This window comes from Ruegeria sp. HKCCD6604 (assembly GCF_013110635.1).
Lineage (GTDB): Bacteria > Pseudomonadota > Alphaproteobacteria > Rhodobacterales > Rhodobacteraceae > Ruegeria.
In genome coordinates, this window is record NZ_WVQW01000003.1 from 1 (window position 1) to 57,671 (window position 57,671).

Annotated in this window: 49 protein-coding genes and 2 pseudogenes; 24 read left to right on the plus strand and 27 right to left on the minus strand. The window is 57.5% G+C overall.

Annotated elements, in window-relative coordinates; genetic code table 11:
- Positions 1-226: 226 nt before the first annotated feature.
- Positions 227-834 (plus strand): annotated as a pseudogene (locus GS614_RS10045) (transposase).
- A 235-nt stretch (positions 835-1,069) separates the two neighbouring features.
- Entirely contained in the window at positions 1,070-2,770 is a 1,701-nt protein-coding gene (aspT, locus tag GS614_RS10050; RefSeq protein WP_171726167.1) for an aspartate-alanine antiporter, read from the plus strand.
- A gap of 117 nt (positions 2,771-2,887) precedes the next feature.
- Here the strand turns inward: aspT and GS614_RS10055 are convergent, their stop codons facing one another.
- The 13 genes and pseudogenes from GS614_RS10055 to GS614_RS10115 all read right to left on the minus strand — a co-directional run bounded on the left by GS614_RS10055 (position 2,888) and on the right by GS614_RS10115 (position 14,264).
- Positions 2,888-4,519, minus strand: a complete 1,632-nt coding sequence (locus GS614_RS10055) for a bifunctional aspartate transaminase/aspartate 4-decarboxylase (RefSeq protein WP_171726168.1) — start codon at positions 4,517-4,519, stop codon at positions 2,888-2,890.
- A gap of 255 nt (positions 4,520-4,774) precedes the next feature.
- A pseudogene (locus tag GS614_RS10060) lies at positions 4,775-5,032 on the minus strand (transposase); the annotation flags it as partial.
- An 81-nt stretch (positions 5,033-5,113) separates the two neighbouring features.
- On the minus strand, positions 5,114-5,875 hold the full coding sequence (locus tag GS614_RS10065; RefSeq protein ID WP_152460127.1) for a Phenylacetic acid catabolic protein: 762 nt from the start codon (positions 5,873-5,875) through the stop codon (positions 5,114-5,116).
- A 13-nt stretch (positions 5,876-5,888) separates the two neighbouring features.
- The gene (gene paaE, locus GS614_RS10070; RefSeq protein ID WP_171363207.1) at positions 5,889-6,962 is read right to left on the minus strand and encodes a 1,2-phenylacetyl-CoA epoxidase subunit PaaE; all 1,074 of its coding nucleotides are present in this window, start codon (positions 6,960-6,962) and stop codon (positions 5,889-5,891) included.
- A 13-nt stretch (positions 6,963-6,975) separates the two neighbouring features.
- Positions 6,976-7,434 carry a 1,2-phenylacetyl-CoA epoxidase subunit PaaD gene (gene paaD, locus GS614_RS10075; RefSeq protein WP_171229245.1) on the minus strand — a complete coding sequence of 153 codons (459 nt, stop codon included), beginning with the start codon at positions 7,432-7,434 and terminating at the stop codon, positions 6,976-6,978.
- 6 nt (positions 7,435-7,440) lie between these two features.
- Complete coding sequence (paaC, locus tag GS614_RS10080; RefSeq protein ID WP_171726169.1) at positions 7,441-8,199, minus strand: 1,2-phenylacetyl-CoA epoxidase subunit PaaC; 759 nt, start codon at positions 8,197-8,199, stop codon at positions 7,441-7,443.
- Positions 8,199-8,483: a 1,2-phenylacetyl-CoA epoxidase subunit PaaB gene (gene paaB, locus GS614_RS10085; RefSeq protein ID WP_171118424.1), complete on the minus strand. Its 285-nt coding sequence runs from the start codon at positions 8,481-8,483 to the stop codon at positions 8,199-8,201. The genes paaC and paaB overlap by 1 nt, the downstream gene beginning before the upstream one ends.
- 23 nt (positions 8,484-8,506) lie before the next feature.
- A complete protein-coding gene (gene paaA / locus GS614_RS10090) occupies positions 8,507-9,484 on the minus strand; it encodes a 1,2-phenylacetyl-CoA epoxidase subunit PaaA (protein ID WP_171118422.1) in 978 nt (325 codons plus the stop codon).
- Positions 9,485-9,499: 15 nt separating this feature from the next.
- Positions 9,500-10,702, minus strand: a complete 1,203-nt coding sequence (gene pcaF, locus GS614_RS10095) for a 3-oxoadipyl-CoA thiolase (RefSeq protein WP_171726170.1) — start codon at positions 10,700-10,702, stop codon at positions 9,500-9,502.
- Between the two features lie 234 nt (positions 10,703-10,936).
- On the minus strand, positions 10,937-11,752 hold the full coding sequence (locus tag GS614_RS10100) for a PaaX family transcriptional regulator C-terminal domain-containing protein (protein WP_171118418.1): 816 nt from the start codon (positions 11,750-11,752) through the stop codon (positions 10,937-10,939).
- A gap of 90 nt (positions 11,753-11,842) precedes the next feature.
- Positions 11,843-12,952 (minus strand): sterol desaturase family protein, encoded by a 1,110-nt coding sequence (locus GS614_RS22445; protein WP_171726171.1) that lies wholly within the window; start codon positions 12,950-12,952, stop codon positions 11,843-11,845.
- A gap of 98 nt (positions 12,953-13,050) precedes the next feature.
- The gene (locus GS614_RS10110) at positions 13,051-13,263 is read right to left on the minus strand and encodes a hypothetical protein (RefSeq protein WP_171205953.1); all 213 of its coding nucleotides are present in this window, start codon (positions 13,261-13,263) and stop codon (positions 13,051-13,053) included.
- A 35-nt stretch (positions 13,264-13,298) separates the two neighbouring features.
- Positions 13,299-14,264: an NAD(P)-dependent oxidoreductase gene (locus GS614_RS10115; protein ID WP_171726172.1), complete on the minus strand. Its 966-nt coding sequence runs from the start codon at positions 14,262-14,264 to the stop codon at positions 13,299-13,301.
- Positions 14,265-14,396: 132 nt separating this feature from the next.
- Between GS614_RS10115 and GS614_RS10120 the strand changes: the two genes are divergently transcribed.
- Entirely contained in the window at positions 14,397-15,272 is an 876-nt protein-coding gene (locus GS614_RS10120; RefSeq protein ID WP_171726173.1) for a LysR family transcriptional regulator, read from the plus strand.
- Positions 15,273-15,316: 44 nt separating this feature from the next.
- On the opposite strand, the gene GS614_RS10125 is transcribed toward GS614_RS10120, so the two are convergent.
- The gene (locus GS614_RS10125; protein WP_216601146.1) at positions 15,317-16,222 is read right to left on the minus strand and encodes a LysR family transcriptional regulator; all 906 of its coding nucleotides are present in this window, start codon (positions 16,220-16,222) and stop codon (positions 15,317-15,319) included.
- A gap of 89 nt (positions 16,223-16,311) precedes the next feature.
- Between GS614_RS10125 and GS614_RS10130 the strand changes: the two genes are divergently transcribed.
- Genes GS614_RS10130 through GS614_RS10145 form a run of 4 tightly spaced genes read left to right on the plus strand, consistent with a single transcriptional unit; the run spans position 16,312 to position 21,921 of the window.
- A complete protein-coding gene (locus GS614_RS10130; RefSeq protein WP_171726175.1) occupies positions 16,312-17,487 on the plus strand; it encodes a pyridoxal phosphate-dependent aminotransferase in 1,176 nt (391 codons plus the stop codon).
- Positions 17,484-18,686 (plus strand): acyl-CoA dehydrogenase, encoded by a 1,203-nt coding sequence (locus GS614_RS10135; protein ID WP_171614977.1) that lies wholly within the window; start codon positions 17,484-17,486, stop codon positions 18,684-18,686. Before GS614_RS10130 ends, GS614_RS10135 begins: the two co-directional genes overlap by 4 nt.
- Positions 18,687-18,697: 11 nt before the next feature.
- Positions 18,698-20,887, plus strand: coding sequence for a thiamine pyrophosphate-dependent enzyme (locus GS614_RS10140; protein ID WP_171726176.1), 2,190 nt, complete (start codon positions 18,698-18,700; stop codon positions 20,885-20,887).
- On the plus strand, positions 20,884-21,921 hold the full coding sequence (locus tag GS614_RS10145; RefSeq protein WP_171726177.1) for an ACP S-malonyltransferase: 1,038 nt from the start codon (positions 20,884-20,886) through the stop codon (positions 21,919-21,921). The genes GS614_RS10140 and GS614_RS10145 overlap by 4 nt, the downstream gene beginning before the upstream one ends.
- A gap of 97 nt (positions 21,922-22,018) precedes the next feature.
- Here the strand turns inward: GS614_RS10145 and GS614_RS10150 are convergent, their stop codons facing one another.
- Together GS614_RS10150 and GS614_RS10155 are read right to left on the minus strand one after the other, a co-directional pair.
- Positions 22,019-22,891 (minus strand): amidohydrolase, encoded by an 873-nt coding sequence (locus GS614_RS10150; protein ID WP_171726178.1) that lies wholly within the window; start codon positions 22,889-22,891, stop codon positions 22,019-22,021.
- Positions 22,888-23,901 carry an ester cyclase gene (locus tag GS614_RS10155; protein ID WP_171726179.1) on the minus strand — a complete coding sequence of 338 codons (1,014 nt, stop codon included), beginning with the start codon at positions 23,899-23,901 and terminating at the stop codon, positions 22,888-22,890. The genes GS614_RS10150 and GS614_RS10155 overlap by 4 nt, the downstream gene beginning before the upstream one ends.
- Before the next feature lie 152 nt (positions 23,902-24,053).
- On the opposite strand from GS614_RS10155, the gene GS614_RS10160 reads away from it, so the two are divergent.
- The 15 genes from GS614_RS10160 to GS614_RS10230 all read left to right on the plus strand — a co-directional run bounded on the left by GS614_RS10160 (position 24,054) and on the right by GS614_RS10230 (position 38,747).
- On the plus strand, positions 24,054-25,100 hold the full coding sequence (locus GS614_RS10160; RefSeq protein WP_152460110.1) for an ABC transporter ATP-binding protein: 1,047 nt from the start codon (positions 24,054-24,056) through the stop codon (positions 25,098-25,100).
- Positions 25,101-25,175: 75 nt separating this feature from the next.
- Positions 25,176-26,384: an ABC transporter substrate-binding protein gene (locus GS614_RS10165; RefSeq protein ID WP_171726180.1), complete on the plus strand. Its 1,209-nt coding sequence runs from the start codon at positions 25,176-25,178 to the stop codon at positions 26,382-26,384.
- Positions 26,385-26,450: 66 nt separating this feature from the next.
- Entirely contained in the window at positions 26,451-27,473 is a 1,023-nt protein-coding gene (locus GS614_RS10170; protein ID WP_171205944.1) for a carbohydrate ABC transporter permease, read from the plus strand.
- A gap of 1 nt (position 27,474) precedes the next feature.
- Entirely contained in the window at positions 27,475-28,629 is a 1,155-nt protein-coding gene (locus tag GS614_RS10175; RefSeq protein ID WP_171726181.1) for a carbohydrate ABC transporter permease, read from the plus strand.
- A 127-nt stretch (positions 28,630-28,756) separates the two neighbouring features.
- The gene (locus GS614_RS10180) at positions 28,757-29,287 is read left to right on the plus strand and encodes an ester cyclase (protein WP_171726182.1); all 531 of its coding nucleotides are present in this window, start codon (positions 28,757-28,759) and stop codon (positions 29,285-29,287) included.
- An 11-nt stretch (positions 29,288-29,298) separates the two neighbouring features.
- Positions 29,299-30,630 (plus strand): histidinol dehydrogenase, encoded by a 1,332-nt coding sequence (hisD, locus tag GS614_RS10185; protein WP_171170235.1) that lies wholly within the window; start codon positions 29,299-29,301, stop codon positions 30,628-30,630.
- Positions 30,627-31,679 carry an ester cyclase gene (locus GS614_RS10190; RefSeq protein WP_171726183.1) on the plus strand — a complete coding sequence of 351 codons (1,053 nt, stop codon included), beginning with the start codon at positions 30,627-30,629 and terminating at the stop codon, positions 31,677-31,679. Before hisD ends, GS614_RS10190 begins: the two co-directional genes overlap by 4 nt.
- Positions 31,679-32,443, plus strand: coding sequence for an SDR family NAD(P)-dependent oxidoreductase (locus GS614_RS10195; RefSeq protein ID WP_171726184.1), 765 nt, complete (start codon positions 31,679-31,681; stop codon positions 32,441-32,443). The genes GS614_RS10190 and GS614_RS10195 overlap by 1 nt, the downstream gene beginning before the upstream one ends.
- Positions 32,443-33,486: a LacI family DNA-binding transcriptional regulator gene (locus tag GS614_RS10200; protein WP_216597841.1), complete on the plus strand. Its 1,044-nt coding sequence runs from the start codon at positions 32,443-32,445 to the stop codon at positions 33,484-33,486. The genes GS614_RS10195 and GS614_RS10200 overlap by 1 nt, the downstream gene beginning before the upstream one ends.
- Positions 33,483-34,472 (plus strand): ester cyclase, encoded by a 990-nt coding sequence (locus GS614_RS10205; RefSeq protein WP_171726185.1) that lies wholly within the window; start codon positions 33,483-33,485, stop codon positions 34,470-34,472. The genes GS614_RS10200 and GS614_RS10205 overlap by 4 nt, the downstream gene beginning before the upstream one ends.
- Before the next feature lie 191 nt (positions 34,473-34,663).
- Positions 34,664-35,629, plus strand: coding sequence for a cupin (locus tag GS614_RS10210; RefSeq protein ID WP_171726186.1), 966 nt, complete (start codon positions 34,664-34,666; stop codon positions 35,627-35,629).
- Complete coding sequence (locus GS614_RS10215) at positions 35,626-36,228, plus strand: trans-aconitate 2-methyltransferase (protein ID WP_171118386.1); 603 nt, start codon at positions 35,626-35,628, stop codon at positions 36,226-36,228. Before GS614_RS10210 ends, GS614_RS10215 begins: the two co-directional genes overlap by 4 nt.
- A gap of 10 nt (positions 36,229-36,238) precedes the next feature.
- A complete protein-coding gene (locus tag GS614_RS10220) occupies positions 36,239-37,363 on the plus strand; it encodes a cobalamin-independent methionine synthase II family protein (RefSeq protein WP_171726187.1) in 1,125 nt (374 codons plus the stop codon).
- Entirely contained in the window at positions 37,360-38,055 is a 696-nt protein-coding gene (locus GS614_RS10225; protein WP_171205936.1) for an alpha/beta fold hydrolase, read from the plus strand. Before GS614_RS10220 ends, GS614_RS10225 begins: the two co-directional genes overlap by 4 nt.
- Positions 38,052-38,747, plus strand: a complete 696-nt coding sequence (locus GS614_RS10230; RefSeq protein ID WP_171170220.1) for an RraA family protein — start codon at positions 38,052-38,054, stop codon at positions 38,745-38,747. Before GS614_RS10225 ends, GS614_RS10230 begins: the two co-directional genes overlap by 4 nt.
- Positions 38,748-39,027: 280 nt before the next feature.
- Here the strand turns inward: GS614_RS10230 and GS614_RS10235 are convergent, their stop codons facing one another.
- Positions 39,028-42,489, minus strand: a complete 3,462-nt coding sequence (locus tag GS614_RS10235; RefSeq protein ID WP_171726188.1) for an indolepyruvate ferredoxin oxidoreductase family protein — start codon at positions 42,487-42,489, stop codon at positions 39,028-39,030.
- Positions 42,490-42,616: 127 nt separating this feature from the next.
- Between GS614_RS10235 and GS614_RS10240 the strand changes: the two genes are divergently transcribed.
- Positions 42,617-43,084, plus strand: coding sequence for an Lrp/AsnC family transcriptional regulator (locus GS614_RS10240; protein ID WP_171641016.1), 468 nt, complete (start codon positions 42,617-42,619; stop codon positions 43,082-43,084).
- Between the two features lie 460 nt (positions 43,085-43,544).
- Here GS614_RS10240 and GS614_RS10245 read toward each other — a convergent pair whose 3' ends face one another.
- From GS614_RS10245 to GS614_RS10265, 5 genes are all read right to left on the minus strand, one after another.
- Entirely contained in the window at positions 43,545-45,209 is a 1,665-nt protein-coding gene (locus tag GS614_RS10245) for a Na/Pi cotransporter family protein (RefSeq protein WP_171726189.1), read from the minus strand.
- Positions 45,210-45,452: 243 nt separating this feature from the next.
- Positions 45,453-46,805 carry an aspartate aminotransferase family protein gene (locus tag GS614_RS10250; protein WP_171726190.1) on the minus strand — a complete coding sequence of 451 codons (1,353 nt, stop codon included), beginning with the start codon at positions 46,803-46,805 and terminating at the stop codon, positions 45,453-45,455.
- Positions 46,806-46,911: 106 nt separating this feature from the next.
- Entirely contained in the window at positions 46,912-48,360 is a 1,449-nt protein-coding gene (phnY, locus tag GS614_RS10255; RefSeq protein WP_171229476.1) for a phosphonoacetaldehyde dehydrogenase, read from the minus strand.
- An 18-nt stretch (positions 48,361-48,378) separates the two neighbouring features.
- A complete protein-coding gene (gene phnA, locus GS614_RS10260; protein WP_171363226.1) occupies positions 48,379-49,623 on the minus strand; it encodes a phosphonoacetate hydrolase in 1,245 nt (414 codons plus the stop codon).
- An 18-nt stretch (positions 49,624-49,641) separates the two neighbouring features.
- Positions 49,642-50,829, minus strand: coding sequence for a 2-aminoethylphosphonate--pyruvate transaminase (locus tag GS614_RS10265; RefSeq protein ID WP_171726191.1), 1,188 nt, complete (start codon positions 50,827-50,829; stop codon positions 49,642-49,644).
- Between the two features lie 120 nt (positions 50,830-50,949).
- On the opposite strand from GS614_RS10265, the gene GS614_RS10270 reads away from it, so the two are divergent.
- A complete protein-coding gene (locus tag GS614_RS10270) occupies positions 50,950-51,840 on the plus strand; it encodes a LysR substrate-binding domain-containing protein (protein ID WP_171726192.1) in 891 nt (296 codons plus the stop codon).
- A 24-nt stretch (positions 51,841-51,864) separates the two neighbouring features.
- Here GS614_RS10270 and GS614_RS10275 read toward each other — a convergent pair whose 3' ends face one another.
- The 5 genes from GS614_RS10275 to GS614_RS22450 form a co-directional block, all read right to left on the minus strand.
- Positions 51,865-53,886, minus strand: a complete 2,022-nt coding sequence (locus GS614_RS10275) for a putative 2-aminoethylphosphonate ABC transporter permease subunit (RefSeq protein ID WP_171726193.1) — start codon at positions 53,884-53,886, stop codon at positions 51,865-51,867.
- Positions 53,883-54,998: a putative 2-aminoethylphosphonate ABC transporter ATP-binding protein gene (locus tag GS614_RS10280; protein WP_371807901.1), complete on the minus strand. Its 1,116-nt coding sequence runs from the start codon at positions 54,996-54,998 to the stop codon at positions 53,883-53,885. The genes GS614_RS10275 and GS614_RS10280 overlap by 4 nt, the downstream gene beginning before the upstream one ends.
- Positions 54,999-55,130: 132 nt before the next feature.
- A complete protein-coding gene (locus tag GS614_RS10285) occupies positions 55,131-56,150 on the minus strand; it encodes a putative 2-aminoethylphosphonate ABC transporter substrate-binding protein (RefSeq protein WP_171118362.1) in 1,020 nt (339 codons plus the stop codon).
- Positions 56,151-56,421: 271 nt separating this feature from the next.
- Entirely contained in the window at positions 56,422-57,261 is an 840-nt protein-coding gene (locus GS614_RS10290) for a DMT family transporter (protein ID WP_171170204.1), read from the minus strand.
- A gap of 37 nt (positions 57,262-57,298) precedes the next feature.
- Positions 57,299-57,664, minus strand: a complete 366-nt coding sequence (locus GS614_RS22450; RefSeq protein WP_371809399.1) for an FAD-dependent oxidoreductase — start codon at positions 57,662-57,664, stop codon at positions 57,299-57,301.
- Positions 57,665-57,671: the final 7 nt, after the last annotated feature.

Consider the following 57,671-nt stretch of genomic DNA (forward strand, 5'->3'; position numbering starts at 1 on the left):
TCGCCCGCCAGCGCCCGAAACCATCATACCAATAGATCGCAGGCCGACAATGCACTAACAATCAATTTGGACCAGTCAGATGAGGCTGCTCAACAGAGCGGATCAACTCCCAGACCGAAAAAATCGGCAGCTACTTCATATATGATGCCATGAAGCATCCGTATTCACTGCGCGGCACGGTTCACGGCTTGAAAAACGAAGCGGTAACACGCGTTATTTTTTCTGGTTGACCGGCGCGCAGATCGGTAGGCATGCCCCCTTCTTCGTGAAGTCGCACGGCAACCCTCGGGTTGATGACAAACCGGTGTTACGCGGGATTATCTTCATCAACTGCAATGTTTCGCGGTGGCGCGATACTCCCGAGGAATACAGAGCTCACAAGACGCTTAACAGCCGGTGGAAGCATTGGTGCAAGAAAGGTAACTTCACCTGAATGTTGGCCGAGCTGGTTGCCGGGCACGGCGAAAGGAAGACCTCGATCCCCTGCCGGGCAATGGACGCGACTTATCTCATCGCACACGACACCGAGACCAGTATGGCCGAAAAAAGGGGGGCGTGGCCGCCTGATCGGGCGCACCAAGGGCGGCATGAATACCAAGCTGATGCCCGCCTGCGATGGCCAGGGTCGCCCGCTCAACCTGTTCGTGACCGCCGGGAGCGACAGTGATTGCATCGACGCCCGGGCTCTGCTCAGTAGCATCCCAAATGTGGATTGGCTGCTTGGGGAACGTGGCCGTGATGCCAGTCAAGGAAGACAAGCGCCGCAACTGCATCGAGACTATGTTTGGCGGGCTTAAGAATTGGAGGCGTGCGGCAACCCGCCATCACCGTTGATCCGGGGTCTTCCAATCAGCGACCGCACTCAAAGAAACCGTCATCCACTGACTGGGAATCCTCGCCCAAGTATATTAGCTCTTTTTCGAAACCTTTCCGCCGGAATAGAGATGCGAAGCGCTGTGCTCTTAAATCCTCGCGCTACGTCAGTCACGTAGTTTTTTTTGTTTTCAATATAGTTAGTCACTGTATCTTGATCGGAACGACCCTGAAGAGAGACGCAGGAGATTTCAAAATGGAATTGATTTCTGAGCAGCTTCGTACCTTCCCGATTATGGCGCTGTTTCTTTGTCTGGGCTTAGGTTACGGCGTTGGAAAGTTCAGGGTCGGCAAGTTCGAACTTGGTGGCATCGCCGGAACCCTTTTGGTGGCCGTTCTTGTAGGTCAAATCGGGGGCATTAACCTAAGCACCGATGTCCAGAATATTTTCTTCTCTCTCTTCATTTTTATGGTCGGCTATAATGGTGGCCCTCAATTTTTTGCAGCTCTGAACCGAACCGCACTTACCAAGTTACTGGCTGCATTTATGATGACTGTCTGGGGACTTTTCTTTGTGGTGGTGGTCGCCCGTTTGGCTGGGTTGGACAAAGGGTTGGCCGCCGGGCTGGCCGCAGGAGGGCTTACGCAATCCGCAATCATTGGTACCGCTGGAAATGCCATCGACCTACTTGGGCTGGCCGCTGACGAAGCGGAAAAGCTCAAAACCAACATCGCCGTGGGATATTCAGTCACTTACATCTTCGGCTCGATCGGGCCAATTTTGGCGGTGAGTGTTATTCCAATCATAATGCGCGTGGATCTGCGTAGAGAGGCGATTAAGCTGGCCCAAAAACTCAGCGGGGGTGGCCGCAAACTGGAAGAAGGCGAGTTCCTCCCAATGAACCGCTTTAACGCCCGTGCCTATCAGGTAGGTTCCGACGCCTCGATCGCAGGAAAGTCAGTTAAATCCATCGAAAACACTTACGACGGCGACCTGATCGTCGAGAAACTTCTGCATGAAGGTGCGCCGTTAGATCCAAAACCGGACATGATTATCAGCCCAGGAGACGTCATCGTTGTATCGGGGCTTGTTACAACCCTGACCCGGTTCGAAGGTAGTGCAAGCGGAGAAATTGGTGAGTACCCACCTGAATTGACGGTGGTGGAAGAACGTCGAAATGTTGTTGTCACTAATCGGAAACTGACAGGTAAAACTCTTGCCGAATTGCGCGAAGCCCTAACAGCCGATCAACGACGCGGCGTTCACATCTCAAAAATTACCCGAATGGGTCACGAAGTGCCGGTGCTGCAAAATACAGAAATTCATGCAGGCGATGAGATCTGCATCGTCGGCCACAAAGACGACTTGAACCGTGCGGCAAAAGAGGCGGGATATGTACCGCCATTGGCGTCGGCCACAAATTTCATCGCGCTGGGGATTGGTGTGGCAATTGGCTATTTGATTGGCGAAATTAGCTTCGTGATCGCTGGAACCAAAGTGTCGCTCGGCTCGGGCCTTGGGTGCCTCGTGACAGGGTTGATAATCGGGTATTTGCGTATTCGCCGACCCAAGATCGGCGGGATCAACCATGGGGCCGCAAATTTTCTGCAGAGTTTCGGATTGGCGGTATTCGTCGGGGTTGTTGGTTTGAATGCCGGTAAGCCTGCTCTGGAAGCAATTCAACAGTACGGCGTTACCCTGCTTCTGTTGGGAGTCCTGGTTACAATGATGCCAATGATTGTTCAATTCCCAATTAACTACTATGTCTTGCGCATCAAAAACCCGGTCGAAGCCTGCGCGGTTGTTACCGGGTCCCGGTCCGGGAACCCGGGGTTTGCAACGTTGCTTGAAAAGGCAGGGAACTCCACCCCTACGCCAGCGTTTACTATGACCTATGCGGTTGCAAATATCTTTTTGACGCTCTGGGGCCCGCTCGTTGTGGCGTTTGTACCGTAAGTCGCTTCAGAATTACCTCAACTTTCGAACGCGACCATGTGGCATGCGGCTAGGGCATGACCCGCTGAGAAGACAGGCTGATAGTTTGGGTCGCCTGCGTCCTCAGCGGCCATGTCTTTAACCGTGCAACGGCAATCCTTTTGACGCGCGATAAGCCTGCACATATCCAACGGCCACAGCCCGTACAGCACGACCGATCTGGCGATAGGCGCTGTCGTCCAAATTGGCGAAAGACACGCGTGCAGACCAGTTGGGCGCATCAAAACCGGACCCGTTCAACAGCACGATCCCGTGGTCCTGTGCCAGTTTGAACGAGATATCCAACGGGTGAACGTTTTCCTTGATCCATTCAACCACATCTTCGCCGACGTATTTCCGCAGCCAGAACTCAAAATCTATGATGCCATAATACTTGTCAAACAACGGGTTGTCGGCGACTTCAACGCCCAATCCGTCGACCAGTTCATCAAAACGGTGCTTCAAGATACCCCAACAGAATTTCTGATAAACTTTCTCTTGGTCCATCAATTCAACAAGCGAGAATAATGTCATCATCACTTGTTGTGGCACCGACAGACCCGCAGTGTGATTTAGTGCGACATCCCGGCTGTCGGCGACAATCCGATCAATGAACTTGAACGAGGACGGGTCGGGGGTCAGCGATTCATACCGGGCGTTCACCACAGCTTTGGTCTCGTCCGGTGCCTCAGCAATCATCTTGTCGAAGATGTTGTTCTCGGCCACCAGAATTGCGCCCAGACGCCAGCCCGTGCAACCGAAATACTTCGAGTAGGAGTAAACCCCGATCGTGTTTTCAGGAAGATGCCCCATCACCGATTGAAAGTCAGGTACGAAGGTGCCGTAGACATCATCTGTCAATATGATCAGGTCAGGACGGCGGGTTTTAACGAAGTCCACAAGTCGGGTCATGACTTCGGGGCTGATCGCGACAGAGGATGGATTCCCTGGGTTGACCAAGAACAGCGCTTTGACTTTGGGATCGGCCAACAGTTCAAAATCGTTGTCGTTAAGTTGAAAATGATCTTCTTCAGCAGAAGACACATCCACAGTATTCAACCCGTAATCTTCAAGCACTGGCATCTCCAGATAAGGCGTGAAGATCGGCGTGCCCAATGCAATTGTGTCGCCTGCATTAAGCAACCGCTGGTTCTTGAGCGCCTTGAAAATATAGCACATTGCAGCAGTTCCGCCCTCTACTGCGTAGATATCGAACTTTGCGTCGGGCCGATGGCCTGCGCACATTGCCCACATCACGTATTCGTGGACGATCGCCTCATTGTGTTCCAAGCACCTGTCCGGCATCGGGTAGTGGTCGCCAATGATACCGTCGGTCAATTCGAGTACGAAATCGTCTGCTGTGAAACCAAATTTTTCAATCGCCAAGTCCACCACGGCCACCAAAGTATCTGCGCCTGGAGGACCGTTTTTTTTCGACGTGTCGGCGCAGTATGCCTTGAGCCGTTCGTAACATCCCGGCCCTTGTGGCATACCGGCTAGTCCAACTTGTGGTTCATTGCGATGTCGCTGTGCCTCGGTCATCGCGAACTGACCCAAAAGGAAGAACGCCTCTCTCGCCTTGGTAGCGATCCAATTCGGGTTGCCGCGCCCTGCGTTCAAATATGGCAGCGCCATTTGGCGCGACTCACTCTGCGCCAGCTTTATGAGTTCGTCTTTGATCTGGAAAGGACTTAGGTTCTCGAACTTATGCAGGTCCAGCGTTTCTGCCATGGCATCAAACCTTTGCGTTAGAACAATCGAAAGAATTCAACCGGATCGTATGCAAGGTGATGTGCAAATGTAAACAGAACTATCAGAATGGAGCGACCGACGAAAAGAAAACCATGAACTTCAAAACAGGCTCTGGGGTCGCGATTCCTAACCAGTAAACGACTGTTGCTGCGGGTGCGATCGCTGATTGGAAGATCCTGGAACAGGTCGCGCTTATTGCCCAACAGGGCGGCACGCCAATGATGCCACGATAGGGATCATCACAGTCTTCTTCTCGCCCTGCCCGGCAACAAGGCCGGCCAGCATTCCGGCGAAGATACCTTTCTCGCACCAACGCTTTCTCCGGCTGTAAAGCGAGTTGTGCGCTCTGTATTTCTCGGGAACGTCGCGCCACCGCGAACCATTGCGATTGATGAAGATAGTCCCGCTTAATACCCCTTTGTCATCAGCCAGAGGCTTGCCAAGCGACCCTGCTAAGAAGGGGGCGAGCCTGGCCTCCTGCTCGTCAGTCAACCAGAAAGGATCACGCGTGTCACCGCTCTGTTTTCTAGGACGTGTACCCTGAAGTACCTTGAAATTGGATGCATCGTGGCACTATGAGGGTGATTTCAAACCCAACTGTTTCAGAGCTTCGTCCGCTGACCGAGCCCAACGTTCCCGAAGGGCAGCGTTGGTGCTATGGCGCAAACCAAGTGATCTCAGATGCTCAAATCGGTTCGGGTCATCCCTCCCGAAAGACACTGCTACGCGTGGCCACCAATAGTCCACAGCGTCTTGCATGTCTTGCGACGCTCCGTTTTCAACCAGCTTCACAGCGCCTTCCAACGCCAGTTCGCCGTGATGCGCCTCGATCGGTGCGATCTGCCGGAAAGCCTCGGCCAGTGGCTGGTAAGAGACGGTCGAGAACTCCGCCAGTTGCTCTGCCACGGCACGGCTCATCAGCAGGTTCATGACGACGGCATCAGTCCAACCGGAAATCGGATAATTGAACACCGCAAGCCGCATGTCATGTTCACTGCGGGTCGCGCCGATATCCGCTTTTCGATCCAACCGGGCAGTCCACGGGTGATGCGTGGCATAACGATCCGTGTCGGCGCCGAACTCACCCATGATTTTCAGAACCCGATCCGCATGGTCCGTCTTTTCCAACACGATCTTCGCCGCCGCGATGCGTTCCTTTATGCCGGGGCCCTGGTTGATGACATCAGCAAAGCCTGCGGCACCTGCGAGTTCGCTGTCTACAAACGTAGCCATCAGTTTCATCAGCTCGGCGCGGTAACGCGGCGGTACGTTGGTCGGATTGGTCAGCACTCCGCCTGCGGCCAGATAGCTGTCAAGTGTCATGGCGTCGGTCATTGATCCTCTCCCTTTACTGGTCGTAGTCCACGACCACGCGGTCGGTCACCGGGTAAGCCTGACAACTCAGCACGTAACCTTTTTCGACCTCGTAATCTTCCAGCGCGTGATTGGCGAGCATCTCGACTTCGCCCTCAAGAACACGGCAGCGGCAGGTTGAACAGACCCCGGCCTTGCAGGCGTAAGGTGCGTCCATGGCGTTTTCCAGGGCGGCATCCAGAATGGACTGATCCTTCGGCAAGGTGACGGTCTGCGTCGCGCCGTCCAGTGTGATCGAAGCACTGGTCTGGTTTGCCTGCGTGCCTGCGTCGGCGGCGTCTGTCTTGCGCCTGGCCCGACCCGGCTGGGCGCTTGCGAAGAGTTCGAACTTGATCTGGCTGTCCTCAAGTCCGTGTTCCCGCAGAGCGGCGGCAATACCCAGCATCATCGGCTCTGGTCCGCAGATGAATGCGGTGTCTGCATTCTTGACATCGATCCAGTGCTTGAACAGCTCGCGGCATTTTTCCTGCGTTACCAGACCGGTAAACAGGTCAATCTCCTGCGCGTCGGTTTCCAGAATGTGGATGACGTTCAGCCGGCCCATATAGAGGTTTTTCAGATCCTCCAGTTCCTCGCGGAACATGATCGTGTTGATGCCCTTGTTGGCATAGATCAGCGTAAATCGGGATTTGGGTTCGCGCGCCAATGTGGTTTTGAGGATCGACAGAACAGGCGTGATCCCCGATCCGCCGGCGAAGCCAAGGTATTGTTTTTCCGCATCCGCATCGATGGGTACATGGAAATTGCCCATGGGCGGCATCGCCTGCACGACGTCACCTATGTTGAGCTCTTCATTTGCCCAGCTTGAGAATGCGCCACCCTCGACACGTTTTATGCCAACCTGAAGAACACCGTCATCCTTGCCGGCACAGATGGAGTAGGAGCGGCGTAGTTCTTCACCGTCGAATTCGCGCCGGAACGTCAGGTACTGGCCGGCGGCGAAGTCGAACTGTTCCGCTGCGCCGTTAACGGGCTCAAGCGTAACGACAACCGCATCGCGGATGGTTTTGTGGATGTCGGTGACTTTCAGGTCGTGAAAACGTGCCATCCGGTGCTCCTCCTCAGATGCACTTGAAATAGTCAAAGGGTTCCAGACAGTCCGCGCAGCGCCAATGGGCCTTGCACGGGGTCGAGCCGAACTGGCTGACCTTTTCGACTGCTTTGCTGCCGCAATGGGGGCAGCGATCCGGGCCGCCCGCGGGTTGCGGCGGCGCAATGCCATAATCTTCCAGCTTGGCGCGGCCTTTTTCGCTGAGCCAATCGGTGGTCCAGGCGGGTGAAATGCTGGTTTCTATGAGCAGATCCCCGATGCCGTGATCGCGCAGGGCGGTTTCGATATCCATACTGATGATGGATGTCGCCGGACAACCGGAATACGTTGGCGTGACGGTTACGACCAGCGTGTCAGCGTCCCAGCGCACATCGCGCACGATGCCCAAATCCACGACGGAAATCACCGGGATTTCTGGATCGGGCACGGCATCCAGCCAGCTCCATATCTGGTCAGTCGAGACCCGCATCCGCTTTTACCACTTTGCTCCGGGATAGGCGCGTTGCAGCCATTGCATCTGAGTCAGCAGATGGCCCAGATGTTCGGTATGCATGCGCCCGTCGCGGCCACCTTTATGGGCAAAACGGCTTTCCGGAATGGTCAGCGTCGCCTGATTGAGGACCCGCTCAACCAGAGCGTCGTATTCCTCTCGCAAATCCGCCGGGTTCGGCGCGATCCCTGCGGCGACCATCTGGGCGTCCACCTCGTCGCTGGCAAACATCTCGCCCACATAGGGCCACAGGTAATCCAGTGCGTCCTGCATCCGTACATGGCTTTCCTCGGTTCCGTCGCCAAGCCCGACAACCGTGTCGCCCGAACGTTCCAGATGGTAGGTCACTTCCTTGCTGGCCTTGGCGGCGATTGCCGCGACCCGCTCGTCCGAGGAAGCCATCAGGCGCCCCAGCATGATCGAGTGCCACGCATCGAACAGGAATTGACGCATCAGCGTACGGCCGAAATCGCCGTTCGGCACCTCGACCAGCAACACGTTGCGGAAATCCCAGGCGTCGCGCAGGAAGGCCAGATCGTCGGCGCTTTTGCCACCATCCGCCTCTCCGGCAAGGCCCAGCCACATTTGGGTCTGACCAATCAGGTCCAGCGCAGTGTTGGCCAGCGCTATGTCTTCTTCCAGAACCGGCGCATGGCCGCACCACTCACTGACACGATGGCCGAGGATCAGGGTGTTGTCCCCCATCCGCAGCAGGAATTGCAGAAATGCCTCGTCCCGGGTCATCACATTGCCCCCACTTCATCGGGAATGTCGAAGAAAGTCGGGTGGCGGTAAACTTTGCTTTGGCTCGGTTCGTACAGCGGGCCTTTGTCGCTGGGCGACGACGCCGAGATGTTGTTGGCTTCGACCACCCAGATCGAGACGCCTTCGTTGCGGCGGGTGTAGACATCGCGCGCGTTCTTGATTGCCATTTCCGCGTCAGGGGCATGTAGCGAACCGACATGTCGGTGGCTCATCCCATGCTGACCGCGGATGAAGATTTCCCACAGGGGCCATTCGGTATTCATCGGGTATCCTCCTCAGGGTAAGCTTATTCAGCAGCCAGATTGCCGGCCTGTTTCTTGCGGGCGTGGGCCAGCAGCCCGTCACGGACCCACTTGCCGTCGTCCCATGCCTTGTTGCGCGCGGCCAGCCGATCCACGTTGCACGGGCCGTTGCCTTTGATCACGTCAAAGAATTCCGACCAGTCGGGTTCGGTAAAGTCGTAATGCCCCCGCTCTTCGTTCCACTTCAGATCCGGATCAGGGATTGTCAGACCCAGATATTCAGCCTGCGGCACGGTCTGGTCGACGAATTTCTGGCGCAGCTCATCATTGGTGTTGATCTTTATCTTCCACGCCATCGACTGGGCCGAATGCACCGAGTCCTTGTCGGAGGGGCCGAACATCATCAGTGACGGGTACCAGAAGCGGTTCATCGCATCCTGCGCCATCTTGCGTTGCTCGGGCGTACCTTCGGCCATTTTGCGAATGGCATCGTAACCCTGGCGCTGGTGAAAGCTTTCTTCCTTGCAGATGCGGATCATGGCGCGCGAATACGGCCCGTAGGACGTTCTTTGCAGCGGCACCTGGTTCATGATCGCCGCCCCGTCAACCAGCCACCCGACGGCACCGATATCGGCCCAGTTCAAGGTCGGGTAATTGAAGATCGACGAATATTTCATGCGGCCATCCAGCAGCATCTCGGTCAGTTCATCGCGGCTGACACCCAACGTTTCGGCGGCACAATACAGGTAAAGACCGTGCCCGGCCTCGTCCTGCACCTTGGCGAGAAGGATCGCCTTCCGCTCCAGCGTCGGCGCGCGCGTGATCCAGTTGCCTTCGGGCAATTGGCCCACAATCTCGGAATGAGCGTGCTGTCCAATCTGACGGATCAGCGTCTTCCGATACCCGTGCGGCATCCAGTCCTTTGGCTCGATCTTGATATCCGCGTCGATCCGCGCCTGGAATTCAGCAAGCTTGTCCGGATCTTCATTCGACGCTTCGGATTCTACCATCTGAGCATACATGTCCCGTCTCCTCCGTTACACGCGTTCAAGTATAAGGGCCGCACCCTGCCCGACACCCACACACATGGTGCACAGGGCATAGCGCCCGCCGGTACGTTTCAATTGATAGGCCGCGGTCAGCACAAGACGCGCACCGCTCATGCCAAGGGGATGGCCCAGCGCTATTGCGCCACCGTTGGGGTTCACGTGGGGCGCGTCGTCGGGAAGACCCAGCTCGCGCAAAGTGGCAAGGCCCTGAGACGCAAACGCCTCGTTCAGTTCGATCACGTCCATCTGATCCACGCTCAGCCCTGCCCGGGCCAACACCTTGCGGCTGGCCGGCACCGGGCCGATGCCCATCACACGTGGCGCAACACCCGCAACCGACATGCCAACCACACGGGCCATCGGGGTCAGGCCGTTCTTGGCTGCTGCGGCCTCATTCGCCATCAGGATCGCCGCCGCGCCATCATTCACACCGGACGCATTTCCCGCCGTCACGGTTTTGTCGGGCCCGTTCACACCTTTCAGACCCGCGAGTTTTTCTGCCGTAGTTCCCGGGCGCGGGTGCTCGTCCGTATCAACGACAATCGGATCGCCCTTGCGCTGGGGAACCGAAACCGGGGTGATTTCATCCTTGAACACCCCAACCGCATGCGCGGCGGCCCAGCGGGACTGGCTGCGCGCGGCAAAGGCATCCTGGTCTTCCCGGCTGATACCATAATCTTCGGCGACATTGTCGGCCGTTTGCGGCATGGAATCGACGCCGTATGCCTGCTTCATCTTCGGGTTCACGAAACGCCATCCGATCGTGGTGTCGTAAACCGCGTTGCTGCGAGTGAACGCCGAGCTTGCCTTGGGCATGACGAACGGCGCGCGTGACATGCTTTCCACGCCACCAGCAATGACCAAATCATAGTCGCCCGCCTTGATGCCGCGCGCCGCCATTCCCACGGCATCCATGCCGCTGGCACACAGACGGTTCACCGTCGTTCCCGGCACATCAATCGGTAAACCCGCCAACAGCGCCGCCATACGCGCAACGTTTCGGTTGCTCTCGCCCGCCTGATTGGCATCGCCATAGATCACGTCGTCAACACTGGCCCAGTCGACCTGAGGGTTGCGCGCCTTCAATGCCGCCAACGGCAGAGCAGCCAGATCATCTGTGCGGACCGACGAAAGCGCTCCTCCGTAGCGTCCGATCGGAGTGCGCGTCGCGTCACAAATGAAAGCGTCCATCTTAGAGTACTCCTGTTCCCACGGAACAATATCAACCGTCTGGTCGGTTAATAAATCTTCCCCTGATTCGATGCAAGTCTTATGTTACTCAATCTTCTCATGTATCGCACATCTTGTAACATTAAAGGTGACTGCTGACCAAAGAGGTTTTCTTGACTGCAAAAAAGACGACGCAGCCCTTCTTAACAATGGCAGGACATCCAGCAGCTCGCCCGAACTTTGCCCCGCTGTGGGTCAGTCCATCAGCTCGGCTTCCAAGCTCGATAGCGAGGGGCGCGGCAGCCTGTCCAACAAGTGTGAGACAGCTTCTCTGCACGCGGCGCCTTTCCAGTCGTCCGGCAGGAAAACCGGTGGCAGGCTTGGGTGGCGCAGAACGATACGTCGCCAGGCATGCACCACCAGTACGCGCAGAACCGCCGACCGCATCGGATCGCCCGCCCCCTCTGCGGGCAAAAGCCGCTCAACAACCTGAATGGCATCCCAGAACTGATCATAGGCGGTTTTCAACGGCTCCGGCCCGCACAGGTCGCGAAGCCAGTTCGGGACGGACATCGTGTCGCTCTCGAATCCCAGAAGCTCTTCAAGATCATGCGGCATCGGCCCGGGCGCCATGGCCGTGGACGCATTCAGCGAGAAGTAATCCCCTGTCAGCATCAGGTCCGACAATTCCTTTCGGGAACTTTCCGAGTTGCTGGCGATGAGGACATGCCAGATATCCGGCATGTTCGGGTCGCGGGAATAGATACGCGGTGCGGCTGCAACGCTTTGACGGCGGCCAAAGCTGGTCAGCCTGTGCACACTGTTCCGACCGACCCGCGTGCTTTCAATCCAGCCTTCCTTGCGCAACCGATGCAACGCAACACGCGTGGCCTCGGCCCTGATCCCCGCCAGACGCGTAAGCGCGGTGATGAGTGATCCGCTGATCTGATCTGATCCATCCTGCGCCAGATCGCCGAAAATCGTGACCAGAACAGACCACACCCGCTGGGTGCTTGTCGTGGTCAGCCGGCTGACACAGGTTTCAAACCAGTCTGGAGCGGTATCTTTCATTTGCCCAGTATAATCGGGCTCGAAGGAAATGCCATCCGGCCCCGCGCGCCCAGTTTCGTTCAGGGTCAGGATTTCGCCAACGGGGTCGGTTCAGTCAAGCGTCGTCGGGCAAGACAAACGATCGACCGAGGCAGCGCCATCTGCGCGCGCGTCGCGTTGCCTGCCGCTCTGTTTGGCGTGCATGTCACGTTTGCGGTTGCGAGTCCGTTTCGTGGCCTCTTCCGAGCCATCATGATAGGTTCCGAACCACTTGTCCCAGGGCATTTCCGCGTTGCCGTAATTGCATTCGTAATACCGGTGATGCAATTGGTGGAAAAACGCCCCGATCAACAACGCCTGACGGTCGCGCGCCCAGATGGCCTCGTACCCGGAATGAGACGAGGCGGCACCCAACATCAGCCAATACCCCAGAAAGATCATGTGCACCGGGTTGCTGGGCAGTACCAGCACGATCAGGATGGCACTGAGGTACCCCAAAGCCTCGACCGGATGCATCGACATGCCCGACCATGGGCCGGTGTTGACGTTGCGATGATGCACGGCGTGAACATGTCTGTAGATGAATGGCTGGTGCAGAAACAGATGCACAACGTAGAAATGAAAGCTCTGCCAGATCGCCAGGATCGGAAACAGCAGCACGAACCAGACCGGATGTACAGCGAAGCTGAGCGTGGCGATGTAATTGTTGGCGTACATCCAGCGCAGAAAGCACTCCAGCATCGACAGGAATGTCGCGCCAAAGACCATCGAATGGTAGATGTTGTCCCAGGTCTGATAGCCGAACTTGTACAAAGCGTTCTTGCGCTTCATGTAAGGCCGTGGGTCGTATTTCAGCAGCTTTCCCTGCCCGTCAACGCCGTAGAACCACATGTGCAGACCACCGGCGACGATCAACAGCAGCACCCAGTTCCGAATGAATACCCATGACATCCAGCCCGGGGCAAACGAGGCCTGCCCGGCATCGACGGGTTGTACCCAGAAGGCCACAAGGAAGGCCAAGGCCAGAAAGATCGAGCGGTCCGAGAACTGAAGCCAGTTCTGCCAAACCCATTTCGCCAGGACGCCGATTTTCGGCGGCCAGTTCCAGTACGGGGCGTATTTCACCGGCAAGTCCGGGTGCCAATGCCATTCGCGGCTCATGGGGCCGCGCTCGGGGTTTGCCTTGGTGGTGTCCTGAGGGTTCGCGTCTTGGGTCGTCACGTGATTGTCCTTTCCTGAATAAAGTCGCCTTTTTCAGGACCAGGCCGGAGGCGGCTCGTAAGGATATTTGCGTGATGGCCGGCGATACATGATGTGACCTATTCGTGGAACGGGCGGTGGTTATCGAGCGCCTTGCGCAACCTGCCCCGCCCATCCGGTTTCTTGCGGACACCGGCAGCGGAAAGCGAACCGTTCCCCTCAGAAACGGCGGCACGAAAAACGGCCAGACGTTCCAGCCGATTTGCTTCAGGCGTGGTGCAGGATCCCCCCATGTCGGCGAATGTAACGGCGCAAGAATGATGATCCGCCATACTATAGATCCGTTTCCTGCCCGCCGCGCACCGCCCTATTCGGCGGCCTTCAGGTCAGATCCTTGCGGGATCACTTCGTAACCGGGCTCTTCGGGTTCATCGTCCAGCATTTCCGATGGGAACCCCGGCGCGCGAATATCCAGCCCGGTTTTGTCTTCGAGCCGGCGGATGATGTTGGGGGAAAACTCACGAGGGCCGTATTTCTCGATCCCGTCCCTGAAAATCTCGATCATCAGCGGATTGATCTCCAGCGGCACCCCGGCGCGATCCGCCACCTCCTGAAACAGGCCGATATCCTTCAACACCAGGTCCATCGTGAACGAGATATCGCGAGATCCGTTGAGGATAACCTGGCTTTCGGTTTCATGCACGAAGGATGTCCCCGAACTGATCTTCATTGCCTCATACGCCGTGTTCAAATCCATTCCGGCGGCCTTGGCGACGACAAGCGCCTCTGAACAGGTGATCAGGTTTGCGGTGGCCAGATAGTTGGTCAGCACTTTCAGCACCGAAGCAGATCCCAGTTCGCCTGTGTGCAGAATGCGACGCCCCATCGTGGTCAGAAAGGGCAGAATACGTTCGAACGTGGCGCGATCACATCCGGCAAAAATCGAAATGTTGCCGGTATCCGCCCGATGACACCCGCCCGAAACCGGACAATCGACAGCAGCGCCACCGCGTTCCTTCACCATCGCACCCAGACGCTTGACCTCTGCTTCATCCGTGGTGGACATCTCCATCCAGATTTTGCCCGCGGTCACTTCGGGCAGCATGTCCTGCATCACAGCGTCCGAAGCCGCCGGAGAAGGCAGGCAGGTGATCACCGCATCACAATCCCGCATCAGTTGTGCCGGATTCTCGGCAGCCTTTGCCCCGCGGTCGACGAAACCTGACACCAGGTCAGAGTTCAGATCATGTACGGTCAAATCAACGCCATTGCGCAGCAAACTGCCACTGAGTTTCCCGCCGACATTTCCAAGGCCGATAAATCCAACTTTCATACCTGCGTTCCCTTTCCGGTGGCCAATCAGAGGACCAGCGCTGTTTTTCCCTGATGAAATCTACGGGCGTTGAATGCAGCATGTAAAACGAATAAATATCGCCAGTATCCATAAAATTTTTTGGTGCTGGAAATGTCAAAATCGCCCAATCTGGTCTGGCTGCGGTCTTTTGACTGTGCCGCACGGCATATGAGCTTTACTGCTGCGGCAGAAGAGCTTGGCATCACACAGACGGCCTTGAGCCTGCACGTCCGCTCATTGGAAGCACAGCTGGGCTGCCCTTTGTTCTTTCGTGCCGCGCGCAACCTCAGCCTGACAGAGGTCGGGCAGGCGTATGCGTTTTCAGTTCGGCGTGCCTTGGGCGATATCGACCTGTCAACCGCAAGCCTGTTTGGCTCCAGTCACAAGCACGAGCTGGTCGTGCGCGCGCCGATTTCCACGGCCAGCTTGTTCCTTGCCGGCAGATTGCCCGAGTTTTCACGCGCACACCCGGGTGTATCGATCAGGTTGGTTTCAAATATCTGGGCAGAATCCGCGGGCAGGGAAAACGTCGATGTCGAGCTGCGTTTGGGAAACGGGGAATGGAACGACGGGCCGTTCAGCAAGATCTCGGATGAGCGTATCGTTCCGGTTGCAGCCGGATCACGAGATCGGAAATGGCCTTCGACGGAAGAACTGCTGGTCAAACCCCAGATACAGATTTTGGGATTTCAGGACATGTGGCACCGGTATTTTTCCGCTTTCGGCACAGAATATTCTCCTGCGGCGTCTTGCTTCACCGTGGACACGACAATTGCCGCCGTGGACATCGTGGCGGAAGGTGGAGGTTACGCAGTAATCCTTGAGCGCTTTGCCAGAACCGCAATCAAGGCCGGAAGGTCCATCGCGATTGTCGGGGACGCCGTTCCAATCGAACAGAGCCATTTCCTTGTCGATGGTCAGAGATCAAACGCGAACTCTGCTGCAAAACAGATGTTTGAAACCTGGCTCAAACAGATTTTCGCCTGAGATGTGCCTGCGGGCAATGAGTTCGATCTTCTGTATTTGACCAGTTACCCGCGTGCCCGCGTCTGCTTGCTGATCCAGTTTGCAAAAACTTGAACGGCGTCGTTCTTCTGACCTGTTGGCGTCGCGATGTAATAGGCGCTGTTCGACGTGTTGGCGATCTGGCCGATTTCGGTCAGAACGCCGGACGCCAGCTCTTCTTCAATCAAATACGAGGGCAGAATGGCGGCACCCAAACCGACGACGGCGGCCTCGATCAGCATCGAGAACTGATCAAACCGCATCCCCGGAAAAACCGCTCCCGGATCCAGCCCGATCTGAAAGTGATAGGTAGACCACAGCTCGGGGCGCGAGGTCAGATGCAAAAGCGGCAACTCGAAGGTTTGCGCGCGGGTGTCAAGCCTGTGACGTCTCAGCAGCGCGGGTGCTGCCGTGACCACCAGAAGCTCGGGGAACAACCTGCGCAATTGCGCGCCCGGCCAATCCTCCTGCCCGAAATGGATGGCCAGATCCATACGTCGTTCTTCAAGGCTGAAAGGCGTCGTGTAAGAGTGCAGATCCAGTTCGATCCCGGGATGACGCGTTTTAAAATCCGGCAGGCGCGGCACCAGCCACCGTGTCGCAAAGGTGGGCAGGACGGCCAGGGTCAAAAGCGACGCACCGTCTCCGGCTGCAATCGCACGGTTGATCGTACCACTGAGACGTTCAAGATCACCTGCCAGCTCGTCCCGCAAGGCCCGCCCCGCTTTGGAAAGGCGCACTGCGCGTCCAACCCGCCGAAACAGCGTAACGCCAATCGCGGCCTCAAGCTCTCGGACCTGGCGGCTGATCGCGCTTTGCGTCACGCCAAGCTCTTCGGCCGCCATGGTATAGCTTTCATGGCGCGCGGCGGCTTCGAAACTGCGCATAAGGGCCAGCGATGGCAGTGAGTTGATCCGGGGCATGGAATTCATGAGTTTTAGTCACTGAAAAGATACTCATTGGCGTATTTTTCTCAAGTGACTTTGTGGCTAAAACCGAACCCGTTTGCAGAGGAAGGTTCATGGTGTTCCAGCGCGCTGACCGGTTGAACGGTATCGAATTGTCGGAAATTGTCCAGATCTCAGAGGCCGCCGCCCGCCTGCGCGCCCAAGGGCGTGATATTCTGGCGCTGTCAACCGGCGAACCGGACCTGCCGACGCCGCCCCATGTGGTCGAAGCTGCGCATTCAGCGGCACTGGAGGGCAAAACCAGGTACCCGCCCACTGCGGGTGTGCCTGAACTGCGCACGGAAATTGCCCGACAGGCAGGTGCCGAGATGGCTCAGGTCATCGTATCAACAGGCGCGAAACAGGTGATCGCAAATGCGATGCTGGCCAGCCTGAACCCCGGCGACGAGGTCATCATGCCCGCCCCCTATTGGACCAGCTATTCCGATATTGTCCGGATGGCAGGTGGGGTGCCGGTGGTTCTGCCCTGCCCGATGGAGCAGGGCTTCAAACTGCTGCCTGAACAATTGCAAGCCGCCATCACACCGCGCACGCGCTGGCTTATGCTGAACTCACCCTCGAACCCGTCGGGCGCGATTTACTTGAAGGAAGAAATTGCGGGGCTGGCAAAAGTGCTGGAGCGTCACTCGCAGGTCTGGGTTCTGGCCGATGAGATTTATCGCCATCTCAGCTTTGCACCTTTCACGTCCGCGGCCGAAGCCGCCCCAGCGCTGACCCATCGCATGCTGATCGTCAACGGTGCGGCCAAGGCGTGGTCGATGACCGGATGGCGCATCGGCTGGGGGATCGGACCGTCCGATCTGATAAGCGCCATGGTCGCTGTTCAGGGTCAGGTCACATCGGGGGCATGCTCGATCTCGCAATGGGCGTCGCTGGCCGCCATCACTTGCGACCCCGAGTTGCTGGAGGAGCGTCGCGCCCTCTTTGCCGCGCGCCGCGATCTGGTCGTCGACGGGTTGAACGCAGTACCCGGGCTGCGCTGTTCCACCCCGGACGGGGCGTTTTACGCCTTTCCGTCCTGCACTGGCCTGTTGAAGGAACAAGGCGGACCATTTGACAGCGACGCGGAATTCTGCACGTGGTTGCTGGAAGATGCCGGCGTTGCCCTGGTGCCCGGCCGCGCCTTTGGGATGCCGGGCCATCTTCGCCTGTCATTCGCATATGCTGAAGATACAATTGCAGCGGGCCTTGCGCGTCTGAAAACCGCTGTGGAAAGGAAACTTGCATGAAACCTCAATCCGCCCCGCACCTTGGCCCCTTCACCTGGGACGATCCGTTCCTGCTGGAAGACCAGTTGGCCGAAGACGAACGCATGGTTCGTGATGCTGCGCATGCCTACGCGCAGGACAAGCTGCTGCCTCGGGTAACTGCCGCGTTTGCCAATGAAGAAACCGACCCGGCCATCTTTCGCGAGATGGGTGAGATGGGTTTGCTGGGAACAACCATTCCCGAGGAATACGGCGGTATTGGGTCCAGCTATGTGACCTATGGTCTGGTCGCGCGCGAGGTCGAGCGTGTGGACAGCGGCTATCGTTCGATGATGTCGGTGCAGTCCAGCCTGGTGATGTATCCGATCTACGCTTACGGCACCGAAGAGCAGCGCCAGAAGTACCTGCCCAAACTGGCAACCGGCGAATTTATCGGCTGCTTCGGGCTGACGGAACCCGATGCCGGTTCGGACCCCGGCTCGATGAAGACTGTCGCGAAGAAAACCGAGGGCGGCTATTTGCTGAACGGGTCGAAAATGTGGATTTCGAACGCCCCGATCGCCGATGTGTTCGTCGTTTGGGCTAAATCCGAGGCGCATGGCGGCAAGATCAAGGGCTTTGTCCTGGACAAGGGAACGGCTGGATTGTCGGCGCCCAAGATCGAAGGCAAGCTGTCCTTGCGCGCCTCGATCACCGGTGAGATCGTGATGAACAATGTCGAGGTCGGCGAGGACGCCCTGCTGCCCAATGTCGAAGGTTTGAAAGGCCCGTTCGGCTGTCTGAACCGTGCGCGTTACGGCATTGCCTGGGGGTCGATGGGCGCCGCCGAGGCGTGCTGGCACGCGGCCCGGCAATATGGGCTTGACCGCAAACAGTTCGGCCGTCCACTGGCGCAGACACAACTGTTCCAGCTGAAGCTTGCCAACATGCAGACCGAAATCACGCTGGGCCTGCAAGCCGCGTTGCGCGTGGGTCGCCTGATGGACGAAGCCCGCGCCGCGCCCGAGATGGTCAGCCTGATCAAACGGAACAATTGCGGCAAGGCCCTTGAGATCGCCCGCCATGCCCGCGACATGCATGGTGGCAACGGGATCAGTCAGGACTTCCACGTGATCCGCCACATGGTGAACCTTGAAACCGTCAACACCTATGAAGGCACCCATGATGTGCATGCCCTGATCCTGGGCCGTGCGCAGACAGGTCTGCAAGCCTTCGCCTAAGGACATCTGACATGGATCGCGCCGCAATCGTGCATGACAATTTCCTGCGCCGTGTTGCGGCGCGGGACTTTCCCGAAGGGTCCGCACCGGCCGGGCCGCTGAGCGGTCATGAAGCCGTCGCGCTTTACAGGGCGCAATGCCTGAGCCGCGCGCTGGACCGGCAAAGCCGCGCGATGCAGAAGGCGGGCCAGGGCTTCTATACGATCGGGTCATCCGGGCATGAGGGCATGGCGGCCGTTGCCGCGGCCCTGCGCCAGACCGATCCGGCCTTTCTGCACTACCGCGATGCGGCCTTTCAGATTGCCCGCGCGGATCAGGTGCCGGGCCAAAGCCCGACATGGGATATTCTGCTGTCCTTTGCCTCGTCTTCCGAGGATCCGATCAGTGGCGGGCGTCACAAGGTTCTGGGATCGAAAGCGCTGTGCATTCCGCCGCAGACCTCGACCATCGCCAGCCATCTGCCGAAGGCGGTCGGCGCGGCATATGCCGTCGCGGCTGCACGGCGTCATCGCCCTGAACATGCAGACATGCCCGAGGATGCCATCGTCTATTGCTCGTTCGGGGATGCCTCGGCCAACCACTCCACCGCACAGGGCGCGTTCAACACGGCGCAGTGGACGTCCTTTCAATCTGTGCCTCTGCCCCTTCTGTTCTGCTGCGAAGACAACGGGATCGGTATCTCGACCAAAACGCCGAAAGGCTGGATCGCGGCCACATTCGCCAACCGTCCGGGCCTGAAGTATTTCTCGTGCGACGGGTTGGATCTGTTCGACACCTATCGCGTTGCGCAACAGGCGGCCGACTATGTGCGCAGCCGCAGGAAACCTGCTTTCCTACATGTTCGGACTGTTCGCCTGTACGGTCACGCCGGGGCCGATATGCCAACCACCTATATGCCAAAAGCCGAGGTTGAGGCCGAAGAAGCCAACGACCCGCTGCTGCATTCCGTGCGCCTGTTGGATCAGTTCGGCGCGATGAGCCCGGAACAGGCGCTGAGCGTCTACAATGATACCTGCGCCCGGGTCGCCCGCGTGGCCGAACAGGCCATCACGCGCCCTCGCCTGCAAAACGCAAAAGAGGTGATGGCCAGCCTGATCCCGCCGACACGCCCCTGCGCGCCGACCAATGGCCCAACACCCGAGCGTCGGGCCGAGGTGTTCGGCGGCGATCTCAAGGCCCATTCCGAACCGCAGATCCTGTCGCGATTGATCAACTGGGCACTGACAGATCTGATGCTGGAACTTGGCGAGATCGTCATGATGGGCGAAGATGTCGGGCGCAAGGGCGGCGTTTACGGCGTGACCCAAAAGCTGCAAACACGGTTTGGCCCTGACCGGATGATCGACACGTTGCTGGACGAACAGTCGATCCTGGGCCTTGCGATCGGCATGGCTCAGAACGGGTTCACGCCAATACCGGAAATCCAGTTTCTGGCCTATCTTCACAATGCCGAGGATCAGCTGCGAGGTGAGGCCGCCACCCTGCCCTTTTTCTCGAATGGTCAATACACCAACCCGATGGTCGTGCGCATTGCCGGACTGGGGTATCAAAAAGGGTTTGGCGGACATTTCCACAATGACAACTCGGTCGCTGTATTGCGCGACATTCCGGGCCTGATCCTGGCCTGCCCGTCGAACGGTGCCGACGCCGCGCGGATGCTGCGTGAATGCGTGCGCCTGGCGCGTGAAGAACAGCGGCTGGTCGTTTTCCTCGAACCCATCGCCCTCTACCCGATGCGGGACCTGCACGAGGCCGGAGATGGCGGCTGGATGCAAACCTATCCCGACCCTTCTGAAAAGATCGGCTTCGGCGAGGTGGGCGTGGATGGTGACGGCGACGATCTGGCCATCGTCACCTTTGGAAACGGCGTCTATCTCAGCCATCAGGCGCGCGCGGCCTTGCTGGCCGACGGGATCAAGACACGGATCATCGATATGCGCTGGTTGTCCCCTTTGCCCAAAGCGGCACTGACACAGGCCGTGACCGGGGCCGAACGCATCCTGATCGTCGACGAAACCCGCCACCATGGCGGCGTGGCCGAAGCTCTGATGGCGCATTTTCATGAAACAAGCGATGTGCCGCTGGCCCGCATCACCGCAGAAGACAGCTTTATCGCAACAGGCCCGGCCTATGCTGCGACCATGCCATCGAAGGACAGTATCGAAGCCGCCGCGCGATCCTTGATGGAGGCCGGCACATGAGTTCCGCCAAACAGACTGCCGTCGTCATCTGCCCTGGCCGCGGTACTTACAACAGACCCGAACTGGGTGTCTTGGGCCGGCAATTCAGCGACAAGGCCCTGTTGCGACGCTTTGATGACATGCGGCGCGCGCAGGGGCAAGACACGCTCAGCGAACTGGACGGTGCGGCCCGATATTCCATTGCCAAGCATACCCGCGGCGACAATGCATCTGCTTTGATCTATGCCGCGACTTTGGGCGATTTCCGCGCCATCAATCCTGACAAAATCGAAGTGGTTGCGGTGACGGGAAATTCGATGGGCTGGTATTCGGCACTGGCCTGCGGCGGTGCGCTGTCCGCCGAAGGAGGGTTCGAGGTGGTCAACACCATGGGCACTCTGATGCAGGAAAACATGATCGGTGGACAATTGATCTATCCTTTCATGGATTCCGACTGGCATCCTGACCAGGCCCGCAAGGCAGAGCTGCTTGCCTTGGTGGATGACATTGACCGAACCGATGCAACGCTGACCCTGTCGATTGATCTGGGCGGCATGTTGGTGCTTGCAGGCGACGACGCCGGTCTGGCCGCGTTCGAAAAGGCGGTACCGGTGGTCCAGGAACGTTTTCCCATGCGATTGGCCAACCATGCCGGGTTCCATTCGCATCTTCAGGCTCCGGTTTCGGCGCAGGGCCGCACACAACTGAGCGCTGGCCTGTTCCGGCAGCCGGACCTGCCCCTGATCGACGGGCGTGGCCGGATATGGTGGCCCGGAGCATGCGACCCGAATGCGCTTTGGGATTACACCCTGGGCCATCAAGTGACCGAAACTTATGATTTCACCCATGCCGTCGCACAGGCCGCGCATGAGTTCGCACCGGATCTTTTCGTTGTTACGGGTCCCGGCACCACGCTGGGCGGTGCCGTCGCGCAAAGCCTGATCCTGACCAATTGGTCCGGACTGTCGGACAAGTCGACATTTCAGTCTCGCCAAAGAAACAGCCCGATTCTGTGTTCGATGGGCATGGATGATCAAAGGAAACAGGTGACATGAACCTGCGGGCCGCCGGTCAGCCTCAGAGCCGGCGCGCCGGGATTGCCAAGCCGTTTCAGAAAACCGATGCAGGAAGTCCGGTTTGTCGTTTCCGGCGCTATTCAATGCGATAGAAACGTTCTGACGTGCCGCGAAAGACGTCGTCCAGCATCGCCCCCGGGATGAGCGTCTCATGCCGGGAAACGGTTTCCTTGTAGGTCGAGGTAAGGCTGTCGACCGGGAAATTCGATCCGAACATGCAGCGATCGGCGCCAAATTGCGACAGGCAGGTTGAAACGATCGGCGAGACGCTTTCAGCATGCCAGTTGTGGTCGAACATTCCCAGGCCGGAGAGTTTGCAAAAGACATGTGGCAGGTTTGACAAGGCCGTCAATTCATCTGCCCACCGTCGCAACCCTTGCGGGGTCCGGTCGTATGGCGAACCTGCGTGGCAAAGAGCGATCCGGGTCTCCGGGGCCTGTGCAAGGATATTCGCGGTTTGACTCATCAGCACTGGCAGCAGTTGAAGATCAAAGGAAAGACCACGCGCGCCCAGTTGCTTCAGACCGGTCAAGAACTTTGGGTCTTCAAGTATCGCGTTCGTGCCAGTTGAGGCGTCTTCACCCGGAGCGCGGCCAATAATCTGACGAACGCCACGCACCGAAGGCAGGGTTTGAAGGCGGTCGAGCTGTGCATCCAGATCATCCGAGGTCAGATCGCAGAATGCCACCTGCACCAGCGGCCAGTCAGGGAACTGGTCGGCAACGGATTGTACCCACTGCGCCTCGGCCCAGGGTTCAGCGGCGCCGACCTGAATGTGAACCGAAGCGCCGAACCCCATGGCTTCGGCGTCTGCGCGAAATTCCGGGAGCAAATAGTCCCGCTGGATGGAAGACGGATCGCCGAAAAATCGAACGATACCTTTCTCCATGAGCCAGGGGTAGTGCACGGCCGAAAGGTCCCACAGGTGGTGATGCGCATCTATCCTCATGATGCTTCAATCCCGGTGGTGCGCGCCAGAATATCCACACCCTGCCCTTTCCAGAAATGCAGCAAGTCGATGAAGATCCAGTTTTCGGCCAGCTTGTCTTCGACGCGGCGATAGATATCGATCACCCTGAATTCGCCGGGTTTTCCGGTGGCCGGCATCCCCATGAAACCCCCTGTGGGTGTGGCAGTGAAGTTGGGCCATCCAAAGAAGCCGCCGTAATGCCCTTCGGCCAGACGGCAGACGTGATTGGTCTTTGACCGGTCCGTGAAGGCGGCGCGAAACGGGCCAGAGTGTTGTCTGGCATAGCGTTCGATCGTGTAGGTCGCGCCAATTCCTTCGGGGCCCCACCATATCATGTCCTGGTGCCACGTGCGCGCCAATTCTTCTTCCAGCGACAGTCCGCTGTCCCAACGGCCCAGATCCGCGATCATCGCGTTGATGACCGCCAGCGTTTTTTCGCCTTCGTCAGCGGGTTGCTCATCATGCAGCAAACCATCATGGGACCTTGGTCCGGGCTGCACCAAATGCGCCGCGGTCTGCGGGGGAAACGGGTACTGGCCAGCCTGGACCATCAAGTGCGGGATGTCGAAATACATCGCTGTTTCGACAATTCTGCCACCAGCCACCTTGTAGAACGCGCAATATCGCAGGAACGCCATCTTGCCGGTCGGGCGAATACCCAACCACGGTCGGTCGAACAGCCCCATCAGATGGCCCATGGCGACAACCCAAACGTCGGTTTCTTTCCGCAACGAGTTTTGCCCCGCAAACAGAATATCCACTCGGTTCTGCAAATGAGCAAGGCTGCCCTTCAGCGGCTGCCAGAATTGCCGGGCAACCTGTTCGGCGCCGTTGATTTCGTTGAACGGATGAAAGCCGCGCCACCTCGAATCCGGAGCGCAAAATTGGCTCATCACCTTCGGAGTTTCCGTCACTGCGGCGGATTCCAATGCGGTGTGAAACGCAGAGACTAGTTTTTTTTCTGTCTGAAAGTTCACGGTATTTACCATTGTAGTCAAAGTTTTGCGAGCGGCGTGAAGCCAGGTTGAGTCGGGTTTTTCCGCTATTTTTGCATACGTATGCAAAAAAGTCTTGCCTGATTTGATACATGCGAATTACAGTTTTGCAAACGTATGCAAAACGATTCCTTGCAGGGGGCACCATGGCGGAAATTCAATTGCGGAACGTCGGCAAGCGATGGGGCTCATTCGTTGGGGTTCACAATTTCGACCTGACGATTGCAGATCGTGAGTTTCTGGTGCTGCTCGGCCCATCAGGCTGCGGCAAGACAACCACCATGCGAATGATCGCCGGGCTCGAAGACGTGACGGAGGGCGAAATCCTTGTCGACGGCAACGTAGTCAATGATCTGGAACCCAAGGACCGTGACGTGGCGATGGTGTTCCAAAGCTACGCTCTGTATCCCAACATGAACGTTTACGAGAACATCCGCTTTCCGCTGAAAGTGCGTGGTATCGACCCGGCAACACACGACGAGAAAGTGCGCCGCGCCAGCGCCATGGTTGAACTGGACGATTTCCTGCATCGCAAGCCAGCCGAGTTGTCGGGTGGTCAGAGACAGCGTGTGGCACTGGCACGTGCCATCGTGCGCGAACCCAACGTGTTCCTGATGGACGAGCCGTTGTCCAATCTGGACGCCAAGCTGCGGGTTTCCACTCGGGCCCAGATCAAGAACCTGAGCCATGAGCTGGCTGTAACCACCATTTACGTCACCCACGACCAGATCGAGGCCATGACCCTTGCGGACCGCGTCGTCGTGATGAAACAGGGCGTGGTTCAGCAGGTCGGAAGCCCGACCGAAATTTATGACCGTCCCGCGAATACGTTCGTCGCCAGCTTCATCGGTTCACCCGCCATGAATTTGATGGACGGCGAAGTGGCGGGCGGAATATTCCGCGCCGAACATGTCGAAATTGCGGTGGATGCACCGGATGGCCCAATGACACTGGGTTTCAGGGCCGAAGATGCCAGCCTTGCCGATGGCAAAGGTCAGATCACCGCTCCGATCTATACGCTGGAACTGCTGGGCGATGCGACCATGATCTCGGTTCGGGTCGGCGGAGCTCTGGTTTCGGTGAAAGCAGACAAAGCATTCCGCGCCGAGATTGGCGAAACGGTCTCGTTCTCGGTGCCAACGGATATCTGTCACCTCTTCGAAGCTGGAAGCGGTGCGCGGATCGGGGGCTAACCCCACAAACGGCCCGCAAGGGCATAACACCGGTCCGGACGTCGACGACGGACCGATCCTGACAGGGAGAAACCTATGAAACTCAAGACGATCCTCATGGCCGGTGCCATGTCCATCGCGACCGGCGCGTGGGCAGATTGCGCCTTTGAAAACGAAGTGCCGCTAAAATCGCTGTCCGCCGGTTTTGAAGCGTGGAAAGCCGTCACCGATGCGATGGCAGAATGCGGCAATTTCAGCGCATCGCTGGATCAGGAATTCCGCGAAAAGCAGCCCGAAGCATTTGCTGCGGATCCCGCGCTTTATCAGATCGGCGGTGTTTCAAACGCGACCCTGGTGCCGTTGCTGAACGCAGGCACGATCCGTCCGCTGGATGATCTGGTCGAAAAATACGGCCAGGACCTGCTTCCCAACCAGTTGATCAAGGTCGATGGCAAGACCATGGCCATTGCAATGATGGTGAATGCGCAGCACCTGATGTATCGCGATGATGTTCTGGCTGAACTGGGCATCGAAGAACCAAAAACCTATGATGACGTCCTGGCCGCAGCTGCCAAGATCAAAGAAGCCGGCGTCATGGACTATCCGATCGGGGGAACGTTCAAGACTGGTTGGAACCTCGGCCAGGAATTCGTCAACATGTACCTTGGCGAAGGCGGCTCGTTCTTTGGCGACGGCAACGTTCCAACGATTAACAACGAGCAGGGCGTCGCTGCGCTGGAAACACTGAAAGCCATGACCGAGTACATGGATCCGGAATATCTGGTTTCCGACTCGACATACGTGCAGCAACAGTTCCAACAGGGCAAGATCGCCATGGCGAACCTTTGGGCCAGCCGTGCCGCCGCGATGAATGATGAGGCCGAAAGCCAGGTCGTCGGCAAAGTCACCATGGCAGCCGCTCCTATGGGTTCGGCAGCGCCGGCAACCACCATCTGGTGGGATGGCATCGTTCTCGCTTCGAACATGAGCGACGAAGAGGCCGACGCTGCATTCCGCGTCGCGCTTGAGGGCATGGACGGCGAAATGGTCAGCGCAAACAACGACGTCGCTGTTTGGCTGAGCCCTGCCTATTCAGCGGGTGCTTTGGCGGCAGGAGCAGCCGCTTCGGCTGAAGCGGGCGCAAAGGCTTACCCAGCATCTGGCCCGATGGGCATCATGCACACCGCACTGGGCAACGGTCTGGCCGACTACCTGACCGGCGCCAAGGATGCTCAGACAACGCTGGTGGATATCGAGGCAGATTACATCACTGCCGCGAAAGAAGCAGGTCTGATCAGCAACTGATCCTCCCGTGGGAGGGCTACGGCCCTCCCGCCCCTTCCCCTCGAGAGTCATGAGAAAGGCAGAGCCATGAATTTCCGGACATTTGCCGCATTTGTCGGCCCCTCTGTCTTTATGATGCTTCTCTTTATCGCGTTTCCTCTGGTCAGCGTGTTCAAGCAGAGTTTTTACGTGACACAGCCGATCTATGAGACGGTCGAAAAGGAAACCTGCACGCCAGGTTTCCTGACGCAGACCTGCGTGACCGAGATGGTTTCGCAGCCAAAGCTCGACGAACATGGCGAGGTCATTACCCAAACCCAATATGTCGGCTTGCAAAGCTATCGCAACGTATTGGAGCCTGAACGCGCATGGCGCGCTATTAGCGACGGCAGTTGGCATGTGCTGTCTACGATCAACTTCTGGAAAGCGCTTCGGTTCACGCTGACCTTCACATTGATCACTCTGCCACTGGTGGTCGGGTGCGGGCTTGGGATCGCAATACTGATCAACAACGCGGCGCGGTCCATCCGCGGTCCGGTGATCTTTGTGTCCTTGCTGCCCTTCATCATCACACCCGTAATCGGAGTGCTGTCGATCAACTGGCTGTTCCGGGGCGACGGCATCCTGACCGCAATGATGGAATGGTGGCTGAACCGGGACATCGCCCTTTTCGCCCAAGCCTGGACCATCGAAGTACTGATGATGCTCTACCGCGTCTGGCATGTGGCACCCTTTGCAGCAATCGTCTTCTACGCTGGGCTGCAAACGGTCAATCAGGACAGTCTTGAAAGTGCCGTGATTGACGGTGCGACCCGTTGGCAGCGCTTGAAATACATCGTCATTCCACACCTGATGCCACTGATCATTTTCGTGTCGATGATCCACCTTATGGACAGCTACCGCGTGTTCGAAGAGATCGTCGGTTTTTCGAGCCAGGGCTACGTCATCTCGCTACAGTGGTTGACCTTCGATTACCTGACGCCGGATCAGGCCGGCAACCGGTCGATCAGCCGGGCGTCCGCCAACTCGATGCTGACCATGATCGGTGTCGTCATCCTGCTTATCCTTCCGCTGCGCCGTACATGGCGCGACCATAAAGGAGGTCACTGACATGTCCTCGCGTGCGCTTCGCCAGCCCTTAAGCCTGCGGTTGACCTCGAACATCTTCCTTGCGCTCTGGTGCCTGATCGCGGCCTTTCCGATCTTCTGGATCGTGGTCATGAGCTTCAAATCACCCGTCGATGCGTTCGACAGCAACGCGCTGAACGTGATCTTCGGGCCGGCCACGCTGAGCGTCGGAAAGGGCTTGTCGCTTCTGGATATCATTCTGGGCATCGCGGTTATCTGGGGCGCGATCTTCGCTGCCACCAAAACACTGCCTTCGATGATAAAGTCCTACACCAAGCCCGGTCAGGAATGGTTCGGCTGGCTGATCGGTGTGCTGTCCTTGCTGGTGGGTTTCCTGCTGGTGTTCTTCGTGGTCCTGCCTGCAATCCTGAACGTGTTGAACCCGCTGTTTGGCCCACTGGGACGGGATGTGCTTGGTCTGACGACCGAGCATTACAAAACCGTCTGGATCGACCGGGGTTTTTCAAACAACTTCAAGAACTCGCTGATCGTAACGACGGGTGTGGTGACAGTGTCGCTGACCGTGGGCACATTGGCGGGCTACGGTCTAGCGCGGTCAGGATCAACGTTGGCCTTCTGGATCCTGATCGTCGCACTGGTGTTCCGGGCATTGCCGCATTCTGTTCTGGTGGCGGGCTATCTGCCGGTGTTCATCAACTCGGCCGAATGGCTCAGCCCGATCTTGGGTGAGAACGCACCAACCTTGTACGGCAAGCCTTTTGCGGTGATCGCTGTTCTGGTTGCGATCAACCAGCCATTTACGATCTGGATGCTGCGCTCGTTCTTCCAGAACATCCCGGCCGAGCTGGATGAGGCCGCCCGCGTGGATGGATGCAGCCACTTTCAGGCCTTCCGCCGTGTCATCATGCCGGTGATGTGGCCAGGCGTGATCACAACAGGACTGTTCAGCTTCTTGCTGGCGTACAACGATTTTCTGGTCACCGCGCTGCTGCTTGATGCGCAGAACCAGACCATGGTTCCCGCCATCGTCGGCATGTTCAATCGCGAGACCACGACAACCGATCAGGTCGTTGCGGTTGCCGCTGCCGTGTCGATCACCGCGCCTTTGATCTTCCTCGTGCTGATTTTCCAGCGCCAGATTGTCAGCGGTCTGACAGCCGGGGCGGTGAAAGGCTGATGAGCAAGAACGCCCGACATAACGCCATTTCGCGCCACCCGGCGCTGAAAAGGATGCCGAGGGACTTTCTGAGCATTGGGGCCGCACGTCCCAATCCCTCCCTTCGGCAACCTCAAAGGATAGAAAAATGAAAGGTTCCCGTCCCGAACAAGCGGTTCTGACCCGCGACACGGACATGAGCAAGACGGAAGACACGCGCCGCGTGATCGAAACAATGGTTGATGGTCTGAATGATCACCGCATTGATGACATCGGTGAATTCTTCGCCGAAGGTTTTCGCTGGATGGGCAATCAGGGCTGCGGCACCAAGACCGGCCTGCAGGAATTTCAGGATAACTGGCAGCGCCCGTTTCAAGCCGCGTTTTCGGATAAGGTCTGCGTTGACGAAGCGCGCCTTTACATGGGTGAATGGGCCGCCGCCTTCGGCCGCCAGGAAGCCACGCATTCCGGCGAATTTCTGGGCATTGCCCCCACAGGCAAGCGTGTCGAAATCAGGTACATGGACTTCTGGAAAGTGGTCGACGGCAAGATTGTCGACAACTGGGTAAATGTCGACTTTGCCCACGTCGCCGCTCAGCTGGGCGTGGACCTGTTCAACGGCGAAGGCTGGGAAGCATTTGACCGCGGCGAGAAGACTCCGCCACGGCCGGAAAACTGAGGATTGGAAAGATGGCAATCGAGTATCTTAAACGCGGCAAATCCGATGCGGATCGGGCGGAAGATGATGCCAAGACCCGTGCCGTGGTTGAAGCGACGCTGAAAGACATCGAAACCCGTGGGGATGCCGCGGTGCGCGAGCTGAGTGAGAAGTTCGACAACTACTCACCTGCCTCGTTCCGCCTGAGCCAGCAGGAAATTGATGACCTGATCGGGCAATTGTCCGATCGTGAGCTGGCCGATATCAAATTCGCGCAGGAACAGGTGCGCAACTTTGCGCAGGCGCAGCGGGATTCAATGCTGGACATCGAGGTCGAAACCCTGCCCGGTGTCATTCTGGGGCACAAAAACATCCCGGTGCAATCCGTGGGTTGCTACGTTCCGGGCGGCAAGTTCCCCATGGTCGCCTCGGCGCATATGTCGGTGGCGACCGCTTCGGTCGCCGGTGTTCCGCGCATCATCGCCTGCACGCCCCCGTTTCAGGGCAAACCCAATGCAGCGGTAATTGCCGCCATGCACTTGGGTGGCGCGCATGAGATCTATGTCATGGGCGGCATTCAGGCCATCGGGGCCATGGCATTGGGCACCGAAACAATCGATCCGGTTCACATGCTTGTTGGCCCCGGCAACGCCTTTGTCGCGGAAGCCAAACGTCAGTTGTTCGGTCGTGTCGGGATCGATCTTTTTGCAGGGCCGACCGAAACGATGGTCATTGCCGACGAGACAGCCGCAGATGCGGAGCTGTGCGCAACCGATCTGCTGGGGCAGGCCGAGCATGGATACAACAGCCCCTGCGTTCTGCTGACCAACTCACGCAATCTGGCCAATGACACCCTGGCCGAGGTCGACCGGCTGCTGGGCATCCTGCCAACCGCAGATACCGCAAAGGTGTCGTGGGACGAATATGGTGAGGTGATCGTTTGCGACACTTATGATGAGATGTTGCAGGTTGCCGATGACATCGCCTCGGAACATGTACAGGTGATGACCGACCGAGACGACTGGTTCCTTGAAAACATGACCTGCTATGGGGCGTTGTTCCTTGGGCCGCGCACCAATGTTTCGAACGGGGACAAGGTGATTGGCACCAACCACACGCTGCCCACCAAAAAAGCCGGGCGTTACACGGGTGGTCTTTGGGTTGGTAAATACCTGAAGACGCACAGCTATCAAAAAGTTCTGACCGATGAGGCCGCGACGCTGATCGGCGAGTATGGCTCGCGCCTGTGCATGCTTGAAGGGTTCGTTGGCCACGCGGAACAATGCAACGTTCGTGTGCGCCGATATGGCGGAATCAATGTTCCCTACGGTGCGCCCGCCCCTTACCGGGACGCTGCTGAATGAGTGACAAACACACACATCACAAGGCCCTGATCGAACCGCTCAGGGCTGCGATGTACGATTTCGATGAGGCCGGCGTACGCCGGGCTTTGGCGGAGGTCACGTCACCGGATGCCGTGTTCCGTCTGTGTCATCCCTTTGGGGACAGCGTCGGCAGTGATGCTTTCTATGACACTGGCTACAAAGACTTACTGGCGGCCTGGCCCGATCTTGAAAGACGGGATTACATCGTCATGGCCGGCCCGGATGAGTTCGGCGCAGATTGGGTCGGGTGTGGCGGCTATTACACCGGTGTTTTCACCGGCCCCTGGCTGGACATCCCGCCGACGGGTCATCAAGTCACGATGCGGTTTCATGAATTTTACCGCTTCGAAAACGGCAAGATCGTCGAGATGCAGGCCCTTTGGGACATCCCCGAAGTCATGATGCAGGCGAATGCCTGGCCGATGGCACCCAGCCTGGGCCGTGAATGGCATGTCCCCGGCCCTGCCACTCAGGACGGGTTTGTCCCCGGCCCTTATGATGAAGCCAAGGGCAAACAGACCTGCCAGCATATCATCGACATGCTGGAGCATCTCAAGAAACACCCGTCCCAAGGCGGCCCCGAAGTGATGGAGATGGAACGGTTCTGGCACCCGCGCATGAACTGGTACGGCCCTTCGGGCATCGGCACCGGGCGCGGGTACGCGGGGTTCCGAAATTGGCATCAGATCCCATTTCTGAACGGTATGCCGGATCGCGGGCAGTTCGTGGACGACATCACCTATCACTTCTTCGGTGACGGGGAATATGCAGCTGTGACGGGCTGGCCCAACATGATCCAGACCGTCACAGACGATGGTTGGATGGGCATCGCTCCGTCAGGCAAGAAGATCACCATGCGCAGCCTCGATTTCTGGCGTTTGGAAAACGGCAGGATCCGGGAAAACTGGGTGCTGGTTGATTTGCTGGATGCCTACCGGCAGCTTGGCGTTGACGTCTTTGCCCGCCTGCGGGAATTCAACAAGGCCCGCAATTTGGGCCGTATTGAAATACCGGATGGAATGCGCTGATGACGGAATTGCCACGCACCCCTTCGTTTTCTCTGAACGGAAAAACAGCCCTCGTTACCGGAGCCTCGTCGGGTATCGGTCAGGGTTGTGCGGTGGCTTTGGCCGAGGCAGGCGCGCATGTTGTTTGTGCGGCCAGAGGGGCGGACCGGTTGAACGACACCGTCTCCGCCTTGCGAGATCACGGCTGGTCGGCCGAAGCGCTTGTGATGGATCAGGGTGATCTGGATGCCCTGAAAAAGCTTTTCGATCACCGCACCTTCGATATCGTGGTGAATTCAGCGGGCGTGGCGCGCCACAGCCCGGCCATCGAAACCACGCCCGATGACTTTGATGTTGTCACCAACGTCAATTTGCGTTCGGCCTATTTCCTGTCGGCCTACGCCGCCCGCGCTTTGATCTTGGCAGGAAAGCCGGGATCGATCATCCACATCTCCAGCCAGATGGGGCATGTCGGTGGGGTCGACCGGGCGCTTTATTGTGCGACCAAACATGGGCTTGAGGGCATGGTCAAATCCATGGCCATCGAATGGGGCAAACAAGGCATTCGGATCAACACTGTCTGCCCGACTTTCATCAGAACCCCCCTGACCCAATCCACTTTCGACAATCCTGAACGCGCCGCGTGGATCATGGAAAAGATCAAGTTGGACCGGGTCGGAGAGGTCGAAGACATCATGGGCGCGGTGCGTTATCTCGCGTCAGACGCCTCTGCACTGGTCACCGGCACGTCAATGCTTATCGACGGGGGTTGGACGGCAGATTGATGGCGGAAAAAGTAACATCCCTTCAGGTCGCCCAACTGGCTGGTGTCAGCCAGTCCGCCGTCAGCCGCGTATTCACGCCCGGCGCGTCCGTCAGCAAAAAGACCGAAGAGAAGGTGCGCAAAGCCGCTGCTGAACTGGGCTATCGTCCAAACGTTCTGGCCCGCGCCATGGTGTCCGGGAAAAGCCGGATTATCGGTTTGGTGGTAGGCTACCTGGATAACTATTTTTATCCGGAAGCGCTCGAGAAGCTGTCCAACGCCCTTCAGGAGCAAGGCTATCACGTGCTGATCTTCATGGCCTCACGATCGGCCGGGAACATCGACGATGTGATGGAAGAGATTCTTGATTATCAGGTGGATGGCGTCATCCTGGCCTCGGTGCCCATGTCGTCGGATATCGCCATGCGCTGCCAACAGGCCGGGGTGCCAGTGGTGCTGTTCAACCGCAGCCAGGACATCGAGGGCATCACCACGGTCACGTCCGACAACTATGCCGGCGGCCGCAAAGTCGCGGAATTTCTGCTAGCCGGTGGGCACCAACGGATTGCCTATATCGCAGGTTGGCAAGGGGCCTCGACGCAGCGGGACCGCGAAGCCGGGTATCGCGCCGCACTGGCCGAGGCCGGGCAGGAACTGTTTGCCCACGAAGTAGGGGAGTTTCACACGGAAAACGCCCGTACAGCAGCCCGTCGGATGTTCGATGTCGCCCCTGAACGACGGCCGGATGCCGTATTTGTGGCCAATGATCACATGGCATTGGCGGCGATGGACGTGATCCGTTTTGAACTTGGCCTGCGCGTCCCCGAGGATGTCTCGGTCGTGGGTTATGATGACGTGCCGCCGGCCGGTTGGCCGGCTTACAATTTGACAACGATCCGGCAGCGGGCCAACCTTATGGTGGCCGAAACCGTTGCCGCACTTTTCGAACATATCGACACCCCGGCGAAAGCCGAACCGCGCAAAGTGGCCATTGATGGACCACTGGTTGTGCGGACCTCGGCCCGATTGCCAAAGGGGTGGGCCCCACAAAGGACAGAGACATGAAAGGCTTCGATCCGAAATTCCGGGATTTTCCGGACTACATCATCGGCATCACCAAAGAGATCTGGGAAGATCGGGGGATCGCCACGCTGCATGAGTATTACAGCGATGACATCGTCGTCCGTTCGCCTGGTTCGGTTGTTTTGGGCAATCAGAATGTCATTGGGGCCACAATGGCAACGCTGGCCGAGTTTCCGGATCGGCAGCTGCTGGGCGAAGACGTGATTTGGTCCGGCACACCGGAAGAGGGCATGTTGAGCTCTCATCGGATCATTTCAACGGCCACGCATTTGGCCGAGGGTGTCTATGGCAAGCCCACCGGCACCAAGCTGCGTTACCGGATTCTTGCGGATTGTCACGCCATCGACAATCAGATCAACGATGAATGGCTGATCCGCGATCAGGGCGCGATTGTGCGCCAGATGGGCTGGGATCCCAAGGAATACGCCGCTGATCTGATTGCCCGGGAAGGCGGCAAAGAGAACTGCGTCAAACCTCTGACGCCCGAAATCGATCAGCCTGGACCGTACAAAGGCCATGGGAATGACAATGAATGGGGGCAGCGCTACGCCGACGTTCTGACGCGTATCATGAACGCAGATATGGGCGTGATCGGTTCAGAATATGACCGCGCTGTTCAGTCAGAATATGTGGGTGGCGTAACCGGGCATGGCTGGCAGGCCATCGACCGCTTCTGGATGGGTCTGCGGGCGAGTTTTCCGAATGCGGAATTCAAGATCGAGCATCAGATCGGGCGAGATGACCCCGATATGCCTCCGCGTGCGGCAATTCGCTGGAGCCTTTGGGGCAAGCATGACGGCTGGGGCGTATTTGGCGCACCGACCGGTGCGCATGTTTATGTCCTCGGGATCAGCCACGCTGAATTCGGCGCACTTGTTGCGGGGCAGCCGCAGTTGCGCCGTGAATACACCCTGTTCGATGAAACCTCGGTCTGGAAGCAGATCCTGTTGCAGAACGGCGAGGTCTGAGTGGGCCGCCCGGTCTCATATCGAATCCTGTCGGGCGGTCTGTCCGAGCCCCGAACCGTTCGGCGTTTCCATATGTACCGTCAAAGCCTGAGGGCGCGGCGACTGAATCTGCGCCCGCCCGGAAAGTAAGGGCCTGTCCTTATTGGGCACACGAGCTTTCTTTCCAAAAACGTTCAATCGGATCGTACGTCATGACAAAATCATCCATCCCTTCCCGCATAGTCCGCTATGGCGAGCTTCAACCCTGTAAAACCGCTTTTATCGATGCCCATACTCCCGGCAGCGATCAAAAAGAGAACTTCACGATAATCGGCGGCGGCGTCTCGGAATCTCCGGACCAGCATGTCCACATCACTGACAAGATCGGTTTCAACATCGGAGCGGCCGGGCAGCCGCCGAAATGCCGCAACTCACTGCACAGCCACACCACCGCCGAGGTCTTTTTCGTTGCCAAGGGTCGTTGGCGGTTTTTCTGGGGCCGCTATGGCACGGCCGGGGAATTCATCGCCGAGGAAGGAGACATCTTCAACATTCCAACGGGTATTTTCCGGGGCTTTGAGAATGTCGGCCAGGATTACGGAATGATTATGTCGATCCTGGGCGGAGACGATGCGGGTGGCGGCGTCACCTGGGCGCCTCAGGTGATCGAAGATGCACAGGCACATGGTCTGATGCTGGGCGACAATGGCGTTCTGTACGACTCCAAACTGGGCCAGGAACTGCCGCACAATGTCCGCCCGATGCCTTTGCTGACCGAAGAACAGCTGAAAAGCTATCCCGAAGTTCCTGTCGAAGATGTGGTCGGCAAATACGTTGCGCGGTATTGGGATCTAATGGCGTTGTCGGCCAAAAAGCCCGCAAAGGTGATTGGCGAAAACGCGTTGATCAAGGACAAACCCGGATTCGAGGTCGATTTTCTGGGGCGCGGATCCGCAGTGACCCAACCGATCGCTGCCGAGAAACCAGTGGTTCTGATGCCGGCCAGCGGTCACTGGCGTGTTTCGATCGACGGGTACGAAACCTCGATCTCGGTGGGCGACACGGCCTTGGTTCTTCCCGGCGAAACCTATGGCGTTCAGCCATCTATGACCGGACAGGCGGGCCTGTACCGCATCACCGCAACCGATGACCCGGCAGGAGCGACCTGGACAGGATGAACGCGGACCCGAATGACACCCACGCCGTTTATGAACGGCAGGCGACCGAATATGACAGGCGCCGTTCCAAGGCCCTGTTCGAAGCGCGCTGGTTGGCGCGCTTCACGGCCAGCCTGAAGCCGGGTGACCGCGTATTGGACCTGGGCTGTGGTTCGGGCGACCCGATTGCCCGTTGGTTCATGGCCGAAGGGTTTGACGTCACGGGTATCGATTTTTCCGACGCCATGCTTGCCATTGCCCGCGACCGTTGGCCCGATGGCGACTGGCGCAACGCGGATATGCGGAGTTTTGAACTGGATCAACAGTTCGACGGCATCATTGCCTGGAACAGCTTTTTCCACCTTACGGCGGACGAGCAGAAAGACTGTATCGCCCGGATGGCGCGCCATTTGCGACCCAAGGGAATGCTCATGCTGACCGTCGGACCTCGTGCCGGAGAGGTCAGCGGCACAGTGGGATCAGAGCTTGTCTACCACGCCTCGCTGTCCCCGGCCGGTTACGCCGGGTGTCTTGAGAAAAACGGGCTGCAAATGACCGGATACCTGGCCGAAGATCCAGAGGCCCAAAGCCACACGATCCTGATGGCACGAAAAATTTAAGGAGGTCCCCATGACCGAAAAAACAACACATGTTGGCTCTCTGCCCCGAACGCAGGACGTCGTGGATTATATTTTTGCCCGCGAAAACGGCGAACCTTATGACACAGGCGCCTTTGATACCTGCATGGCCAACGCCGTGGCCGAAACAGTGCGCAAACAGGTCGAAGCCGGTGTTGATATCGTCAGCGACGGCGAAACTTCGAAAATCTCCTATGCGACCTATGTCAAGGATCGCTACACCGGGTTTTCGGGCGACAGCCCTCGCAATGCACCGGCAGACTTGAAGATGTTCCCCGGCTTTCTGCAAAGACTGGCCGATGACGGCGGTACGCCACAATACGCAAGGCCGATGTGCACGGGTGAGGTGCGATCAAAAGGGCATGGTGAGTTACAAAAGGACATCGCCAACCTCAAAGCGGCCATGGCTCAACACGGGGCCGAGCGCGGTTTCATGAATGCCGCGTCTCCCGGAGTGATCTCGTTGTTTTTGCAGAATGATTTCTACCCTACGCGAGAGGCCTATCTGGCAGCGTTGGCCGACGCGATGAAGGACGAATACGAAACCATCGTCGCCGCCGGGTTGGACCTGCAACTGGATTGCCCCGATCTTGCCCTGTCGCGCCACATGCTGTTCACCGACCTGTCGGATGAGGCGTTCATCAAGATTGCCGACATGCATGTCGAGGCCCTGAACCACGCGCTTCAGAACGTCCCGCAGGATCGGGTACGGGTACATATTTGCTGGGGCAACTACGAAGGCCCGCATTGCTGCGACATCGCCATGGACAAGGTCTTCAGCACCCTGATGGCGACCAAGTCGCGCTATGTCCTGTTCGAAACGTCCAATCCGCGGCATGCCCATGAATGGACTGTCTTCCGGGACCGCAAGGCCGAGATTCCCGATGACAAGGTTCTGGTGCCCGGCGTGGTCGACACCACGACCAATTTCGTCGAACATCCCGAACTTGTGGCCCAACGGATTGACCGGTTCACGGAAATCGTGGGACCGGACCGGGTGATCGCGGGCAGCGATTGCGGCTTTGGCACTTTTGCGGGTTTCGGCGCCGTCGATCCCCAGATCGCCTATGCCAAGCTGGCGGCGTTGTCCGAAGGGGCAAAGCTGGCTTCGGCATGAAACCTCTGATCTTGTTGCCGGGCATGATGTGTGATGCCCGGCTTTTTGGCCCCCAGATCAATGCTCTGTCGGGCAGAATGCCCGTGATGACCTTTCCGTTGTCTCATCACGACAGCATAGAGGCCATGGCCCAGGATATCCTTGGAAATGCGCCGCCGGTCTTCGCGCTGGCCGGGCTGTCCATGGGGGGTATCGTGGCCATGGAGGTAACGCGCCAAGCCCCCGAACGTGTTTCGCGTCTGGCCTTGCTTGACACCAATCCAATGGCAGAAAAGCCAGAGGTAAAAGCGCGTCGCACGCCGCAGATATCCGCCGTTCGCAACGGTCAGATGAGGACCGTGATGCGTGACGAGATGAAGCCCGGTTATCTGGCTGACGGACCGAACCGGGGGGCGATTCTGGATCTGTGCATGGCAATGGCCACCGACCTGGGCCCTGACGTTTTCATACGTCAGTCCAAGGCGCTTATGAACCGACCGGACCAAAGCGAGACGCTGACGGCTTATACCGGAAAGGCTCTGGTCTTGTGCGGACGTGAAGACCGGCTTTGCCCAGTTGAACGCCACCGACTTATGCATGATCTGCTGCCACGAAGCGCGCTTGAGATCATCGGCGACGCGGGCCATCTCCCGACATTGGAACAACCTGAAAAAACAACAGCGGCGCTGTCCCGCTGGCTGGAGGACACATGACACCGTCCCTTTTGTCTTTGCTTCGCAAAGTCGATACGCCAACTGTCTGCAATGCCATAGAGGTGGCACAGGGCAGGCGCGGATTCGACAGGTTCACGCGTGGCACCATGCTAAGCTCGGCCCCCGAAGGGCCTGCCATCGTCGGCTATGCGCGCACCGCCAAAATTGCTGCGGTCAATCCCCCGACCGAGCCGCCCGACGTCATCAAAGCCCGACGTATGGCCTATTACAAGTACATGGCCGAGGCACCCGGCCCTTCAATCGCCGTGATCGAGGATCTGGATTATCCCGATTGCATCGGCGCTTATTGGGGTGAGATCAATACGACGGTTCACAAGGGTTTCGGCATGTCTGGCGCTCTGACCAACGGTGTCATGCGGGATCTCGGGGATTTGCCCTCAGGGTTCCCGGTTGTCGCTGGTTCCATCGGACCGAGCCATGGTTTCGTCCACGTCCGCGAGATTGACACTCAGGTTTCGATTTTTGGTCTGACAGTTGACCCCGGTGATCTTGTTCACGCCGATCGTCATGGCGCATTGGTCATACCGAATGATGTCGTTGATCAATTGGAAGCTGCAATCCATAAGCTTTTGGCGACAGAACGTATTGTTCTGGACGCAGCCCGCGAGCCCGCGTTTGATTTCGAAGCATTCGAAACCGCCTGGGCCGCCTTTGAAAAAGCACGGGTCTGATCACAAGGGTCGGAGACAATGAAAGCCGGCTGGGTGAAATGCACTTACAAGCCCCTTGCTCGTCAACCCAGAGCAAGACGGCCTCTGCCAACGCAATGCCCGTGACGAAGGGTTACCCACATCTGTCTGTCCGGTGGCGGCGTCGCGCCGCTGCCGGTGACGCCCGAACGAAAACCGGACCGTTTCAGGCAGCAGTCCATTACACCGGAGTGTACGGGGTTTCAGATCCGTTCAGCCCCGCGTACAATCCGCGTTTCCAGACAGTTTCCCGAAAGAACAATCAAACCTTGTGAGAAGCGGCGCCCTGCGCATCCCTTCGCTGTTCTCCGATCACGTTCAGCATGGCATCTACATCTGCACGTACGGTTTGTGTTGCTGCTTCGCGCACCGGGCCAAAACCGCGGATATCCAGCGGCGCTGACAGGATCTTCAGGCAGGTTTCCGCCTCCAGCTCGGGGCTGACTTCTTCGATGCGATCCAAGACAGCCAAAAACCAGGCCAGGGTTTCGTTTTCAAGCTTGCGGTCCCTTGATAACCGGAATGGATCAAGCCAGCCGCCGCGAAGCCTGCGTGCACGCGAAAGAAGCCTCAGAACGGGGGTCATCCAACCACCATAGCTTCGCTTACGCGGTCGCCCGCGTGCATCCTTGCGACCGCTCAGAACCGGTGGCGCGAGGTGGTATTTGATCCGAAAATCCCCTTCGAACTCGGACCGCAATTGTTTCTCGAATTGTTGCGATGTCAGCAACCGAGCAACCTCGTATTCGTCTTTGATTGCCATGAGGCGAAACAGGGATTTTGCCGCAAGCGAAAGCGCTTCCTCGCGTATCTGGTCAGGCAGTGCTGCGGACAGACGGGCCAGGCGATCCCGGTACTGTTGCGCATAAGCGTCATCGTGATAGGTCGCCAATTCATCGGACCGGTAATCGATTATCTGCTGCGATGTTTCTTGCGAGAAGCTCTTTTCCCTCGCATTCAGCATCTGTGGGTTTGCAGCGATCACCCGCCCCAGATCAAAGGCCATGATGTTGGCCTCGATCGCGGTTCCATTGAGCTTGATCGCCTGTTTGATTGCAACCTCACTGATCGGAATGTTCCCCAGCTGCCACGCGACACCAAACAGCAAGGTATTGGCAAAGACCGAATCCCCCAGCAAATCCACGGCCAACTGGTTTGCATCCAACGCGAAGACATTTTCTTCGCCGACGGTCCGGCGTATCAGCGCTTCTCTTTCGTCGACCTTGAGCTGGGCATCGCGGTGCAAAACAAGGTCGCCAGTTGGCATTTCGGCACGGTTCAGTACTACTTTTGTGCCCTTGCGATAGTGAACCGAGGCTTTGGGCGCCGAAAACACGACCACGTCACACCCGATGACGGCGTCGGCGCTTTTGGCCTCAATTCGGACCTGATTGATTTCTTCGGGCGTGCGGGCAATGCGAACATAGCCGACAACCGTACCGAATTTCTGGGCGAACCCGGTGAAATCCAGCACGCTGGCGCCTTTGCCTTCCAAATGCGCCGCCATCGTCAGAACGGCGCCCACCGTTACGACACCGGTGCCGCCGACCCCACCGACCAAAAGATCGTACGGCGCGTGCAGGTCAGGAAGCTGCGGGTCGGGAACCTTGGCAAGAAGCGACGGGATATCCAGTTTCTGCCTGGGTTCCTTTCGCCGCACCGCCCCTTCCACGGTAATGAAACTGGGGCAAAACCCGTTCAGGCAGGAAAAGTCCTTGTTGCACGAGTTCAGGTTGACCTTTCGCTTGCGGCCCAGTGGGGTTTCCAGGGGTTCGATACTCAGACAGTTGCTTTCGACCGAGCAATCGCCGCAGCCTTCGCACACCGCGGGGTTGATGAAAGCAAACCGCTTGGGGTCTTCTGTTTTGCCACGCTTGCGGCGACGACGTTTCTCGGTGGCGCAGGTCTGCTCGTAAATCAAAACCGTCACACCTTGGATGTCACGCAGCTCACGCTGCACGGCATCCATCTCTTCCCGGGGGTGAAAGCTCGTTCGTGCCGGAAAATCGCTGGAATCGAACTTCGTTATATCGTCTGAAACCAAGGCGATCCGGTCGACACCTTCCGCGCGGCAGGTCTGGGCGATCCCGGAAACGCTGATAGGGCCATCAACAGGCTGCCCCCCCGTCATTGCCACTGCGTCATTGTACAGGATCTTGTAAGTGATGTTCGTACCCGCTGCCACGGCCTGGCGAATGGCAAGCGACCCGGAATGATACCAAGTGCCCTCGCCAAGGTTTTGAAAGATATGTTTGTTGCCATTGTATTTCGAGGCAACAACATGCGGCACACCTTCGCCCCCCATCTGCGCATAACCGACCGTGTTGCGGTTCATCCAACTTGCCATCACGTGACAGCCGATGCCTGACGCAGCCGTGCTTCCATCCGGGATTTTGGTGGATGTGTTGTGGGGACAACCCGAGCAAAAATACGGAGCCCTGACCGCACCCGGAACATTCAGAACGGATGGCGGTTCGTCCGTCAGCGCCTTCGCCTTTTCCAGAAATCCCTCTTCCGGGAAAAAACGGTCGAGTCGCTCTGCAACGACCGGAATCAGGTTCAACGGGCTCAACTCTCCGGTCCAGGGAATCAACGGATCGCCCGCTGCGCGGTGTTTTCCGACCATCTTTTCGGGTTTGTCCCCCGGCCAGTCATAGAAATATTCCTTGAACTGGCTTTCAATGATCCCGCGTTTTTCCTCGACGACCAGCACCTCTTTTTTGCCACGGACGAAAGACAACGCATCGCGCCGCGCCAAAGGCCAAACCATCCCCACCTTGTAGATGTCGATGCCCAAACGGCGGCATCCGTTTTCGTCAAGCCCCAGAAGACGCAGCACTTCCATCAGGTCCAGATGGCTTTTGCCCGTTGTGACAATCCCGAATGGGGCATCCTTGATGTCATAGATGCGCCGGTCGATCGGGTTCGCCTCGACAAAAGCCTCGACTACCCGCAACTTGTGTTCGATCCGCGTCTCGATGGCCGGGCTTGGCAAATCGGCGCTGCGCACGTGCAAGCCGCCCGGCGGCAGATCTATTTCCGGCAAGGTAAATTTTCGGTCCGGCTTCAACTGCACGGATTGCCCGCTTTCCACGGTTTCCGAAATCGCCTTGAACCCGACCCAGGTGCCCGAGTATCGGCTCAGCGCGATCCCGTATTCGCCGAACTCCAGGTATTCAGCCACGTTGGCCGGGTTCAGCGTTGGCATGAACCAGGTCATGAAGGCGACGTCGGACTGATGCGGCATTGAAGAAGACACGCAGCCATGATCGTCACCCGCGACAACCAGAACCCCGCCCTTCGGCGACGAGCCATAGGCATTGCCATGGCGCAACGCGTCCCCTGAACGGTCAACTCCGGGGCCCTTCCCGTACCACATCGAAAACACGCCCTCGACTTCACAATCGGGATCAAGCGAGGCCTGCTGGGCACCAAGAACCGCTGTGGCGCCGAGGTCTTCGTTTACGGCCGGCATGAATGTGATCCTGGCCGCCTCGGTTTCCTCTTTCGCTCGCCACAGCTCCAGATCCAAACCACCAAGAGGAGACCCCCGATATCCGGAGATGAACCCGGCCGTGTTGTTTCCCGCTGCTGCGTCCCTGCGGGCCTGGTCCAACATGATGCGCACCAGAGCTTGCGTTCCCGTCAGGAAAACACGACCCTCTGAGGCTTTGTATCGGTCCGACAGGGCGTAAGTATCGAATTTCAGGGACTGGTCAGTCATGGATGCCTCGCCTTTTCTGGGTATTTTACCGGACTCCTTTGAGGAATCTGTTCTAGCTTCCCGCTATTTCCGGATATTTTTGAAAAATTCTCTCTTCTTTTGTCGCGTTATGGGGTATTTTTCTCAAATGCTTCTCGACTCACGTGACTGCCAACTTCTCGCGCTGCTTCAAAAGGATTGCCGCATCTCAAATGCTGACCTTGCAGAACGGGTGGGCATGTCATCCTCTGCCTGTTGGCGTCGAATCCGCGTGTTTGAAGAGGCCGGCCTGATTTCGCAGTACCGTGCCGAATTGTCGCCTGAACACGCCGGGCTTTCGTTTCAGGCCCTGGTGCATGTTCATCTGACCCGGCACAATCCGGAACATCTTGAACGCTTCATTGCAGCGATCGAGAAGCGCCCGGAAGTTATGGAATGCTACGCAACGACCGGGCAGGCAGATTACCACATGCGGGTGATCTGCAAGGATATCGGGGCTTACAACGTTTTTCTTGAAGAATTCCTGTTTCGCCTGCCGGCGGTGGAAAGCGCGCAAACAAATGTCGTTCTGCGCGAAATCAAACGCAGTAACGCCCTGCCCATTCCTTCCTTTTGAGATCGGTTCCCCGGGTGGGACTTGCCGTCTGGTGTGGGCTTTGTTGCAAAGCTTTGAACGCACCAAGCGAAAGATTCACTCGAACATGTTCCCAAGCTACGATTTGGCCCGCCAAACTCCACGGAATTGATTTTCATAGAATTTTTCAAGGATCAGGTCTGGGAACGCCCCCAAAAACCGTCGCGCAATTCAGCTTCAAGGCAGGTAAAACGTGGTTGCCTTTTCGACCGCGACCTTTTGGATTCCGCCTTCTGCGCCGCGCTCTGGGCGGAAGCTTCCATCGACGCCGAAAAGCCGCAAAACCGAATTTCGAAACTGAAGCCATTTTGTTGCTTCGCGTTTCGATCTTCCTGTTTTCTTTACCCGTGCTTGCATCGAGTCCGGCTCCTGTTCGCTGCCGTCATCAGAAGTGTAGCATCATTCCTTTGCTTTTTCAGGTTTTTATCAGAGAACCATCCGACTATTTCGCAATTTCGTCGATCAGCCGCGTCTCGAGAAGCTGGCCATTCTGGTACAGCACCGGGTAAGCAATAGATGCGATATGGCTGTTGAACTCCCGCAACGCCCGCAACGTCTCAAGATGAATATCACTGGTTTCGAAGCTTTCCCGTGACCCGTGCTGCAATCGGCGCAGATGTCGTTTTCGGCTTTCACGTTCCACCCGTTTGATTTCGGTCTTCTCAAGGCTCAGCAGGCGCGCGCTTTCCAGATCGTCTGAAATAAGCACGTTTGATGCCAGCTTCATGTTGGCCAGAATACCCTCGTGCATCTGAACAAGTTCCGACCAGCCTTCCTGCGAGAAGCTCGAGCCTTTGGCTCGCATTTCACCCGCCAACACGGTCAAGCGCTTGGCCACGACATCACCGGCCGTCTCCAGCCGGATAGCGAATTCCATAAGGTCGCGCGCGGATTTTTCGTCCTTTTTATCATATACATCCGGCGGAATCGCCGAAACGAATGCTCTGATCCCGGACAGGCAATTGTTCACGTCTTCGTCGATGGCTTGTACCGCTCGAATCTGTTGTTTGTCGCCACTGCGATACAATTCCAGGCAAGGCCGGAACATGGTTTCGACAAGGTCGCTCATCCGCAGCAGCTCACGTTTGAGGCTTGGTAGGGCCTGGCTGGGATTTGCCACATTGCCTATGTCCAATGCGCTGGCCGGTCGTGCCGGTTGCGGAACCAGTTCCTTCTTCTGATCCGGCAAAAACCTTTCGAACAGAACTTTCAATCTCCCGCAAAATGGCAAGGCCAGAAGCAGCAGTGACAGGTTGAACAAAACATGCACATTGACCAGCATCTGCCCGCCTTGCGGGTCTCCTAACAACCCGGTCCGCAAAGCCATGTTGGCGGCAAACAAACTCACCAAAGCCCAACTGCCACGCAATGCCAGGTTGGCATATGGAATGCGCCGGGCCTGGACTGGCATGGCACGGGTGAGCCAGACCGGAATGAAGGCAGAGCCGAAATTCGCGCCAAACACCAAAGACATCCCGGCGGCGAACGGGATCGCTCCGATCTGCACAAGGGTGACACACATGAGGATGGCCGCCACCGAGGAATGCATGATGAAAGCCAAGGCGCCCCCGACCAGAAACGCGGTGATATAATCGCGCGCCAGATAATCCGCCACCGCGGGCAGAAACGCGCTGTCCCGAATGGGATCCATTGCCTCGCGAAGGAACCGAAGCGAGATCAGGATAAAGGCCACGCCCATCAGGATGCGCCCCATTTGCCGGGTTTTTTTGGCGTCGGTCTTTACGAACAGATACCCCCCAACCGCCAACAGCATCGGAACAAGCCAGTCCAGCCGGAACGAAAGAATCTGGATGATCAGCGCCGACCCCAGATCGCCGCCAAGAACAATCGCAAGGCCGGCAGGAAAACTGAGCATTCCACTGGCCGCAAACCCCGAGGTCAACAGAGCAACGGCCGCCGAGCTTTGCAGCACGACCGCCATCGTCAACCCAACCACCGAGGCCTGAAGGTAGCTGCGTTGTTGGGTCATTACCCGCTGGAACGACGCCCCATAGCTGCGCTCGATCCCGGTTCGCACCATACGAACCGCGTAAAGCAGCAGCATCGTCGCCCCGGCAAGGCTGATAAGGAAGCTGACAATTGCCATACTCTACCCCGTTATTCTTTTTGGCCCAGCTTGTCGCGGCGCATTGTATTATTCATGTTACCGGCCGCGATTGGGAAGGGATACATCCCATTTTTGGCCTACAAGGCGTAAACTCCTGTGAGCTTCACCGCAAGCACTTGACCGCGCTTTGGCGGAACATCCGTCACCTATGAACTTGGCCAAGGGCGCCCGGAAGGACGCGGCCCCTGATCCTCTATTGTGACACGAGATCGGTAAGGGGCGTCAACTCTCGGCCTTGATTGCAGCAATTACGATGTCGATTGCGCGGTCCAACTCCAAACGCGAGATGGTCAGCGGCGGTGACAATGTCAGAACGCACCCCTGGCTGATCTTATAGCTCAGACCGGCCTCGAGGCAGGCATAGTAGATCCGTTCGGCGCACGCGTTTCCCGGTGTTTTGTCGGCGCGATCATCCACGATTTCGATCCCGAACATCAGGCCCCGTCCCCGGATGTCTCCGACAATCGGAACGTTCTGAAGTTCATCCATCAAGCGACCAATGGCATGTTCACCCAATTCGGCTGACCGGCGAACCAGGCCTTCGTCTTCGATGATCTGGATCGTCGTCAAAGCGGCCCGGGCGGTGACCGGGTTCTTTTCGTGCGTGTAATGCCCGATGGCATAATCCCCGCAGACATCCAGCTGTTTGCGGGCGACACAGGCGGCAATAGGCAGGATGCCGCCGCCAAGCGCCTTCCCAAGTGTCACGATGTCCGGGATGATCTCGTCATGTTCAAAGGCGAACATCCTGCCCGTCTTGCCAAGACCCGTCGGGATTTCATCCATGATCAACAGCGCCCCGTGACGGTTGCATGCCTCGCGCACCGTCTTCCAGAACCCCGGCGGCGGGACATAGGGCACGGCGCGCATCGGTTCCGCAATGACCGCCGCCACATCTCCTTCGCGCTCGAGGACATATTCCACCATTTTCGCACAGGCCAGCCCGCAGGTTTCGGGGCCCGCATGATTGTACGGGCATCGATAGCAGGCAAAGGGGGCGACATGTTCGGTACCGGACAAAAGGGGCCCCGCAATGTGACTGCGAAAGGTCGCCTCTCCGCCGACACTTGCAGCGCCGAACCCCGCGCCATGGAAAGCATCCCAGAAGCTGATCGTTTTGAACCGACCCGTAGCGGCGCGCGCGATCCTGAGGGCAACCTCGTTGGCGTCAGAGCCGCCGGTGGTAAAGAGCATTTTGCCCAGATCACCAGGCACGATCTCTGCCAGTTTTTCAGCCAGTTCCACCGCCGGATCATTGGTAAAGCGGCGGGGCGCAAAGGGCAGATCGTCAAGCTGTGCCTTTATGGCGGCTACCAAGCGGGGATGGCCATACCCGATGTGGTGCACCGAGTTGCCGTGGAAATCCATGTACCGGCGGCCCTCGATATCTTCGATCCAGAGCCCTTCGGCCTTTGCAATGGTGCTGACGCAGGGTGAGGACAGAGATTGATGCAGGAACACGTTCGCATCACGTTCGAGCAATGGCGATGATTTCGGCCCCATCGACTTTTGCAGCCACGCCTTGCGCGCCTCGGACGTGTTTGATTCCCCTTCAGTGTGGACAATTTGTGGCATCGCCGCTCCTCTTTGCCATCATCAAAAGATGCGGACCACGCAAGGCCCGCCAGTACCATTGAGGAACTGTGTTGCCCGTTCCGCATAAGGGGTAAGGGCAACAGACTCAGTTAGGCCACGGCAGCGAATAGGTTTTGACGTTGGTGAAAAACTTCATCGCTTCGATGACGCCTTCCTTCACCCCGTTTCCACTGTCCTTGATGCCGCCAAAGGGCGACATTTCAATGCGGTAACCCGGCTGTTCCCAGATGTTGCAGGTGCCGACGTTCAACCCGTTGATGAAGGCAATCGCCCGGTTCAGATCGTTTGTGCAGACACCCGAAGACAGGCCGAACTCGGTTCCGTTTGAAATTGCCATCACCTCTTCGTCGTTGTCCGGCACGCGAACGATCGGCACGATGGGTCCAAAGGTTTCCTCCATCACCAATTCGCTGTCATGGGGCACCTTGTCGACCACGATAGGCGGCAGCAGCGCACCCTGGCGACCGGGGTGGTACAGAATTTCAGCACCTTCTTTTTCCGCCTGAAAAACGCGGTTTTCAAAAACCTCGGCGGCCTTGTCATGGATCACGCATCCAAGTTCGGTTTCCGGGTCTTGAGGATCGCCGAACTTGATCTTCCTGGCCTTCTCAAGAACCAGCGGCACGAATGTATCGGCCACGCTTTCCTGCACGAGAATGCGCTTGACCGCCGTGCAACGCTGGCCGGAATTTCCGGTAGCCCCCGCCACCGCAATGGCTGCCGCCTTGTCCAGATCGGCCTCACTCAGGTCATTCAGTACGATCAGAGGGTCGTTGCCGCCAAGTTCCAGCGCCTGACGCTTGTAGACGCCCTTTTCGGCGATCATCTTGCCCACGGGCACACCGCCGGTGAAGGTGATGATATCGATGTGTTCATTGGTGATCATTTCGTCGCCAATGTCACCGGGCCAACCTGTCACGACCTGGAACATCTCGGGCGGCAAGCCGGCCTCATAGAGTATGTCAGCCAGTGTCAATGCGGTCAGCGGCGTCAGCTCGGTCGGTTTGCAAACCATGCAATTGTTGGTGGCAATCGACGGCGCGATCTTGTGGCTGACCATGTTCAGCGGGTGATTGAACGGCGTGATTGCGCTGATTGCTTTCACTGGCTCTCGGGTGGTGAAAATCTTGCGGGCCTTGCCGTTGTGGGTCAGGTCGCAGGAGAAGATCTCACCATCATCCTTCAATGCCTCGGCCGCCGCGAATTGATACACGTCCTGCGCGCGCTTGGTTTCGTAGATCGCATGCTGGTGACAGATCCCCAACTCCAGCGTCAGCCATTTCGCAAGATAATCGCGCTTTTCGCCGATCAACTCGCCCGCCCGTTGCAGGATCTGGCTGCGCTCGTATCGGGTCAGCTTGGGTTTGAAATTCGCCGCAATCTCGAACGCCCGGCGCGCATGTTCGGCTGTACCGGCTGGTACGTGACCCACAACCTCGTTTGTGTACGGGTAGAGAACGGGAACGGTGTCGTCTGTAAAGACAATCTCGCCACCGATCCGCATTCCCTCGTTGCGTACTTCGATTTTCGACATGGTCTGATCTTTCATAGCTTACTGTGCCGCCGCTGTTGTTGCGTAGAAGAAGGCATCGAAATTGCGCAGCACGGGTTGGTTTGGCAGGTCGATGACACGGTTCACGATGAAGGGAACTTCCTGTTCGGTCAAACCACCATGGCTGCGCAAAGGTTCTTTGAGTGCTGCCAGATCATGGCGATGCTCGGACGTGCCGATGCAGATGTTTTCACCGGAAACCATCACGATGTCGCCAATGCGGTCGCCCGGCAATTCGAATTGCTCGATCGCCTCGGCCTTGGTCAGCACATGGGTGATGCCGCTGGTCGCCTTGAGCTTGCTGATTATGTCGTCCCGGTCTGCTCCGTCAGGCAAATAGGCGGTTGCAAAAGACCCCAACGCGCCATGATGCACAACGTATGGGTCGGTAATCGGAAGAATGACCCGCGCCGCATCCTTGCCCAACCATTCGTCCATCAGGTCCTGCACGTACACCACCGAGGGGGATCCATCCGCCAAATGCTTGGGCTTCATGCCGTGATCCGCGGTCACCACGATGGCCGCACCCAGTTCATCCAGTTCGCCCAGATACCGGTCGAACATGGCATAGAAATCGAGAGCGCCTTTTTGATCGGGTGCAAACTTGTGCTGGATATAGTCGGTGGTCGACAAATACATCACGTCGGGCTTGAACTCTTTCAGCAGCTTGACGCCAGCGGCAAAGACAAATTCGGAAAGTTCTGCCGAGTAGACCTCGGGGACGTCCATGCCCAGCCATTTGCTGGCGTTGTCGATGCCATGTTCCGCCAGCGTCGTTTCACCCGACCGTTCGGAAGAAAACGCAACCGCCCTGCCCTCGTCAAATTTTAGCCCGGCCCCCAACAGCGCGCGCAGCTTGTCCTTGGCGGTTACCATCGCCACGCGGAAACCCGCGTCGTAGAATTGGGAAAAAATGGTCGGCGCACGCAGGAAGCGGACATCATTCATCATCACTTCCTCGCCGCTGTCAGGGTCGATGAGGTAGTTGCCGCAGATGCCATGCACGATCGGAGGGCGCCCGGTGGCAATCGAAAGATTGTTGGGGTTGGTGAAGGACGGGATAACGGAATGGGCCAGTCGGTCCGTACCCTCTTCGCGTATCCGCTTGAGATTGGGCATCAGCCCTTTCGCAATCGCGACATCAAGGTATTCGGGCTCGCATCCATCAAGGCAGATGGCAATGGCAGGCACCTTCGGCGTCGGATAGACGCGCTCATTTGCTTCGACAGGGGTTTGAATGGTCATCTGTATTTTCCTTGATGTTTAAGCGGCCAGCTTGGCGCGTTCTTCCAGTGCACGAAGAGGAGGAGCGGCGCTTGTCACGCCCATTTCTTCCAGGGATTCCTTTGCTGCGCGCACGACATTGCGCATGACGTCTTCGTCCATCTGACCGATGCATCCGACGCGGAAACTGTCGACGACGGTCAGCTTGCCCGGGTAGATAATGAACCCTTTGTCCTTCATCAGGTTGTAGAACCGATCGAATACGAATTTCTCATCGGCGGGGCAGAAGAACGTGACGATGATCGGGCTGAGCCAACGATTGTCCAGCAGCGTTTCGAAACCCATTTCACGCATACCTGCAACCATGACGTCCCGGTTGCGGGTGTAACGTGCGCCGCGGCCGGCAACGCCACCTTCAGCGGCATGCGCCCGAAGCGCTTCGATAAAGGCGGCGACCACGTGCGTCGGCGGGGTAAAACGCCACTGACCGGTCTTGTTCATGTGCGCCCATTGGGCGTGCACATCCAGAGACAGGGAATGACTGTTACCCTTTGCGGCTTCCAGCTCGTTCTTGCGCGCCACAATGAAGCCAAATCCGGGAACGCCCTCGATGCACTTGTTGGCCGAAGACACCATGGCTTCATATCGAATATCCGAGGGCCTGAGCTCGATCGCGCCGAAGGCCGACATCGAGTCGATCAACAGCTTGCGGCCGGCTGCATATGTGGCCTCGGATATTTCCTCGACGGGGTTCAAGATACCCGAGCTGGTTTCGCAGTGAATGGCAACAACATGCGTGATGGCCGGATCATCCGCGAGAATGCGCGCAACCTCGTCGCCCCGTGGCGGCAGGTAATCGCCCTTGTCCAGCACGATATGGTCCCGGCCCAGATACTGTAGCGTCTGCGCAGAACGTTGCCCATAGGCGCCATTGGCCAGTACCAGCGCCTTTCCTTCCGGCGGAATAAACGACGCCAGCATTGCTTCGACCGAGAAGGAGCCGCTGCCTTGCATTGGCACGCAATCGAAAGCGTCGGCGCCGTCACCAAGCAGGTCCAGCAGGCTTGACCGCAGCTCTCTTGTCATGGCGCGAAAGTCGTCGTCCCAGCTGCCCCAGTCCTTCAGCATGGCCTCTTTCACGGCATAGGACGTTGTCAAAGGACCGGGTGTCAAAAGGTATGGTTCGCCGAGGCGCGGTTGCTCGATTTTTGGATGGGATGGCGTCATTACCGGGCTCCAGAACAGCGTTTTCACAAACACCATTGCAGCAACGGTTGCTATATGTGAAATTGCAAATATCAATCTAATTATAAGTGCAGCCTATGCACAAATCATTGGGGACCGGTGATGCGGCACAGCCAGCTCAAAGCCTTTCACTACGTGGCCAAACATGGCGGGTTTTCCCGCGCGGCCGAGGCGCTTTTTCTGACGCAGCCGGCGATTTCCGAACAGGTTCGAAAGCTGGAACAGGATCACGACCTGTTGTTGTTTCAGCGCGAACGAAAACGCGTGAACCTCACCCCCGAAGGCGAACAGCTTTACCGGTTCACAAGGCAGTATTTTGAGATCGAAGATCAGATCGAGGACTATCTTTCGGAAACCAAGGCCGCAATCGACGGGGAATTGCGGATCATCGCTGATTCAGCGCATCATATGACGTCTTTCCTGGGGTCGTTTCAAAAGAAGTACCCCAAAATCACCATCACCGTGCGGTCCGGAAACACCGAAGAAATTCTGGAGGAACTTCGGTCGTACAATGCCGAGATCGGTGTTGTCGGCAGCCTATCCCCCGGCAAGGACATGGATGTGTTGAACCTGGGGTCCACTGAAATCGTGGCCTTTGCCGCCCAAGGTGTGCTGTTGGCATCCAAACCTTCGCTTTCTTTGGAAGAACTGGCCGATCTGCCGCTGGTATTCAGAGAGCACGGGTCAAAAACACGTCAGAAACTGGAAGAAGAAGCCGAAAGGCGCGGTATCACGTTGAATCCTGCAATCGTTGCGGAAGGGCGCGAGGCCGTTCGCGAGCTTGTGGCCTCGGGCGCAGGCATCGGATTTGTCTCTCAGGCAGAGTATGGGCAAGATGATCGGTTGCGACAAATCAAACTCAAGGACGTGAAGTTGCAAATGGGTGAAAGCATGATTTCGCTGTCGCAACGGCGCAACGTAAAGATCATCCGGGCCTTCATGGACTTCGCCCAGCGCGCGCTGGAAGAAAAAAGCCCCCCCGCCGATACCTGACCGGCGGGGGCAGGGTTCCTTTGACTACCGGCTTCGCCAAGCCTGAGTGCGCTTCAGAATGCCTTTTGAAGCAATCAGGTGAACGATCCGGGCAACCGCGTTGGTGTAAAAGATCATCATGCCCATCGCCGCCGCAGGCGCGATATCCCCGGCATCATCCATGTTCAGCACTGCGATGGACGCAAGCGTCGTTTTGGGAGAGTAAAGAAATACCACTGCCGACACGGTCGTCATCGCATTGACGAACAGATAGATTGAGATGTCCAACACCGCCGGCAGACAAACCGGAACCGTTACCCGTGCAAACAGCTTCATTGTCGGCTGTTTGAGCGAGGCAGACACTGACTCAAATTCTCTGTCCATTTGCTTGAGCGCGGTGACGGCCGTCAGGTGCGATACGGTGTAGAAATGCGTCACAGTGCAAATCACCAAAATCGCCATCGTGCCGTAAATCCCGTTCAGCGGATTGGACGGGTTGTTGAAGAAGAAGATGTAAGACAGCCCCAATACCATGCCTGGGATCGCCATGGGCAGCATCGCGAACATCTGGAAAATCGACCTACCGGTTCTGAACCCGTTTGATTTTTCCACCAGATAGGCCCCGAAGAACACAACCGTCGTGCCGATGACTGCCGTCAGCAACGCCAGTTTGATCGAGTTGAAATACGACCCCCAGCCACCGCCGTCCATTCTGTTGAACTGATAGTTCTTGTGGCTCAGACTCAGGTCGTAGGGCCAGAACTTGATCAGCGCCGCAAACTGACACACAGCCAGAAGACCAACGATGAACAGGCCGATCAGGCTGCAATAGATCAGGAATATGCGATCAGCTTTCGGGTTTGGCGTCGCCTGATATGGCACGGAACGCGCCGAAAGCAGCGCAACCTGCTTGGACTGAACCATTCGGTCGATGGCAAAAGCCAGAATGGCCGGAATGACCAGAACCACAGAGACCACGGCGCCCATTTCAAAATTCTGCTGGCCGATCACCTGTTTGTAGATATCCACGGCAAGCACGTTGAATTGACCACCGATGACCTTCGGCAATCCGAAATCGGTGATCACCAGGTTGAACACGACAAAGGCCGCCGAGATCAGTCCATAGCGGGCCCCGGGGATGGTTACGGTCCAGAAGGTCCGCCATGGCGTCGACCGCAAGCTGGCCGCAGCTTCATACAGGCGCGCGTCAGATATCGCGAGCGCGGTCGATATGATCAGGAACGCGTGCGGAAAGGTAAAGAAAACCGATCCGATCACGATGCCTATGGGGCCGTAAATGCTGGCACCGAACAGCAACTCCTTGATCATGCCCTGATTGCCGAACAGGTAGACCAACGCGATGCCCGGCAAAAGCGACGGAACCAGGATCGGTGCCATCGCAATGAGGCGAAAAACACCTTTGAACCGCATGCAGCTTCGGTTCAGCGCATAGGCGAACCAAAACGCCAGTGTCACCGTCACAATGGTACTGACAACAGAGATCCAAAGCGAGTTCTTGATCGAATTGAACAATGCCGGTGTCGAGAAGTAGTTGATGAAATTGTCCAGCCCTCGCGACTGGACCGGCCGCATTTGCACCCGGCGGAACGTGTTGGAATCAAGCTCGACCCAATCGGTGCCTTCATTCAATGTCGACCCGACCAGAAAGCGCCCGGTATCCGTCGTGTTGCGGATCTTGTACATCACCGGGCTGCGAAAGCTGAAATCAGGAAAGAGTCCGGTCACCGGCAAGCGCCCGTCCGAACCCGTCACCAGATCAGAGTCGGAATAGACCCCCAATTGCCTGTTCAACTCGTCTGCCGACAGGATCGTTCCGTCGAAGACGCCTGCGTCGTCACTTACCTGAAACTCGTACTGGGACAGCTCGACCCGATAGGTCGAAAACGACTTGGACAGCATCGTGTAAAGCGGCAACGCCAATGTCACGACCAGATACAGCGCGATCACCATCATGCTGCCGCGCATCAGGATATCATCACGGCTGAGCTTGGGCTTGATGTCCGGCCCGACAGGCAGGCTGTCCTGATTGGTAGAAACCGAGCTCATGCCTTGGCCTCCGGCACTTCAAACGCCATAAGGCGGTTCTCGGGAAGCTCAATCACCACGCTGCGCCCCTCTTCCAGTTCCAGACGACGCACGGCATTGATCGAGAAATCCGCGATAAGTTCCGATGATCCGAACTTCTCGTTGTTCAAGCGGCAGCGCCAGAACGAACCCAAGAACTCCATCTCATCCAGCGTCACCTCTATGCAGTTCCGATTGCCGCCCGTGTCGAGATAACCAGCTTCATGAGGGATGATGTCTTCGGGTCGAATGGCCGCGATGATCGGGGTTCCATCGTTGAACTTGTGGCTCAGGCAGGCAAAGGTCTTTTCCCCGACGCTCAAACGTCCGCCTTTGGTGACCTGTGACCGGATCTGGTTCATTTCACCGATAAAGTCGGCAACGAACAGATTGGCCGGTTCCCGGTAGATTTCGGTAGGGGGCCCCACCTGTTCGATCACTCCGTGATTCATGACCACGATCCGGTCTGCCATGGCCAGCGCTTCTTCCTGATCGTGGGTCACCATCACGGTGGTCACACCCAGCTTGCGCTGCAACTCCTTGATCTCGTGCCGCAGATGAACACGCACTTTGGCGTCCAGCGCCGACAGGGGTTCGTCCAGCAGCAAAAGTCCGGGGTTGGTCGCGATGGCACGCGCCAGCGCAATCCGCTGCTGCTGACCACCTGACAATTGCGCCGGATATTTCTTGCCCTGATCCGGCAGACCAACCAGGGTCAAGAGTTCGTTTACGCGAACAGCGATATCCGATTTGCTGCGGCCGGTGTTTTCAAGGCCAAAAGCGATGTTCTTTTCAATGGTCAGATTTGGGAACAACGCGTAGGACTGAAACACGATCCCGAAATCACGCTCGGACGGGGGCAGATTGGACACGTCCTTGCCATCCTGCATGACCGTACCCTTGGTCTGCAAATCCAATCCGGCGATTGCCCGCAAAAGAGTGGTCTTGCCGCACCCGGACGGGCCGAGGAAACAGACAAACTCGCCCTCGTTGATTTCCAAAGAGATGTCCTTGAGCGCCAGAAAGTTTCCAAACGCTTTCCACAAATTCTGGATGCTGAGATACAGTTCACCGGGTGGTGTTTTCTGAAGCACGGGAGAAGTCCTCACATCTGCACCTCGGGCGCGGCCGGTCCTGGCCGGTTGAAACCGGGTGAGTAAGTTGTTTTTCGGGGAACAAGAGACTGGTGCGCAGGAGAGGCACTAAAGCCTCTCCTGCCAATGGGGTTACTTCGCTTCCGACTTTCCGTCATAGCGAGACTGCCATTCCTTCAGGATTGCCGCGCGATTGTTGGCGGCAAACTCAAAATCATTTTCGATCATTGCATCCAGAAGACCCTCTGGGAAGTGCTCAACCGGTTTTGCAACGCCCGGATAGGCGACAACTGCATAGCCGGTGTTGTACATCTCGTTGGCTTCCTTGGTGACGGTAAAGTCCACCAGCTTCTGCGCGGCCTCCAAATTGGCGGTGCCAGCAACAATTGCGGTGGCTTCCATGTCCCAGCCGACGCCCTCAGAAGGCACGATGATCTCAAGCGGCGCGCCGTCAGCTTTGGACTTTGCCCCGCGGAACGCAAAAGAAATGCCGATCGGGATTTCGCCTGCTGCGGCCAGTTTGCAGGGTTTTGAACCTGAATGGGTGTAACGCGCGATGTTCTCGTGCAGCGCATCCATGTATTCCCAACCACCTTCTTCACCGAACATCTGCAACCAGCTGGATACATCAAGGAAACCGGTGCCCGATGAGTTCGGATTGGGCATGATCACCTGATCTTTGTACATCGGATCGGTGAGATCCTTCCAGGATGTCGGCGGGGTCAACCCGGCCTTTTCGGCCTCGACGGTATTGTAGCAGACGGATGCAACCCAGGCGTCCATGCCGACCCAGGCAGGGGGGTTGTCGCCATCAACAAATTTTTTGTCCAGCTTTTCCACACCGGCCGGCGCATAAGGCTCCAGCATACCTTCTGATTTCAGCAGCAGCAGCGACGTGGCGGCCAGGCCCCAAACAACGTCGGCCTGCGGATTATCACGTTCTGCCAGCAATTTCGCCGTAATGATCCCGGTCGAGTCGCGAACCCAATTGATCTTGATATCAGGATGGCTTTGATTGAACGTCTCGGCATACCGAGCCAAGTCTTCCGCCTCGACTGCGGTATAAACTGTCAATTCCGTTTCCGATGCCGCCGCCGTCGCCGTCAGCGCACCGATAGTCAGAGCTGCGAGAAGTGATGCTTTGTGTTTCATTGTGATCCTCTGTTGGTAGTAATGTTATTTTCGCCATTCTTGCGCGGCGTTCGAACTCGATTATTGTGCAACGATTGTTTGACAGCAGTTTGACAGATAAAAACGCCAATAAAAATCGATTATATCTTCGATGTCATAAGCATTTCCTATAGATGAAATCCGCTTGCCCCAGATGATCAGCGCGGAACGGGACCATGACGATCAACAGATCAACAGGGCATGTCAAAGGCTCTGAATTCTTCAGACTTTCCTGCAGTGGCGCAAAAAACGCTTAACGTGTCATCGCAAGGAGTCCGATCCCGATCGCGACAATGGTCGCTGCAAGAAGCCTGTTGGATTTCGGCCCTTCGCCGAACCACATCACACCAATAAGCGATGCAAAGATAACCGAACTTTCCCTAAGCGCGGATACAACGCCCAAGGGCGCGACCGTCTTGGCATACAGCACCAGCCCATACGCCAGGCCAGAGATGACGCCGCCTGTCAGACCCGCCCAGACATAACGCCTGGGCAGCGCTACGAAACGCTGCCATCTGGTCGCGAAGATAAACCCGGCAACAAAAATTTCGGCAACGAACAGTGCCGCAATGTATCCCAGTATGTTCCCGGACAGCCGGATACCAATGCCGTCCACAATCGAATAGGACGCTATCATCAGACCCGTGCCAAACGCCGCCGCCACGGCGACCCAGCTTGTGTTTCGGCCCAGCCCGACCAGGGACAGGCACCCAATCCCAGCCGAGATGCAGACAATGCCGACCCACGCGATCGGCGGCAGAAACTCACCCGCGAAAAGAATGGCACCCACCGTGACCAGGATTGGCGTCATCCCGCGTGAGATCGGGTACACCACCGACAGATCTCCATGTTTGTACGCGGTGTTGAGAAACCAATAGTACCCCCAGTGGATCAGGGTCGAGCCGATGATGAAGGGGAACGCCGCCCAAACCGGCAAGCCGATAAAAGGCAACGCAATCAGCGCAGGCACGGCGTGGCCAAGCGCCACCAACCCCAAAACAACCGCTTTGTCGGGCGCGCCTTTGACAACCGCATTCCAGAGCGCGTGCAACACGGCTGCGGTCAATACGATGAGAACGGCCTGTAGTGTCATTGTGGCCCGACGATAGGAGCTGAATATCTGTCTTGCGTCACAATTCGGCTTTCAGAGCGCTTGTTTGCGCGCGCGCATGCAGTGGCCCGACCAAAGCTTGACCTGCATCGCGGCGGCAACGGTTTAGGGGGCTCAAACCCGCTGGGCAATACAACCCCGGCGAGGGGCGGATCCGGTTGGTCATTGCGGGTTGGTTGCACAACTGACAATTCAGACCAGCCGCATGCCATGTGGTGCCACGGCTTGGTTGCCCCTGCTCAATAAGCACCACATCACGATGCAACTTTCCGGTCAGATGATACGCAACCGTGCAGCCAATGATGATGCCTCCGACAATGACATGCTGCGCTGTGCGGAAGTTTGGTGTCAGCCATTGGGTCGCTCCGTACTCAGGGATTCGGATTTCCCTT

What these genes read in the sequence shown, in the direction of transcription:
- aspT (WP_171726167.1), top strand. Translation starts at nt 1,070, where the DNA reads ATGGAATTGATTTCTGAGCAGCTTCGTACCTTCCCGATTATGGCGCTG.
- GS614_RS10055 (WP_171726168.1), bottom strand. Translation starts at nt 4,519, where the DNA reads ATGGCAGAAACGCTGGACCTGCATAAGTTCGAGAACCTAAGTCCTTTC.
- GS614_RS10065 (WP_152460127.1), bottom strand. Translation starts at nt 5,875, where the DNA reads ATGACCGACGCCATGACACTTGACAGCTATCTGGCCGCAGGCGGAGTG.
- paaE (WP_171363207.1), bottom strand. Translation starts at nt 6,962, where the DNA reads ATGGCACGTTTTCACGACCTGAAAGTCACCGACATCCACAAAACCATC.
- paaD (WP_171229245.1), bottom strand. Translation starts at nt 7,434, where the DNA reads ATGCGGGTCTCGACTGACCAGATATGGAGCTGGCTGGATGCCGTGCCC.
- paaC (WP_171726169.1), bottom strand. Translation starts at nt 8,199, where the DNA reads ATGACCCGGGACGAGGCATTTCTGCAATTCCTGCTGCGGATGGGGGAC.
- paaB (WP_171118424.1), bottom strand. Translation starts at nt 8,483, where the DNA reads ATGAATACCGAATGGCCCCTGTGGGAAATCTTCATCCGCGGTCAGCAT.
- paaA (WP_171118422.1), bottom strand. Translation starts at nt 9,484, where the DNA reads ATGTATGCTCAGATGGTAGAATCCGAAGCGTCGAATGAAGATCCGGAC.
- pcaF (WP_171726170.1), bottom strand. Translation starts at nt 10,702, where the DNA reads ATGGACGCTTTCATTTGTGACGCGACGCGCACTCCGATCGGACGCTAC.
- GS614_RS10100 (WP_171118418.1), bottom strand. Translation starts at nt 11,752, where the DNA reads ATGAAAGATACCGCTCCAGACTGGTTTGAAACCTGTGTCAGCCGGCTG.
- GS614_RS10110 (WP_171205953.1), bottom strand. Translation starts at nt 13,263, where the DNA reads ATGGCGGATCATCATTCTTGCGCCGTTACATTCGCCGACATGGGGGGA.
- GS614_RS10115 (WP_171726172.1), bottom strand. Translation starts at nt 14,264, where the DNA reads ATGAAAGTTGGATTTATCGGCCTTGGAAATGTCGGCGGGAAACTCAGT.
- GS614_RS10120 (WP_171726173.1), top strand. Translation starts at nt 14,397, where the DNA reads ATGTCAAAATCGCCCAATCTGGTCTGGCTGCGGTCTTTTGACTGTGCC.
- GS614_RS10125 (WP_216601146.1), bottom strand. Translation starts at nt 16,222, where the DNA reads ATGAATTCCATGCCCCGGATCAACTCACTGCCATCGCTGGCCCTTATG.
- GS614_RS10130 (WP_171726175.1), top strand. Translation starts at nt 16,312, where the DNA reads ATGGTGTTCCAGCGCGCTGACCGGTTGAACGGTATCGAATTGTCGGAA.
- GS614_RS10135 (WP_171614977.1), top strand. Translation starts at nt 17,484, where the DNA reads ATGAAACCTCAATCCGCCCCGCACCTTGGCCCCTTCACCTGGGACGAT.
- GS614_RS10140 (WP_171726176.1), top strand. Translation starts at nt 18,698, where the DNA reads ATGGATCGCGCCGCAATCGTGCATGACAATTTCCTGCGCCGTGTTGCG.
- GS614_RS10145 (WP_171726177.1), top strand. Translation starts at nt 20,884, where the DNA reads ATGAGTTCCGCCAAACAGACTGCCGTCGTCATCTGCCCTGGCCGCGGT.
- GS614_RS10150 (WP_171726178.1), bottom strand. Translation starts at nt 22,891, where the DNA reads ATGAGGATAGATGCGCATCACCACCTGTGGGACCTTTCGGCCGTGCAC.
- GS614_RS10155 (WP_171726179.1), bottom strand. Translation starts at nt 23,901, where the DNA reads ATGGTAAATACCGTGAACTTTCAGACAGAAAAAAAACTAGTCTCTGCG.
- GS614_RS10160 (WP_152460110.1), top strand. Translation starts at nt 24,054, where the DNA reads ATGGCGGAAATTCAATTGCGGAACGTCGGCAAGCGATGGGGCTCATTC.
- GS614_RS10165 (WP_171726180.1), top strand. Translation starts at nt 25,176, where the DNA reads ATGAAACTCAAGACGATCCTCATGGCCGGTGCCATGTCCATCGCGACC.
- GS614_RS10170 (WP_171205944.1), top strand. Translation starts at nt 26,451, where the DNA reads ATGAATTTCCGGACATTTGCCGCATTTGTCGGCCCCTCTGTCTTTATG.
- GS614_RS10175 (WP_171726181.1), top strand. Translation starts at nt 27,475, where the DNA reads ATGTCCTCGCGTGCGCTTCGCCAGCCCTTAAGCCTGCGGTTGACCTCG.
- GS614_RS10180 (WP_171726182.1), top strand. Translation starts at nt 28,757, where the DNA reads ATGAAAGGTTCCCGTCCCGAACAAGCGGTTCTGACCCGCGACACGGAC.
- hisD (WP_171170235.1), top strand. Translation starts at nt 29,299, where the DNA reads ATGGCAATCGAGTATCTTAAACGCGGCAAATCCGATGCGGATCGGGCG.
- GS614_RS10190 (WP_171726183.1), top strand. Translation starts at nt 30,627, where the DNA reads ATGAGTGACAAACACACACATCACAAGGCCCTGATCGAACCGCTCAGG.
- GS614_RS10195 (WP_171726184.1), top strand. Translation starts at nt 31,679, where the DNA reads ATGACGGAATTGCCACGCACCCCTTCGTTTTCTCTGAACGGAAAAACA.
- GS614_RS10200 (WP_216597841.1), top strand. Translation starts at nt 32,443, where the DNA reads ATGGCGGAAAAAGTAACATCCCTTCAGGTCGCCCAACTGGCTGGTGTC.
- GS614_RS10205 (WP_171726185.1), top strand. Translation starts at nt 33,483, where the DNA reads ATGAAAGGCTTCGATCCGAAATTCCGGGATTTTCCGGACTACATCATC.
- GS614_RS10210 (WP_171726186.1), top strand. Translation starts at nt 34,664, where the DNA reads ATGACAAAATCATCCATCCCTTCCCGCATAGTCCGCTATGGCGAGCTT.
- GS614_RS10215 (WP_171118386.1), top strand. Translation starts at nt 35,626, where the DNA reads ATGAACGCGGACCCGAATGACACCCACGCCGTTTATGAACGGCAGGCG.
- GS614_RS10220 (WP_171726187.1), top strand. Translation starts at nt 36,239, where the DNA reads ATGACCGAAAAAACAACACATGTTGGCTCTCTGCCCCGAACGCAGGAC.
- GS614_RS10225 (WP_171205936.1), top strand. Translation starts at nt 37,360, where the DNA reads ATGAAACCTCTGATCTTGTTGCCGGGCATGATGTGTGATGCCCGGCTT.
- GS614_RS10230 (WP_171170220.1), top strand. Translation starts at nt 38,052, where the DNA reads ATGACACCGTCCCTTTTGTCTTTGCTTCGCAAAGTCGATACGCCAACT.
- GS614_RS10235 (WP_171726188.1), bottom strand. Translation starts at nt 42,489, where the DNA reads ATGACTGACCAGTCCCTGAAATTCGATACTTACGCCCTGTCGGACCGA.
- GS614_RS10240 (WP_171641016.1), top strand. Translation starts at nt 42,617, where the DNA reads ATGCTTCTCGACTCACGTGACTGCCAACTTCTCGCGCTGCTTCAAAAG.
- GS614_RS10245 (WP_171726189.1), bottom strand. Translation starts at nt 45,209, where the DNA reads ATGGCAATTGTCAGCTTCCTTATCAGCCTTGCCGGGGCGACGATGCTG.
- GS614_RS10250 (WP_171726190.1), bottom strand. Translation starts at nt 46,805, where the DNA reads ATGCCACAAATTGTCCACACTGAAGGGGAATCAAACACGTCCGAGGCG.
- phnY (WP_171229476.1), bottom strand. Translation starts at nt 48,360, where the DNA reads ATGTCGAAAATCGAAGTACGCAACGAGGGAATGCGGATCGGTGGCGAG.
- phnA (WP_171363226.1), bottom strand. Translation starts at nt 49,623, where the DNA reads ATGACCATTCAAACCCCTGTCGAAGCAAATGAGCGCGTCTATCCGACG.
- GS614_RS10265 (WP_171726191.1), bottom strand. Translation starts at nt 50,829, where the DNA reads ATGACGCCATCCCATCCAAAAATCGAGCAACCGCGCCTCGGCGAACCA.
- GS614_RS10270 (WP_171726192.1), top strand. Translation starts at nt 50,950, where the DNA reads ATGCGGCACAGCCAGCTCAAAGCCTTTCACTACGTGGCCAAACATGGC.
- GS614_RS10275 (WP_171726193.1), bottom strand. Translation starts at nt 53,886, where the DNA reads ATGAGCTCGGTTTCTACCAATCAGGACAGCCTGCCTGTCGGGCCGGAC.
- GS614_RS10285 (WP_171118362.1), bottom strand. Translation starts at nt 56,150, where the DNA reads ATGAAACACAAAGCATCACTTCTCGCAGCTCTGACTATCGGTGCGCTG.
- GS614_RS10290 (WP_171170204.1), bottom strand. Translation starts at nt 57,261, where the DNA reads ATGACACTACAGGCCGTTCTCATCGTATTGACCGCAGCCGTGTTGCAC.